Annotated in this window: 49 protein-coding genes (2 of these 49 only partly in view); 26 read left to right on the top strand and 23 right to left on the bottom strand. The window is 65.6% G+C overall.

Features of this window, described 5'->3' with window-relative positions:
• The 5 genes from ATO11_RS09945 to ATO11_RS09925 form a co-directional block, all read right to left on the bottom strand.
• On the bottom strand, positions 1–4,267 hold the 5' portion of the coding sequence (locus ATO11_RS09945; RefSeq protein ID WP_050530719.1) for a MupA/Atu3671 family FMN-dependent luciferase-like monooxygenase. 119 nt of this gene lie to the left of the window's left edge; 4,267 of the gene's 4,386 nt are visible here — the first part of the coding sequence; the start codon lies at positions 4,265–4,267; the stop codon falls past the left edge of the window.
• Positions 4,267–5,253: a glycosyltransferase family 2 protein gene (locus tag ATO11_RS09940; RefSeq protein WP_050530718.1), complete on the bottom strand. Its 987-nt coding sequence runs from the start codon at positions 5,251–5,253 to the stop codon at positions 4,267–4,269. The genes ATO11_RS09945 and ATO11_RS09940 overlap by 1 nt, the downstream gene beginning before the upstream one ends.
• Positions 5,250–11,705, bottom strand: coding sequence for a type I polyketide synthase (locus tag ATO11_RS09935; RefSeq protein ID WP_050531091.1), 6,456 nt, complete (start codon positions 11,703–11,705; stop codon positions 5,250–5,252). Before ATO11_RS09935 ends, ATO11_RS09940 begins: the two co-directional genes overlap by 4 nt.
• 223 nt (positions 11,706–11,928) lie before the next feature.
• Positions 11,929–13,284: an oligosaccharide flippase family protein gene (locus ATO11_RS09930; protein WP_110553653.1), complete on the bottom strand. Its 1,356-nt coding sequence runs from the start codon at positions 13,282–13,284 to the stop codon at positions 11,929–11,931.
• On the bottom strand, positions 13,281–14,147 hold the full coding sequence (locus tag ATO11_RS09925) for a glycosyltransferase (RefSeq protein WP_278044291.1): 867 nt from the start codon (positions 14,145–14,147) through the stop codon (positions 13,281–13,283). Before ATO11_RS09925 ends, ATO11_RS09930 begins: the two co-directional genes overlap by 4 nt.
• Positions 14,148–14,270: 123 nt before the next feature.
• Here ATO11_RS09925 and epsE point away from each other — a divergent pair, with 123 nt between their 5' ends.
• On the top strand, positions 14,271–15,476 hold the full coding sequence (gene epsE / locus ATO11_RS09920) for an exopolysaccharide biosynthesis GT4 family glycosyltransferase EpsE (protein WP_050530716.1): 1,206 nt from the start codon (positions 14,271–14,273) through the stop codon (positions 15,474–15,476).
• A gap of 13 nt (positions 15,477–15,489) precedes the next feature.
• Here the strand turns inward: epsE and ATO11_RS09915 are convergent, their stop codons facing one another.
• Positions 15,490–16,164: a FadR/GntR family transcriptional regulator gene (locus ATO11_RS09915; RefSeq protein WP_050530715.1), complete on the bottom strand. Its 675-nt coding sequence runs from the start codon at positions 16,162–16,164 to the stop codon at positions 15,490–15,492.
• Between the two features lie 272 nt (positions 16,165–16,436).
• Between ATO11_RS09915 and ATO11_RS09910 the strand changes: the two genes are divergently transcribed.
• The 14 genes from ATO11_RS09910 to ATO11_RS09845 all read left to right on the top strand — a co-directional run bounded on the left by ATO11_RS09910 (position 16,437) and on the right by ATO11_RS09845 (position 32,689).
• Positions 16,437–17,912 carry a glutamine synthetase family protein gene (locus ATO11_RS09910; protein ID WP_050530714.1) on the top strand — a complete coding sequence of 492 codons (1,476 nt, stop codon included), beginning with the start codon at positions 16,437–16,439 and terminating at the stop codon, positions 17,910–17,912.
• Positions 17,913–18,018: 106 nt separating this feature from the next.
• Positions 18,019–18,954: a class II glutamine amidotransferase domain-containing protein gene (locus tag ATO11_RS09905; protein ID WP_050530713.1), complete on the top strand. Its 936-nt coding sequence runs from the start codon at positions 18,019–18,021 to the stop codon at positions 18,952–18,954.
• Positions 18,942–19,811, top strand: a complete 870-nt coding sequence (locus ATO11_RS09900; RefSeq protein WP_050530712.1) for a GltB/FmdC/FwdC-like GXGXG domain-containing protein — start codon at positions 18,942–18,944, stop codon at positions 19,809–19,811. The genes ATO11_RS09905 and ATO11_RS09900 overlap by 13 nt, the downstream gene beginning before the upstream one ends.
• 126 nt (positions 19,812–19,937) lie before the next feature.
• Entirely contained in the window at positions 19,938–21,302 is a 1,365-nt protein-coding gene (locus tag ATO11_RS09895) for an FMN-binding glutamate synthase family protein (RefSeq protein ID WP_050530711.1), read from the top strand.
• A gap of 56 nt (positions 21,303–21,358) precedes the next feature.
• A complete protein-coding gene (locus ATO11_RS09890; RefSeq protein WP_050530710.1) occupies positions 21,359–21,772 on the top strand; it encodes a hypothetical protein in 414 nt (137 codons plus the stop codon).
• Between the two features lie 3 nt (positions 21,773–21,775).
• Entirely contained in the window at positions 21,776–22,627 is an 852-nt protein-coding gene (locus ATO11_RS09885) for a carbon-nitrogen hydrolase family protein (protein WP_050530709.1), read from the top strand.
• Complete coding sequence (locus ATO11_RS09880; RefSeq protein ID WP_050530708.1) at positions 22,624–23,214, top strand: hypothetical protein; 591 nt, start codon at positions 22,624–22,626, stop codon at positions 23,212–23,214. The genes ATO11_RS09885 and ATO11_RS09880 overlap by 4 nt, the downstream gene beginning before the upstream one ends.
• 4 nt (positions 23,215–23,218) lie before the next feature.
• Positions 23,219–23,512 (top strand): DUF1330 domain-containing protein, encoded by a 294-nt coding sequence (locus tag ATO11_RS09875; RefSeq protein ID WP_050530707.1) that lies wholly within the window; start codon positions 23,219–23,221, stop codon positions 23,510–23,512.
• Positions 23,509–24,843 carry an NAD(P)-binding domain-containing protein gene (locus ATO11_RS09870; RefSeq protein WP_050530706.1) on the top strand — a complete coding sequence of 445 codons (1,335 nt, stop codon included), beginning with the start codon at positions 23,509–23,511 and terminating at the stop codon, positions 24,841–24,843. Before ATO11_RS09875 ends, ATO11_RS09870 begins: the two co-directional genes overlap by 4 nt.
• Before the next feature lie 84 nt (positions 24,844–24,927).
• Positions 24,928–25,878: an ABC transporter substrate-binding protein gene (locus tag ATO11_RS09865; protein WP_050530705.1), complete on the top strand. Its 951-nt coding sequence runs from the start codon at positions 24,928–24,930 to the stop codon at positions 25,876–25,878.
• Positions 25,879–25,952: 74 nt separating this feature from the next.
• The gene (locus ATO11_RS09860; RefSeq protein WP_050530704.1) at positions 25,953–26,972 is read left to right on the top strand and encodes a quaternary amine ABC transporter ATP-binding protein; all 1,020 of its coding nucleotides are present in this window, start codon (positions 25,953–25,955) and stop codon (positions 26,970–26,972) included.
• Positions 26,969–28,948 carry an ABC transporter permease gene (locus ATO11_RS09855; RefSeq protein ID WP_050530703.1) on the top strand — a complete coding sequence of 660 codons (1,980 nt, stop codon included), beginning with the start codon at positions 26,969–26,971 and terminating at the stop codon, positions 28,946–28,948. The genes ATO11_RS09860 and ATO11_RS09855 overlap by 4 nt, the downstream gene beginning before the upstream one ends.
• A gap of 46 nt (positions 28,949–28,994) precedes the next feature.
• Positions 28,995–31,367: a trimethylamine N-oxide demethylase gene (locus tag ATO11_RS09850; protein WP_050530702.1), complete on the top strand. Its 2,373-nt coding sequence runs from the start codon at positions 28,995–28,997 to the stop codon at positions 31,365–31,367.
• Positions 31,364–32,689: an NAD(P)/FAD-dependent oxidoreductase gene (locus ATO11_RS09845; protein WP_050530701.1), complete on the top strand. Its 1,326-nt coding sequence runs from the start codon at positions 31,364–31,366 to the stop codon at positions 32,687–32,689. Before ATO11_RS09850 ends, ATO11_RS09845 begins: the two co-directional genes overlap by 4 nt.
• A gap of 129 nt (positions 32,690–32,818) precedes the next feature.
• Here the strand turns inward: ATO11_RS09845 and ATO11_RS09840 are convergent, their stop codons facing one another.
• The 8 genes from ATO11_RS09840 to leuS all read right to left on the bottom strand — a co-directional run bounded on the left by ATO11_RS09840 (position 32,819) and on the right by leuS (position 41,551).
• Complete coding sequence (locus tag ATO11_RS09840) at positions 32,819–34,030, bottom strand: cytochrome P450 (protein ID WP_050530700.1); 1,212 nt, start codon at positions 34,028–34,030, stop codon at positions 32,819–32,821.
• 64 nt (positions 34,031–34,094) lie between these two features.
• Entirely contained in the window at positions 34,095–34,259 is a 165-nt protein-coding gene (locus tag ATO11_RS22130; protein WP_165586950.1) for a hypothetical protein, read from the bottom strand.
• Between the two features lie 12 nt (positions 34,260–34,271).
• On the bottom strand, positions 34,272–35,645 hold the full coding sequence (locus tag ATO11_RS09835; protein WP_050530699.1) for an ammonium transporter: 1,374 nt from the start codon (positions 35,643–35,645) through the stop codon (positions 34,272–34,274).
• 247 nt (positions 35,646–35,892) lie between these two features.
• The gene (locus tag ATO11_RS09830) at positions 35,893–36,774 is read right to left on the bottom strand and encodes an MBL fold metallo-hydrolase (protein WP_050531089.1); all 882 of its coding nucleotides are present in this window, start codon (positions 36,772–36,774) and stop codon (positions 35,893–35,895) included.
• Positions 36,775–36,841: 67 nt separating this feature from the next.
• Complete coding sequence (locus ATO11_RS09825) at positions 36,842–37,435, bottom strand: glutathione S-transferase family protein (RefSeq protein WP_050530698.1); 594 nt, start codon at positions 37,433–37,435, stop codon at positions 36,842–36,844.
• A 63-nt stretch (positions 37,436–37,498) separates the two neighbouring features.
• Positions 37,499–38,509, bottom strand: a complete 1,011-nt coding sequence (gene holA, locus ATO11_RS09820) for a DNA polymerase III subunit delta (RefSeq protein ID WP_050530697.1) — start codon at positions 38,507–38,509, stop codon at positions 37,499–37,501.
• Complete coding sequence (gene lptE / locus ATO11_RS09815; RefSeq protein WP_050530696.1) at positions 38,506–39,003, bottom strand: LPS assembly lipoprotein LptE; 498 nt, start codon at positions 39,001–39,003, stop codon at positions 38,506–38,508. Before lptE ends, holA begins: the two co-directional genes overlap by 4 nt.
• The gene (leuS, locus tag ATO11_RS09810) at positions 38,990–41,551 is read right to left on the bottom strand and encodes a leucine--tRNA ligase (protein ID WP_050530695.1); all 2,562 of its coding nucleotides are present in this window, start codon (positions 41,549–41,551) and stop codon (positions 38,990–38,992) included. Before leuS ends, lptE begins: the two co-directional genes overlap by 14 nt.
• A gap of 144 nt (positions 41,552–41,695) precedes the next feature.
• Here leuS and ATO11_RS09805 point away from each other — a divergent pair, with 144 nt between their 5' ends.
• On the top strand, positions 41,696–42,955 hold the full coding sequence (locus ATO11_RS09805) for a glycosyltransferase (protein WP_050530694.1): 1,260 nt from the start codon (positions 41,696–41,698) through the stop codon (positions 42,953–42,955).
• 54 nt (positions 42,956–43,009) lie between these two features.
• Here the strand turns inward: ATO11_RS09805 and ATO11_RS09800 are convergent, their stop codons facing one another.
• On the bottom strand, positions 43,010–43,495 hold the full coding sequence (locus ATO11_RS09800; RefSeq protein WP_050530693.1) for a DUF3576 domain-containing protein: 486 nt from the start codon (positions 43,493–43,495) through the stop codon (positions 43,010–43,012).
• 261 nt (positions 43,496–43,756) lie between these two features.
• On the opposite strand from ATO11_RS09800, the gene ATO11_RS09795 reads away from it, so the two are divergent.
• The 4 genes from ATO11_RS09795 (at position 43,757) to ATO11_RS09780 (ending at position 47,390) form a co-directional block, all read left to right on the top strand.
• Positions 43,757–44,710: a porin gene (locus tag ATO11_RS09795; protein ID WP_050530692.1), complete on the top strand. Its 954-nt coding sequence runs from the start codon at positions 43,757–43,759 to the stop codon at positions 44,708–44,710.
• Positions 44,711–44,822: 112 nt separating this feature from the next.
• Positions 44,823–46,295, top strand: coding sequence for a tetratricopeptide repeat-containing sulfotransferase family protein (locus ATO11_RS09790; protein WP_134643091.1), 1,473 nt, complete (start codon positions 44,823–44,825; stop codon positions 46,293–46,295).
• Complete coding sequence (locus ATO11_RS09785; protein ID WP_050530690.1) at positions 46,282–46,935, top strand: YggS family pyridoxal phosphate-dependent enzyme; 654 nt, start codon at positions 46,282–46,284, stop codon at positions 46,933–46,935. The genes ATO11_RS09790 and ATO11_RS09785 overlap by 14 nt, the downstream gene beginning before the upstream one ends.
• 62 nt (positions 46,936–46,997) lie before the next feature.
• Complete coding sequence (locus tag ATO11_RS09780) at positions 46,998–47,390, top strand: hypothetical protein (protein ID WP_050530689.1); 393 nt, start codon at positions 46,998–47,000, stop codon at positions 47,388–47,390.
• 9 nt (positions 47,391–47,399) lie between these two features.
• Here ATO11_RS09780 and ATO11_RS09775 read toward each other — a convergent pair whose 3' ends face one another.
• Both ATO11_RS09775 and ribA read right to left on the bottom strand, forming a co-directional pair.
• Entirely contained in the window at positions 47,400–47,894 is a 495-nt protein-coding gene (locus ATO11_RS09775) for a L,D-transpeptidase family protein (protein WP_050530688.1), read from the bottom strand.
• Positions 47,891–48,967, bottom strand: coding sequence for a GTP cyclohydrolase II (gene ribA / locus ATO11_RS09770; protein WP_050530687.1), 1,077 nt, complete (start codon positions 48,965–48,967; stop codon positions 47,891–47,893). Before ribA ends, ATO11_RS09775 begins: the two co-directional genes overlap by 4 nt.
• A gap of 166 nt (positions 48,968–49,133) precedes the next feature.
• On the opposite strand from ribA, the gene ATO11_RS09765 reads away from it, so the two are divergent.
• On the top strand, positions 49,134–49,820 hold the full coding sequence (locus ATO11_RS09765; RefSeq protein ID WP_050530686.1) for a response regulator transcription factor: 687 nt from the start codon (positions 49,134–49,136) through the stop codon (positions 49,818–49,820).
• 89 nt (positions 49,821–49,909) lie between these two features.
• On the opposite strand, the gene ATO11_RS09760 is transcribed toward ATO11_RS09765, so the two are convergent.
• The 3 genes from ATO11_RS09760 to ATO11_RS09750 all read right to left on the bottom strand — a co-directional run bounded on the left by ATO11_RS09760 (position 49,910) and on the right by ATO11_RS09750 (position 52,368).
• Positions 49,910–51,163, bottom strand: coding sequence for an MFS transporter (locus tag ATO11_RS09760; protein WP_242601397.1), 1,254 nt, complete (start codon positions 51,161–51,163; stop codon positions 49,910–49,912).
• 40 nt (positions 51,164–51,203) lie between these two features.
• Positions 51,204–51,671 carry an SRPBCC family protein gene (locus ATO11_RS09755; protein WP_050530685.1) on the bottom strand — a complete coding sequence of 156 codons (468 nt, stop codon included), beginning with the start codon at positions 51,669–51,671 and terminating at the stop codon, positions 51,204–51,206.
• 79 nt (positions 51,672–51,750) lie between these two features.
• Positions 51,751–52,368 carry an exopolysaccharide biosynthesis protein gene (locus ATO11_RS09750; RefSeq protein ID WP_050530684.1) on the bottom strand — a complete coding sequence of 206 codons (618 nt, stop codon included), beginning with the start codon at positions 52,366–52,368 and terminating at the stop codon, positions 51,751–51,753.
• Between the two features lie 105 nt (positions 52,369–52,473).
• Here ATO11_RS09750 and ATO11_RS09745 point away from each other — a divergent pair, with 105 nt between their 5' ends.
• Positions 52,474–53,262 (top strand): exodeoxyribonuclease III, encoded by a 789-nt coding sequence (locus ATO11_RS09745; protein ID WP_050530683.1) that lies wholly within the window; start codon positions 52,474–52,476, stop codon positions 53,260–53,262.
• A gap of 56 nt (positions 53,263–53,318) precedes the next feature.
• Here ATO11_RS09745 and ATO11_RS21225 read toward each other — a convergent pair whose 3' ends face one another.
• Both ATO11_RS21225 and ATO11_RS09740 read right to left on the bottom strand, forming a co-directional pair.
• A complete protein-coding gene (locus tag ATO11_RS21225; protein ID WP_082176244.1) occupies positions 53,319–53,492 on the bottom strand; it encodes a DUF1328 domain-containing protein in 174 nt (57 codons plus the stop codon).
• Positions 53,493–53,573: 81 nt separating this feature from the next.
• Positions 53,574–54,215, bottom strand: coding sequence for an SGNH/GDSL hydrolase family protein (locus tag ATO11_RS09740; protein WP_050530682.1), 642 nt, complete (start codon positions 54,213–54,215; stop codon positions 53,574–53,576).
• Between the two features lie 110 nt (positions 54,216–54,325).
• Between ATO11_RS09740 and trxA the strand changes: the two genes are divergently transcribed.
• Genes trxA through ATO11_RS09720 form a run of 4 tightly spaced genes read left to right on the top strand, consistent with a single transcriptional unit; the run spans position 54,326 to position 56,462 of the window.
• The gene (trxA, locus tag ATO11_RS09735; RefSeq protein WP_050531087.1) at positions 54,326–55,234 is read left to right on the top strand and encodes a thioredoxin; all 909 of its coding nucleotides are present in this window, start codon (positions 54,326–54,328) and stop codon (positions 55,232–55,234) included.
• A gap of 27 nt (positions 55,235–55,261) precedes the next feature.
• Positions 55,262–55,906 (top strand): LON peptidase substrate-binding domain-containing protein, encoded by a 645-nt coding sequence (locus tag ATO11_RS09730; protein ID WP_050530681.1) that lies wholly within the window; start codon positions 55,262–55,264, stop codon positions 55,904–55,906.
• Positions 55,903–56,088, top strand: coding sequence for a Trm112 family protein (locus tag ATO11_RS09725; RefSeq protein WP_050530680.1), 186 nt, complete (start codon positions 55,903–55,905; stop codon positions 56,086–56,088). Before ATO11_RS09730 ends, ATO11_RS09725 begins: the two co-directional genes overlap by 4 nt.
• A gap of 47 nt (positions 56,089–56,135) precedes the next feature.
• A complete protein-coding gene (locus tag ATO11_RS09720; protein WP_050530679.1) occupies positions 56,136–56,462 on the top strand; it encodes a hypothetical protein in 327 nt (108 codons plus the stop codon).
• A gap of 6 nt (positions 56,463–56,468) precedes the next feature.
• Here ATO11_RS09720 and ATO11_RS09715 read toward each other — a convergent pair whose 3' ends face one another.
• Positions 56,469–57,541: the 3' portion of an FAD-dependent monooxygenase gene (locus tag ATO11_RS09715; RefSeq protein WP_050530678.1), read on the bottom strand. Its footprint extends 130 nt past the window's final position; 1,073 of the gene's 1,203 nt are visible here — the last part of the coding sequence; its start codon lies off the right edge, out of view; its stop codon occupies positions 56,469–56,471.

The raw sequence follows: 57,541 nt of genomic DNA, 5'->3' as shown, positions 1-57,541 counted from the left end.
CGATCCGGCCCGCCAGCCCGCCGAGGGTGGGGAAGCGGAAGATGTCGGTGATGCTGAGCGACGGCAGGTTCAGGCGCGCCTTGATTTCACGATGCGCCTGCACCGCCAGCAGGGAATGGCCGCCGAGTTCGAAGAAATTGTCCTTGGGTCCAATGCCCTGGACGCCCAGAACATCCTCCCAGACCTGCGCGATCTGGCGTTCGATGCCGGTGGTCGGCGGGGCCGAGGCAAGGCGCGGCCTGACGGTTTCGGTGGTCTGGTCCGGGGAGGGCAGCGCCTTGCGGTCCACCTTCTTGTTCGGGGTCAGCGGGAAGGCGTCTAGCCGGACAAAGGTCGACGGCATCATGTAATCGGGCAGGGCCGACAGGCCCGATTTCAGCGCGTCGTCGGTGGCCGTGCCGGTGTGATAGCCGACCAGCCGGATGTCGCCCGGCGTGTCCTCGCGTGCGACGACGGTGGCTTGCGTGACGCCTGGCACCGCCTCCATCCGGGACTCGATCTCGCCCAGTTCGATGCGGTAGCCGCGCAGTTTCAGCTGGAAATCGGCACGCCCGATGAATTCGATATGCCCGTCGCCGCGCCAGCGGACGAGGTCTCCGGTGCGGTACATCCGTCCGCCGTGGAACGGGTCGGGCAGGAAGCGGTCGGCGGTCAGGTCGTCGCGCTGGAAATAGCCGCGCGCGACGCCATCGCCCGCGATGTAAAGCTCGCCGGGGGTGCCGACGGGAACGGGCTGCTGGTCGTCGTCCAGCACGTACATGCGCTGGTTCTTCAGCGGGGTGCCGATGTTGACGACCGCCTCACCCGCCTGCGCGGTTTCGGTCGAGGACCAGATCGTCGTCTCGGTCGGGCCGTACATGTTTTCGATCGTTGCGTCGGTCGCGGCGTTCAGGTCGTCGACCAGCGCACCGGGCAGGGCCTCCCCCCCGATCATCAGGTGTTTGACGCCCTTCAGCGCGAACCGCGCCTCGTCATCCGCCGCGATCATGCGGGCCATCGAGGGGGTGCATTGCAGGTGCGTGACCTCGTGGCGGAGGAGTTGCGCGGCGATGGAGAAGTCATCCTCGGGGATGCGGTTGCCCACGTTGGCCATCTGCACCACGTCGGCCAGCGGTTTCAGACCGTCCAGCACCTGCGGCACCGGGATGCCATAGTCGATCAGGCAGGCAACCTCGGTCACGCCGATGCGCTTCAGCTGCTCGACCCGCGCGGTGGCGTCGTCGATGGTGCCGAAGAGGCCCGAATCCTCGAAATAGCGGGTGAAGGCGAAGTCGAGGATGCCTTCCATGTCCTCTTCGCTGACGCCGCCCAGGTCGATGTCCATCGGGTTCTTGGCGTTCTCGGGCCGTTTGAAGGCAGGGAAGGCCCAGGCGTAGGCCTTGATTAGCGCGGCGGCGGAGCGGAGATAGTCCTTCATCGGTTCGCGCGCGATCTCGCGGGCTTCCTCGCGCGTGTCGGCAAGGAAGGTGTGAAGCATCAGGGTGACGCTGTGATCGGCGGGGTCGTGGCCGTTGTCGCGGAGCGCCTGGTGGTAGATCTTGATCTTGTCGGCGACCTCGTCGACCGACTGGCCCAGCAGGTGTGTCAGGACGTTCGCGCCGATCTCACCGGCGTCCTTCCACGTTTGCGGGTTGCCAGCGGTGGTGACCCAGATGGGCAGCGTTTTCGACACCGGGCGGGGCTGGGTGACGACCGCGTGGGGCGTACCGTCGGCCTTGGGGAACTCGACCGCCTCACCGGCCCACAGCTTGCGCAGGGTGTGGATGCTGTCGAGCATCGCGGGCTTGTTCGCCGGCGGCGTGTTTTCGGGGCGCAGGACGAAATCGTCGGGTTGCCAGCCCGAGGCGATGGCGAGGCCCACGCGGCCGTTGGTGAGATTGTCGATGACAGCCCATTCCTCGGCAATCCGGGCCGGGTGGTGCAGCGGCGCGACGCAGGATCCGGCGCGGATGGCGAGGTTCTCGGTCACGGCGGCGACGGCGGCACCGGTCACGGACGGGTTGGGGTAGGGGCCACCGAAGGCGTGGAAGTGCCGTTCGGGCGTCCAGATGGCTTTGAACCCGTTCTGGTCGGCGAATCTCGCGCCTTCGAGCAGGAGTTCGTATTTCTTGGGGCCGACGCCGTCATCGTTGCCCCAGTAGAAGATGGAAAAGTCCATGCCGCGGCCTGTGGTGCCAAGCCGCCCGGACGAGATCATCGCGCGGTTGTCGTCGCCTGACAGCACCACCTTGAAGCCGCGGGCAAGGGTATAGAAAAGCTCGAGCACCGAGATGTCGAACGACAGCGACGTGACGGCCAGCCACGTGCCGCCGTCGTCGTGGTGCAGGCGGTCGTCCATGCCGGCAAAGAAGTTCGCCACGTTGCGATGTTCGACCATCACGCCCTTGGGCCGCCCGGTCGAGCCGGAGGTGTAGATGAGGTAGGCGAGGTTGTCGGGCGTCACGCCGCTGTCGGGCGCGGTGTCGGGTTGCGAGGCAAGGCGCGGGTCGGTGTCGAGTTCCAGCACCTGCGCGTTGTGCGGCGGCAGGTCGGGCGCGAGGTCGGACGTGGTGACGATGACGGGCGCGCCGCTGTCCTCGATATAGAGCGCGACGCGGTCGGCGGGATAGTCGGGGTCGAGCGGCACGTAGGCGCCGCCCGCCTTGAAGATCGCCAGCGCCGCGACGACAAGGTGCGGATTGCGGCGGGTGTGCAGACCGACCAGCGTGTCGGGGCCGACGCCCATCTGGCGCAGCACATGCGCGGCGCGGTTGGCGCGGGCGTCGAGGTCAGCATAGCTGAGCGCGGTCGCGCCCGAGACGAGCGCGGTTGCGTCGGGTGTGCGCGCGACCTGTTCGGCGATCAAGTCATGGATGCAGGCGGGCGTGACGGGCGCGGCGGTGTCGTTCCAGAGGGTCAGAACCTCGGCGCGCTCGGTGTCGGACATGGTGCCGCCGTTCGACAGGCGCTGGGCAAGACGTTCGGCATCGCGGTCGGACAGGCGGGCGCTGTCATAGGTGACTTGATCGGCATGGATGGTCAGCGCGGTGCCGGGGATGTGGGTGCCGGTGCCAAGCCCGATGGCGGGCGTGGTCAAGGCAAGGCCGGGATGGCGCAGGGCAATGTCCTGGGCGAAGGCTACGCCGTCATTCGGTTCCGGTGTCCAGTGCGAGATGTGACCGTCGAGGCCTTGTGCCGCATGTGCCAGCGTCGTGCCGGTATCGGCCAGCGTCAGGGCCAGCGTGGCGGGATCGCCGGGCAGGGTCAGCGGGTGCTGGCGGATCTCGCCGCCCGAGGTACCGGTATCGGCGGTCAGGGTCACGGGATCGGCATGTGTCAGCGCGTTGGCCCAGCGGGCGTCCTGAGCGGCGGCCTGTGCATAGGCGCGGGTCAGCGTGTCGCGCATGTCGGGGGTGGGCAGGTCGATGACCTGACCGACGGTCAGGTGGTCGAAACGGGCCGCTCGTCCGTCCTGATGGACGGCCTCGCCAATCTCCAGCGCGTCCTTGCCGCAGGCGATGCGCAGGGGATCGGTGGACAGGATCGTGCCGGGGACGGCGTCGGAGGTGGTGACCGATGCCTTGGTGATCGTGACGACCTGACCCGCGATGTCGAGTTTCGCGGTGGTGAGCGGATTGCGGTACGCGCCGTGGTCCAGCGCGCGGACGGTACGTTCGAGAACCGCCGCATCAAGCCGGGGGTCCAGCAGGCCGCCCGCATCGGGGCGGGCATCGCGGGAATAGACCGTGCGCTGGTCGAAATCCTGCGGCGTACCGGTGGTGTCGCCCGACGCGATCGCGGCGATCACGCGGGGGAAGGAGGTCAAGGCGGCCTCGTATGCCTTGGTGTTCAGGGTCAGGGCGGTGTCGGTGGAGGAGATGTCGAACATCTCTTGCGCGACGATGTTGCCCGCATCGACGCCCGTGGTGATGTGGTGCCACGTGATGCCGTGCTGCCCTTCGCCGTTCAGCAGCGCCCAGACGGGTGCGTTCAGGCCCGCGTAGCGCGGCAGTGGGCCGTCGTGGAAGTTGATGGCACCCGTCGCGCGGGCGAGGACCGTGTCCGGCAGAAGCCGCAGGTTGGCGATGGAGAACAGCCAGTCCGATTGCGGAAGCCGGTCGGCCAGGTCGCTGCCGGGAGCCTCGACCGTCAGGCCGGTGCCTGCCGCCCAGTCACGCACGGAGTCCGAGGCGGTGACGATGGCGGTAATGGCGTGGCCGGCATCGGTCCACTGGGACGCGCATTGGATCAGCAGAGATTCGTCGCCGATAAAGATCGCGGTGGGCATCAGGCGTCTCCCTTTTGCAAGGACGGGGCGGGGCGGCGGATGGGCATCAGCGCCGACAGATCATGCGCGATCAGGTCGCGCAGGAAACGGGGAGGATCGGCGGGCGGCTTGCGCTGGATCACGCGCCGCGCGCGCCACAGAAGGCCGCCCGCGACATGCGCCAGCGTGGCCATGACCGCGTAGGCGGTGCCGTGGTTCTTGGTGAAGTAGTGCCAGCGGGACGCGAACCAGTAAGGCGGCGTGCGGGTCCAGCCTTTCATGCCGGTGGACACCGATCCGATATGCGTGACCTCGCTGTCGCGCACGTAGACCGTGGGCCACCCCGCGCGGGCGGCGCGCAGGCAGAGGTCGGTTTCCTCGAAATAAAGGAAGAACGTCTCGTCGAAGAGGCCGATCTCGTCCAGCACGCTTTGCCGCATCATCAGCGACGCGCCTGCCAGCCAGTCGACCGGGGCGGTGGTGTCGGGCAGGTCCATCGGCACGCGGCGATGGGCGAAGATGCGGCTGATGGGGCCGAAGCGGGCTGCGCCTTCCAGCTCGCCCGCGACCGACGGGAAGCGGAAGGCGGTCACATGCGGGTCGCCGTCGGGCCCGTGGATATAGCTGCCGGCGAAGCCGAGCGTCCTGTCGCCTTCGAGCGTGTCGTAGAGGCGGCGGATGGAACCCGGATCGGGAAAGGCATCGGAGTTCAGGATATAGACGTAATCGGGCGCGCTGCCGTCCGACAGGCCCGCGCGGATGCCCACGTTGTTGCCCGCGCCGAACCCGCCGTTGCGGTCGGATGCGATCACGCGCACGGGCCAGCCTTTCTCCGCGACATGCGCCTTGATCGCCTCGAACGACCCGTCGCCCGAGGCGTTATCGACCACCACCAGTTCGGCGGGCAGGTCGGCCTGTTCGCGCAAGGCGGCCTCGACCGCGCGCAGCGTCATGTCGGGCGTGCGGTAGTTCAGGACCACCGTCAGAAGGCGCGCGGGCCGGGTCATTCCGCGGCTTTCGGCGGCGAGAGAGGTTCGGCCTGGAGGCTGTGTTCGGCCTCTTCGATGCAGGCCTTCATGCGGGCGGCGAGCACCCGGACATTCGGTTCCAGCACCATCGAGTCGTGGTCGCCCGGCACCTCGAACACGGTGACGTCGGGGATGTGCTGTGACCAGTCGTTGTCATCCAGCAGGTAGGCGCGTTCGGAACTGACGAGCGCCCCGCCCGAAACGGTCCACTTGCCCACGAGTGGTGGGCGGAACAGCACGAGCCGCCCGTCCCACGGCCGCACATGGTACTGGTTCACGGCATCCATGAAGGCGGCTTCGATCGCGGCGTTGTGGAACCCGTGATCGGGGGCGGCATCGGGCACGTTGCCCGTCCGTTTCGCGATCTCCCACCGGATGCGGCGCAGCGGCCATCCCAGAAGGTGGGCAAGGCCCCCCTTGCGCAGGTCCTGCGCGAAGATGAGCGCGCGGTCGACGGGCTTGAGCGGGCGGCGCACCGGCAAGGGCGTGTCGAGCATGGCGAGCAGGCTCACCGTCTCTCCAGCCGCTTCAAGCTGCCGCGCGATTTCCAGCGCGGTGATGCCGCCGCCGGAAAACCCGCCCAGAAGGTAGGGGCCTTCGGGTTGTACCGTGCGCATCTCGGCGATGTAGTCGGCAGCGGCGGTGACAAGGTCGCGGTGCGGGGCCTCGTCGCCGTAAAGGCCGCGCGCCTGCAGGCCAAAGAAGGGCCGGTCCGCACCGATCAGGTTGGCGAGGTGGCGCAGGTTCAGCACGTTGCCGAACATGCCCGCGACAAGGAAGAATGGCGTCTTCGGTCCGCCTTCGCCGTCATGCATGGGCACGAGGTGCGTATAACGCCGCGCCAATTGCGCGGGTTTTTCGTCGCCGGTTTCCGCCTGTGTCGCGCTGGTGCCCGTGTCGCCCGTTTGCGCGGCGATCAGCGCGGCGCAGGTGCGGATGGTGGGTGCCTCGAACAGGACCGAGATCGGGAATTCGATGCGGTAGGCTTTCTTGACCATGGCAAACAGGCGCACCGCGATCAGACTGTGCCCGCCAAGATCGAAGAAGCTGTCCTCGACACCGACATTCGACACGCCCAGCAGGTCTTCCCAGAAGCTGACCAGCGTGCGTTCGATATCCGTTTCCGGCGCGACGTAATCGCTGTCGAGTTCGGGGCGGTCGAATTTCTGCCCGTCGCCGTCAGAGGTGATCCCGGTCGCGGCTGTCTGTTCCGTCAGCGCGTCAAGGTCGAGCGAGGAGACGATGACCTGGCTCAGCCCGGTGCCCAGCGCGCGGCGGAAGGCTTCGGCGCCCTCGTGCGGCAGGATGCCCTGCGACAGGTTGTGGGCGAGGCGTTCCTCGGCCGGCGACAGGGGCTGGTTCGCGGGATCGGCATCGAATTCCAGTTCCGCCGGGGTCAGGCGCGGGGCCTGACCGAAGGCGGCGACGCTGTCGATCCGCTTGATGGTGAAGCCGCGCACCTCGACACAGACATTGCCGGAGGTATCCGCGATGGTGACGTCGAACTGCGCCACCGGCGCGTCTGTCGAATTGTCGCCCGCGCTGCGGACCCAGCTGACGATGTCCTGCGGCAGCGGGCGGAAGACGCGGATCTGCGGGTACGATACGGGAACCCACAGGTGGCTCGCCTCGTACCCGTCGATCAGCGACATGGCCCAGCCGGTTGCAAGGTCCAGAAGCGCGGGGTGCAACAGGAACCCGTCCGTCAGGTCAGAGGCCGCCGCGTCGGGCAGGCGCAGCGTCGCGATGCCCTCGCCCGTGCCATAGGCGGTCGAGGTGATGACGCGCCAGCGCGGCCCGAATTTCAGGTGCGCTTCTTGCGGCGACCGCAATGCGCCATCTTCGCGGGTGGGGCAGCGGCCAAGAATCGCGCCCGCGTCGATGGGGTCGGGGACGGCCATGGGGACCAGCGCCAGCGTGGCCTGCGCGTGGGTCTGCCAGCCCGTGCGCCCGTCCAGCCGGGCGGGGGATTGCACGTCCATCCCGTATCCCGCCTTTTGCCGCTTCAGGCGCAACCGGGCCTCTTTCGGCGTGCCATCCGGCACGTGCAGCGGACGCAGGAAGGTCAGATCGCGGATTTCGAACGGGCCGGTTTCGCCGTGGGCCGACAGCGCCTCTGCCGCGAGTTCGATGTACCCGGTGCCGGCCAGGAGCGCGTCGCCCGTGCCGGTGCGGTGTTCGTCCACCCACCAGTCGCGCGCCGCGTCATAGGTCATGTCGAATTGGCGGTGCCCGTCCGCGTCGAAGGTCGCGGTGTCGAGCATCGGTGCGGTGACGGGCCGTGGTTCTGCCCTGGGGGCGGTGCCGGTGCGGGTCGCCACGGCGTCCGCCGCCATCCCGACCTCGTTCCAGATGCCCCAGTTGATCGCCACGACGCGGGTCGCGTCATCGCGGCGGGAGGTGGCATAGGCGTTGAGGAAGGCGTTGGCGGCGACGTAGTCGACCTGACCCGCCGGGGCGGTCACCGTCGATGTCGAACTGAACAGCGCCATCCAGTCGAGCGATCCGTCTGGGAAGGCTTCCTCGATCACGTGCAGGCCGTGGATCTTGGGTGTGAAGACCTCTTCGATCCCGGCGGGCGACTTGGCAAGGAGCGGCCCGTCATCGATCACGCCCGCGGCGTGGATCAGGCCCGATACCGGGCCGAACCGCTCTTCGGCCTCGGTGCGGGCGCGGCGGATGTCTTCGATGTTCGACACGTCGGCGGCGCAGACAAGCACCTCGCCGCCCATGGCTTCGAGCCGTTCGATGGCGCGGATGCGGCGGCTGACCGGGTCCTGCGGCCCGTGGCCGCGCAGGTGGTCGGCCCAGTCTTCGCGGCCCGGCAGGGGGCTGCGCGACATCAGGACGATGCGGGCATCGTGGCGCTGGATCAGGTCCTCGGCGATGGTCAGGCCGATCCCGCCGAAACCGCCGGTGATCATCACCGTTGCGCCGTCCGCGATCTGCGGACCACCCATCACGCCCAGATCGGCGGCGCGGTAGACGCGTTCGAACCGTCGCGGCCCGCGCAAGGCGGCGACGCGAGCCGATGGCCTCGCCAGAAGTTCTTCGAGCAGCGGCAGTTCAAGCGCGTCGAGTGCCGCGTCGTACGCCGCCCGGTCGCGTCGTTTGCGCGGCAGATCGGGCAGGGTGATGTCGAGCGAGGACGCGGTGAACCCCGGCGCCTCGCGCGGCAGGACGCGCAGCGGGCCCTGCGCGGTTGCATTTTCGGGGCAGGGCAGGGGTTCGTCCCGGACCTGCTCGGCGCCCGTCGTGACGCAGGTCAGGTGGATCGGTTTCGGCAGCGCCTCTTCCTCGATCGCCTGGGCGAGGAACAGCAGCGAATAGAAGCCCTGTTCGATATTGCGGTGGAAGAAGGACGAACCGGGCCGGAAGGTCCGGGCATTCGTGGCCAGCCAGAAATGCGCGATGCGTTCGGGCACCATGCCGCGTTGGACGAGGTCCTGGATCAGAAGGTCATAGCTTTCGCGCCCGCGTTCCGGCGCGATCACGTAGGACGTGTCGGTCTCCCGCTGGAAGCTGTCGCCCGCCCGCACCTCGACCACGGTGTGCCCCGCCTCGGTCAGACGCCGCGCCAGGCGGTCGGCGAGCCCGGCGTCGTCCATGAACATCAGCCAGGTCAGGGGGTCGATGCCGTCCAGCCCTGTTTCGATGTCGAACGGCGTGTCGGCAAGCGCCGGTTTCCACGCGGGTGTCGAGCCCCAATCGGTCACCGTGCCATCGCGCATCAAGAGGTCGGGCAGGGCGGTCTGCGGCTTGCCGGGTTCGATGAAATAGCGCTGGCGCTGGAACGGGTAGGTCGGCAGCGGCACGCGGTTGCGACGCGCCTCGCCCCAGATCTGGCCCCAGTCGAAATCGACGCCCAGCGCCCACAGGCGGCCCAGCGTCGTCATGTGGTAGATGTCGTCGGGCGTGTCGTCCTGCGGGTGGCGGAGGGAGGAGAGAACCTGCTGCCCCGGCACCTGCCCGTGCTGGCGCGTCAGCGAGGACAGCGCCTTGCCCGGCCCGACTTCAAGGAAGACGCGGTTCGGCTCGGCCGTCAGCGTCGTGATGCAATCGGCGAAATGCACGGTGCCGCGCAGGTGCGCGACCCAGTAATCGGGATCGGTCGCCTCGTCATCGGTGATGAACGCGCCGGAGCGGTTCGACACGAACGGGATCTGTGGCGGGTTCAGCGGGATCGACTGGAGGTAAGCGCGGAAGCGGTCGAGGATCGGTTCCAGCATCCGGCTGTGCGCGGCGATGTCGATGGCGATGCGCTGGCAGTCGATATCCTTGGCCCTGAGGGTCTTTTCCAACCCGTCGAGCAGGTGATCGGGACCGGACGCGACCGACAGGTCGGGCGCGTTTACGGAGGCGAGGTCGAGGTCATCACCAAGGTACGCCTGCAACTCGCCCGCAGGCAGGTTGACCGACAACATCCCGCCGGCAGGCACCGTGTCGAACAGGGTGCCGCGCAGGTGGACGAGGCCGATGCAGTCTTCGAACGACATCACGCCCGCAAGGCAAGCGGCGGTGTTTTCGCCCATCGAATGACCGACCAGCGCGGCGGGGGTCACGCCCCAGCTGATCCACAGCTGCGCCAGCGCGTATTCGGTGATCATGATGAGCGGCAGTTGCACGCTGGGTGTCTTGAGCCGCTCGTCAGCCTCTTGCGTGGCTGCCTCGCTATCGGGCAGCCAGAGCGCGCGAATGTCGTAGTCGAGCTTGGGTTGCAGGATATCAAGCCCGCGATCCATCCAGTCGGCGAAGACGGGTTCGGTCTCGTAAAGCCCACGCGCCATACCGGCGAACTGCGCGCCACCGCCGGGGAACATGAAGACGGTTTCGGGATCGGGCAAAGCGGTGTGCGTGAAGACGCGGCGCTGGTCGCCCTTGGCCAGCAGGTCGGCGGCCTCGGCAGCGGTTTCGGCCACCACCACACGGCGCTTTTCAAAGGCGCGGCGGCCCTCTTTCAGCGTCCACGCGATATCGGCCAGATCAACGTCTGTCTCGCGCAGGTATCGCGTCAGCGTCGCATCCACGTCTTTCAGCGCGGCCTTCGACCGCGCCGACATCGTGATCAGCTGGAACGGCCAGTCGGATTGGTCGGACGCCGGACGCTCAGGCGCTTCTTCGAGCACCACATGCGCGTTCGTCCCACCCACACCCAGCGAGTTCACGCCGGCCCGGCGCGGCCCCTTGTGCGAGGTCCAGTCCGTCAGCGCGGCGTTCACGGCAAAAGGTGAGGTTTCGAAATCGATCGACGGGTTCGGGGCCTCGTAGCCCAGCGACGGCGGCATCTGCCGGTGATGCAGGCCCAGCGACGCCTTGATCAGGGACGCGACCCCTGCGGCGGTGTCGAGGTGGCCGATGTTCGTCTTCACCGAGCCGATGCGGCAGAATTGCGCCTCGTCCGTCGTTTCGCGGAACGCTTCGGTCAGTGCGGCGACCTCGATCGGGTCGCCGAGGTAGGTGCCGGTGCCGTGGCATTCGACGTAGTCGATGGTGTCGGCGGTGACGCCCGCGATGGCCTGAGCCTCGGCAATGGCGGCGGCCTGGCCACCCACGGACGGGGCAAGGTAGCCCGCTTTGTCCGCGCCGTCGTTGTTGACGGCCGATCCCTTGATGACGGCCCAGATGTGGTCACCGTCCGCGATGGCGTCTTCGAGCCGCCGCAGAACGACCGTCCCCGCGCCGGACCCGAACACCGTACCTTGCGCGCGGTGGTCGAAGGCGTGGCATTCGCCGTCGGGCGAGAGGATCTCGTTTTCCTTGTAGAGGTAGCCGCGCCCTTGCGGGAACTCGATGGTCACGCCGCCCGCCAGCGCCATGTCGCATTCACCGTTCAAGAGCGCCTGACAGGCGTAATGCGCGGCGACCAGCGAGGTGGAGCAGGCGGTCTGTACGTTCACCGACGGCCCGGTGATGTCGAGGAAGTGCGACACGCGGGTCGACAGGAAATCCTTGTCGTTCCCGGTATGGCGCAGCAGGAACATGCCGGTCGATTGCACCAGGTCGGGGTTCGAACAGACGTTGAAATAGAAATAGCTGCCCATGCCGCAACCCGCGAAAACGCCGATGGCGCCTTCGAAATTCTCGGGCATGTGGCCCGCGTTTTCCAACGCCTCCCACGCGGTTTCAAGGAACTGGCGGTGCTGGGGGTCCATGATGGCGCTGTCCTTGGGGGACAGGCCAAAGAACTCGCCATCGAACATGTCGAACCCGTCGAGATGGGCACCAAAGGGGACGTAGTTCTTGTGATGGATCAGGGCGGCGGGTTCGCCCGCGTCGATCAACGCGTCCTCGCTCAGTCGCCTGATCGACGACCTCCCGTCGCGCAGGTTCTGCCAATAGGCTGCGATGTCTGCCGCACCGGGCAGGTGGGCAGCCATTCCGACGATCGCAATATCGCCGGACGTGTCCGTCGGGTTCGTCATGTCAGTCATCAAGGGTCCCGGTGACGCCATGCCAGATTCCTGTACCGGGGAAATGCGGAATAATTGCGGCAAATTCCCCGGATACCGCCCCGATTCCCCCTATTTTCTTGAGGATGGGCTCGAATGGAGTGTCGCTTGGGCAACGGTGGAATGACAAGAGCGGGATTGTCGCGCGTGACGGAACGGTAATGTGGCGCGTGGATTTTCCCGGCTGGATCGTAGCCTCGGCCGATTAGAACGCCGCCAGTTCGGCCACCGCATGGGCGTTGAGCCAAAGCGCAAGCAGGCCGATGGCGATGCCGAGGACGGCAAAAACCGCGTCGTGCAGGACGTCCCAAGCGCCCATGTGCCGGGCGAGCCAGATGACTACAGGGTAGACGGCGACCATCGCCACGCCTTGCCCCAGAAGCGCGCCGAACAGGCCCGCCACCTGGTACCCGACTACCAGCCCCGCGATCATCAGGACGGCGCGCGCCACGGCGAGGACAAAGAACCTTCGACTGTCCCCCGCCGCCAGCGCGGCTTGGTCATAGGTCAGCGCGATCAGCATCGGGATCTGCATCACCGCGATCACCACGACGACCGGCCCCGCCAGCGCGTAACGCGGGTCATAGAGCAGATCGACAAGCCAGACACCAAGGCAGGCAAAGACCGCCTGCATCAGCAAAAGAGCCGCGGTGACCACGACGCGCATCTTGCGCAGTTTCAGGAAATTCGCCCGCGACGCCTTGGGCGGTGTTTCGCGGTAGATGGGGATCAGGATCTTGCGCGTGATCATGCCGCCCAGAAGCAGCGGGAAGGAGGCAAGAAAATAGGCGATGTTGTAGACCCCGAACGTGTCGAGTTCGAGCACTTTGCCCAGCACGATCCGGTCGCCTTGCGCAAAGAAGAACCCGCACAATGTCGACAGGAAGACCCATTTGCCGAAGTTGATCAGTTCATGCGCGGCGGGTTTCTCCCACCGGAAGCGGTTGTTCGGCCCCGGAAGGAAGCGGCGGAACAGCACCAGTTGCGCAGCCGCCGCCATGAGGTAGCTGACAACCAGCGCCCAGACCGAATTCCACCAAAGCGCCAGCGCGACCGCCGTCACGATACCGACCAGCTGCACCACGATCTCGATCGTCGTGACCCGGCCCAGCACAAGATGCCGGTTGGCGGTGTCCTTCTTGGTCGGGTCGCAGCCGTTGATGATCAGAACAAGGCTCGCGACCGGCAGCAGGTAGACGAGGTCCGGCTCGCCATAGAACCACGCCGCGGGCCATGCGAGACCGCAGGCCACGACCCACAGCGCCACGCCCCGGATCACCTGGATGGTCCATGCCGTGTCGAGGAAATCGCGGTCGTCCCCGCGTTTCGACTGCATGATCGCGGGCGTGACCCCCACGTCCGAGAACATGGCGAGACCCATCAGGATCACCACGATGATCGCCATCATCCCGAAGGCTTCGGGAAACAGGATGCGCGTCAGGATCAGGTTCGACGCAAGCCGGATCGCCTGGCTGGCGCCGAAGCCGGCAACCGTAAGCCCGGCGCTGCGAAAGATGCGCGCGGTCAGGGACGATCCGCGAAGGGCAGAAGTAAAGCTCATCGCCCCCGGCTCCATCCCGTCGCGCGGTTGCGCGTGGCCCGTACGGCCAGCGCCACGGCACCGTACACGGCGAACCCGGCTGGCGCTTTCAATGCGGCGGCCAAAACGGCACCGGGCCCGAAACGCGGCTTGTCGTCGTTGGCCATCAGTGCTGGGTGTGACCGGGCCAGTTCGTCGACGCCCGCGTTCTGCCGTCGCCGCACGCGCACCAGCGCGTCCCATCCTTCGACCAAGGGCCAGGAATACGGCGCATCGACCCCATGCCGTTCCTGTGGCGCGAAATTCAGCCGTGCAAAGGTGTCGTCGGAAATGATGCCGGGCCAGTCTCCCCACCGGGCGCGCCCGGCGGCGTTCACGGCAAACAGCCCGCATCCCGGCACGCCATGCGTCATGAACGGGACCTGCCTGTAAAACCGGGCATAGGCGCGGGTCACCCAAGTCCTTGCGCGCGGGATGGTGACCCGTCCGCTGGCATAGGCCGCGTCGGGCCGGTCCAGCATGGTCACGAGACCGCCCATCAGGGCGGGCGAGATCTCCACGTCCGCGTCAAGGTAGATGCGGACCGGGTGCAGCGCCGCCGCGTCGCCCGCATTCAGCGCGCCGGGCTTGCCGCCTTCGGGCAGGTCGAGTACCTCGAATTCCCAGCCGCGCGCGGCGAAATCGGCGGCCTTTGCGCGCGCCTTGGCCACGGTGTCGTCGGTACAGCCGTTGGCGACCACCACGCATTGCACCGGCCCATCATGGTCCGACTCCAGAACCGCGCGCAAACACGGCCCGATCATCGCCGCCTCGTTGTGGGCCGGGACGATGACGCTCGCGCCCGGCGGTGCCGGGTGTGCTGTCGTGACGTCAATATCTGTCACCTGCGGGAGCGTCCTTCTCAAATCTGGCCAGACCGCAGTATACATGTAACTGTGGTCAAAGGATGGTGCGCGTCACGATTTTTTAACCGAATTCCACCGCCCCGTCGTGGCACAAGGCGCAACATGCATATCGGAATTCTCATCCCGCAATTTCCCGGCCAGACGCATATCTTTTTCTGGCGTGAAATTCTTGCTCTCGAAGACCTTGGCGTCACGGTCACCATATTCTCGACCCGCCGCCCACCCGCCGGCATCGTGTCGCATGCCTGGTCGGACGAGGCGATGGCGCGCACCGTCTACCTTGGCGACATGTCGGCGACGGATGTTCTGGGCGGCCTGCCGTCCCTCGCATGGGGTGAGTTGTGGCGGCAGGTCGGCAAGGAGGGCGTCGCGGTGCTGAAGGATGCCGCCGTCAGCGCACCCGCCGCGCGGAAGCTGATCCGGGAGGCGAAGGCGCGCGGCGTCGATCACCTGCACGCCCATTCCTGCGGACGGTCCGCCCTGATCGCCGCGCTGGCGCATCGCGCGGGCGGTCCCGGTTACGGCCTGACACTGCACGGGTTCCTGCAGGATTACGGCCCCGGACAACCGCTCAAATGGCGCAACGCGGCCTATGCCACGATCATCACCCGGTCCCTGATGGAGGAAACCGCCGAGGCGCTGGGCAACGACATGCCCGACCGGACGGTCGTGCAGGCGATGGGCGTCGATACCGACGCCTTCGACCGCGAAGCGCCCTATGTCCCGCCCGAACCGTCGCAGCCCGTCCGCCTGTTCTGCTGTGCGCGTCTCAACCGGATCAAGGGGCACGAAGAGCTGATGCAGGCCTGCCGCCTGCTGATCGACCGCGGGGTCGACGTGCGGCTGGACATCGCGGGCGAGGATGACGTGGGCGGCACCGGGTACCGCACCCGGCTGGAGGCCGAACTGGCCCGCCTGAACCTGTCGGCCCATGTGCGCCTGCTGGGCGCGATCGACGCGAACGCGGTGCGTGAGCGGTTGCTGGATGCTCATATCTTCGTGCTGGCAAGTTTCGCCGAACCGCTGGGCGTGGCGTACATGGAGGCGATGGCCTGCGGCGTGCCGACCATCGGTACCGATGCGGGCGGCGTGCCGGAACTGATCCGCGATGGCGTCGAAGGCGTGCTGGTCCCGCCGCAGGATCCCAAGGCGCTGGCCGACGCGATATCGCGGCTGGCATCCGATCCTGACACCTGCCGCGCCCTCAGCGTTGCGGGCCGCGCGCGGATCGTCGAGAAGTTCCGTGCCACGCTTGGGGCGGAAACGATCCGCGACCTGACGGCCGAGGCGCTGGGCACCCACGCCTAGACCTGTCGCGCATTCAGGTGTCGGCGGCCCGTGTCAGCGACAGCCGCGCCGTTTCCAGGTGCTCTTTCATCTTGGCTGCCGCCCGCTCGGGCTCGCGCGAACGCACGGCGTTCAGAAGCTCCCGGTGCTGGGCGTTGTAATGCGCGATGATCTTCTGATCGAGCGTCAGGTGCCGCATCCGGGTCCATTCCCCCAGCGACCGCACCGTGTTGATCTGCTGGATCAGCCAGATGAGGAGGTTGTTGCGCGTCGCGCTCGCCAGGGCGCGGTGAAACTCGGTATCGGCCTCGGAAAAGGCAACCGGATCGCCGGACGCCGCCTCCATCCGCTGGCACAGCGCTTCGAGCTTGTCGAAATCTTCGTGCCGCCCATGCAGGACGACCAGCCGGCAGATATGCGGCTCCAGCGCGAAGCGGGCATCGATCAGTTCCAGCGGCGTGGCGTTCTGCACCACCGACGGAACCGTATTCTGCTCCGGTGCCGTCACGTAGGTGCCGGACCCCGCCCGCGTCTCCAGCAATCCCTCGCGTTCAAGCTGGTAGAGCGCGTCGCGCAGGGTGTTCCGGGCGACCCCGAATCGCTCTGCCAGCTGTCGGGAGGCCGGAAGCCGTTCGAATCGTCTGTACGTTCCGTTCTCGATCGAACGGCGCATTTCCGAGGCGATCTCTGCCGCACCAAGTCTGGGCATTTTTCAACCAGTGTTTGATCCAATACTAGGCCAAATTAACAAGATTTGGGCAAAACGCAAGCAATTGGATCAAAAAAGGTTGCTTTTTGGTCTGCATCGGGTCGAAGTGACGCACAGGGATGGCCGTGACCAGCCGACAATTCGCATGACAGTTTCGGGGCGCCGTGCAGGTGCCCGTTGTCGACAGCGGGACGTTGGAGAGGGATCGGCGCTCTTCCGGGCAAGGCCGGCAAACGGCCAGCACCGCACATAACGACAGGGAGTACGAAAACGTGGCCACCGATCTGGAACGCTTCGTAGACGCGCCGGGACGCGACGAGAAAATCAAGGAAGTCCGCGAGATGATCGACAGGTTGGGGATCGAGTATCTCTACCTGCAATTCGTCTCGGTCACCGGGAAGATCATGGGGAAAGGCATCCCCGCCGATCACTGGGAAAGCGTGGCCAAGAAGGGCTTCCAGCTGGTGTACGGCGCGACGGTCAACCTGTTCCTCGACCGCGCGGGCAACTACCTCGGATACGGGCCGGAAGCCGCCGAACTGGTCGGCATCCCCGAGCCGGAAACCTTCATGCAGCTGCCCTGGGCGCCGCAGATCGGGCGGATGTATTCGACCCTGTTCCGCAACCGCGAGGAAAAGGAAAATCCGGGTGGGTACCTGACGTCGGACGGGCGCGGCAACCTGCGCCGGATGCACGAGGAGTTCGAGAAGAAACACGGCCGTCGCCTGCGGATCGGGACCGAGCCGGAAATGATGTGGCTGAAGTTCGACGAGAACGGCAAGCCCAAGGACGGGTTCTCGAAACCCTACTGCTACCACATCGACCAGTTTGAATCGCTGCGCCCCGTTTCGATGCAGGTGATCAAGTACGCCCGCCAGATGGGCCTCGACATGATCCAGGGCGACCACGAGGACGCGCCCGGCCAGCTGGAACTGAACTGGATGTTCGACGACGTGCTGCGCAACGCCGACCGTCTGACCACGTATCGCCAGATCTGCGCGCAGGTCGCGCGTGAGCATGGCATCTTTGCCTGCTTCATGACCAAGCCGTTCATGGGCGTGTCGGCCTCGGGCTGCCACCACAACATGTCGCTCTGGCGCGGTGGCGAGGACGAGTTCGTCAAGTGCGGCAACGACCCCGACAACCTGCCGGGCATGCGCGACAACTACATGTACGTGAAAGGTGGCGAGAACACCTTCATGCCGGACGACGACGACCCGCAGATGCCGGGCAAGGAAGGGCTCGAGGCGATCGGTGGCGTCGTGCATCACCTGCAGGCTCTGACCTCGGTCGGGTGTTCGACGGTGAACTCGTACCGTCGCCTGTGGGACACGGGTTTCTGGGCGCCGGTCTTTGCCGACTGGGGTTTCCAGAACCGCACGACAGGTCTGCGCGTGTCGGCTCCGGGCCGGTTCGAATACCGCTCGGTCGACTCGATGGTGAACCCGTACATCATGGGCTCCACCCTCTTGGCGGCGATGGATGACGGGATCGACAACAAGCTGGATCCGGGCGAGCCGGAAGAGCGCAACATCTACGAAGCCATCGAACAGGGCAAGGAAGTGAAGAAGCTGCCGATGTCCCTGGGCGAGGCGCTCGATTTCCTGGCGGAAGACGAGGTCGTTCAGCGCGGCATGCCGGGCGAGATGTACCGCTTGTTCGAAGAGTACAAGCGCGACGAGTACGCCCGGTTCATGTCCACTGTGACCGACTGGGACAACGAAACCTACATGGAATGTCTGCCGTAAGACACGGCGGCGAAACGAAGCGGGTCGGGTGGCAAGCACCCGACCTACGATGCGGACGTAGGTCGGGTGATCCTCACCCGACCTGGTTGAAGGGAGGCGCACCGCAATGTGCGGAATTGCAGGACTGATCCACAAGGGCAAAAGCTCCAACGTCGGCGGCGAGATGACCGCGATGTTGCAGGCCCTCAAGCACCGGGGGCCGGACTCGACCGGCTACGCGGTGTACGGCGAGGCGGATGATGGCGACTATATCATGCGGCTCAAGGTCGCCGAGGCCGAAGACATGAACCGCGGTCGCGGCATCCACCAGGTGCTGGACGAGCGCATCGCCGCGGTCGAGGCCATCCTCGAAGAGAACGGCGCCAAGGTGAAATCGAAGGACCGCGTGCGCCCCTATGCGCTGCGGTATGTCATCAGCCATGACGGTGACACCGGCGAGATGGCCGAGCACATCGAAGAGACCGAGGGCGTCGAGATCCTGAGCCTCGGCAACGGCCTCGAACTGATCAAGGACCTTGGCGACGCGGCGGACGTTGCGGGCGCGTATGGCCTGAACGATTTCACCGGCACCCACGGCATCGGCCACACGCGGATGGCGACCGAGTCGGATGTCGACATCAAGTCGGCCCACCCCTACTGGGCGTTCCCCTACAACGACGTCAGCGTCGTGCATAACGGCCAGATTACCAACTACTGGATCATGCGCCGCGAGATGGAGCGCAAGGGCCACCGGTTCATGTCGAACTGCGACAGCGAATTGCTGGCGGTCTACACGGCGCACAACCTCGCGAACGGGGTGTCGCTGGAAGACAGCCTGCGCCGCTCGATCAAGGAGATCGACGGGGTCTTCACCTACCTGGTCTGCACCAAGGACCAGCTGGGCATGGCCAAGGACACGATGGCCGCGAAACCGCTGGTTCTGTACGAATCGGACGACCTGATCGCGATGGCCTCGGAAGAGGTCGCGATCCGCGCGATCCTGCCCCACGAAATCGACACGACTGACCCGTATGATGAGGAGGTCCGCGTATGGCAAGCGTGACTGACGCCGAACTCAAGGAAATGACCCAGGAAGAACGGGTCAAGGCCTTGGGCATGACGACCGAACAGCTGACCGGCAAGTCGCTGTACATTGAATTCGACCCCGATGCCGAGGAACGGTTCACGTATCCCTGGGCGCCCGACGTCGATTTCAACAAGCGGACCGAGCTGGATTGCGACGGGCTGACCACGACCGAGGTGAACGCCAAGGTGCGTGACCTGATGAACGAGGGCTACGGCACGGTCGTTCTGCAGAATCCGCGCGGCATGCACTCGCTGGGCGTCGGCATCCTGAACAAGCTGAACCTGATCATCGAGGGCTCGACCGGCTACTTCGCCGTCGGCCTGATCGACGGACCGAACGTGCGCATCAATGGCCGCGTCGGCTGGTCCTGTGGCGAGAACATGATGTCCGGCACGGTGATGATCGAGAAGAACGCAGGTTCGACCTTTGGCGCCGCGATGCGCGGTGGCGACCTGGTCTGCCGTGGTTCGGTCGGCTCCCGCACGGGCATCGACCAGAAGGGCGGCACGATCATCGTCGGTGGCGACACCGGCGCGCTGTCGGGCTTCATGATGCAGCGGGGCCGCATGGTGGTCTGCGGGAACGCAGGCAAGAACCTGGGCGACTCGATGTATGACGGCACGATCTATGTCGGTGGCGAGATCAAGTCGCTGGGCGTTGACGCGGTCACGGCCGAGTTGACCGACCTCGACAAGGCGTGGCTGACCCGCAAGCTCAAGCAATACGGCATGATGCCCGACAAGGGGGTGGATCACTTCACCAAGGTCGTCGCCGGCAAGATGCTGTGGAACTACGACAACCTCGAACCCAACGAGAAGAAACTGATCCTGTAATCGCCGGGTCGGGTGAAGATCACCCGACCTACGTAGGTCGGCTGCTTGCCAGCCGACCCCGCAAGAACAACCCAAGGGACGGCGCCCGGCACGGGTGGATGCCCTCACCTTTGGAAAGGACACGACATGGCAGACGGAGACATGCCCAAGAAACCGGCTCTCGCCCGCGATGTGAACCGCATCGGCGACAGCTTCATCTTCCCGCCCCGCGTGATGGATGACATCCACATCAAGTCCGAGCTTGGCCGCTACCGGATGCGGGGCTTCTCGCTCTTCAAGAAGATCCCGCACTGGGATGACCTGACGTTCATGCCGGGCACGCTGACGCGCTTCGTGATCGAAGGGTACCGCGAAAAGTGCGACACCGACGTCAAGATCGGCCCCCGCGCCAAGCGTCCGCTGGAGCTGGATATCCCGATCTACATCACCGGCATGTCCTTCGGCGCGCTGTCGTACGAGGCCAAGACCGCGCTGGCACGCGGCGCGACCATGGCAGGCACCGCGACCTGTTCCGGTGAAGGCGGGATGATCCCCGACGAGCGTCGCTACTCGTCCAAGTGGTTCTACCAGTGCATCCAGTCGCGTTACGGCTTCAACCCGAACCACCTGGTTCTGGCAGACGGCTGCGAATTCTTCATTGGCCAGGGCTGTAAGGTTGGCCTCGGCGGCCACCTGATGGGTCAGAAAGTGACCGACCAGGTTGCCGAGATGCGCTCGCTGCCCGCGGGCATCGACCAGCGCTCGCCCGCCCGTCACCCCGACTGGCTGGGCCCTGACGATCTGGCGCTGAAGATACAGGAGATCCGCGAAGCAACCGACTGGCAGATCCCGATCCAGCTGAAGCTGGGCGCGGCACGTGTCTATGACGACGTGCGGATGGCCGTGAAATGTGACCCGGACTCGATCTACATCGACGGGATGGAAGGCGGCACCGGCGCTGGCCCGCACCTTGCGACCGAGGACACGGGCGTTCCTGGCATCGCGGCGATCCGCCAGGCGCGGAAAGCCATCGACGACCTCGGCAAGCGCGGCGAGATCACGCTGATCTACGCCGGTGGTATCCGGAACGGCGCGGACGTGGCGAAAGCCATCGCGCTGGGTGCAGACGCCATCGCCATCGGTCACTCGGCCATGATGGCGCTGAACTGCAACAAGGACATCCCCGAGGCGAACTACCCCGAGGAAATCGGTGCCGAGCCCGGCTACTGCTACCACTGCCACACGGGCCGCTGCCCGGTGGGCGTGGCGACGCAGGACCCGGTCCTTCGCTCGCGGCTTGACCCGGACGAAGCGGCAGAGCGCGTGTACAACTTCCTGCACACGCTCACCATCGAGGCGCAGCTGTTTGCCCGCGCCTGCGGCAAGACCAATCTTCACTCTCTCGAGCCCGAAGATCTGGCCGCACTGACGATGGAAGCCTCGGCCATGGCGGGCGTTCCGCTGGCAGGCACCAACCACACGGTGGGCATCGAAGACTACCACCACCTCTAAGAGCCACACGTAGGGTGGGTGATTATCACCCACCCTACAGGACAGGAGACACTGCAATGGCAGGCACACAGTATCGCGGCTCGGAAATCACCGATGTCGACCAGTTCATCAACGACGCGGCGGGCCTTGGGTCCGAGCGTGAAAAGGAAATCGGGCAGCACATCGGCTATCGCTATGATGTGAACCTTGTTCCCGACTATGACCGGCTGACGCCGTTCCTGGCCAAGTACATGGAAACCATGGGCTGGGACGACCTCAACTGGCTGGAAGACGTGCACATGGGGTATGAAGAGGGCAAACCCGCCGTCTTCGACCGCAACATCAACGGCTGGGTTCGCATCCCGGACAGCATCGATCTGCCGGACAACCAGCAGGATCGCGACATGATCGCGCGCGAGCTGCTGATCAAGTTCCAGATGTCGGACCGTCACCCGCTGGTGACCCTGCGCAAGGCCTACATGAAGTTCTGATACATGCCGCGCCCGCTGCATATCGCCTGTCTGCAAACCCGGCCGATGCCGGATTTCGCCTCGGCCATCGACGAGGCGGTGCCCATGGCACATGCAGCCGCGAATGCGGGCGCGGATATCCTGTTCCTGCCGGAATATTGCGGCGGGTTGCGCAGCGAGGGGCGGGCCCTGCACCCGCCCGCCGCGACCGAAGACAAGCATGACGTGCTGCACGCGCTGCAGGCCTTTGCCGAAGAACGGCAGGTCTGGGTCAATGTCGGGTCCATCGCCGTCAAGGCGCCGGGCGGCAAGCTGGTCAATCGCGGCTACATGATCGCCCCGGACGGGAAGATCACGGGCCGCTTCGACAAGCTGCACCTGTTCGATGTCGACTTGGGCGAGGGCAAGACCTATCGCGAAAGCGACACGATCACCGCCGGTGGGTCCGCCGTGATCCACGATGTGGGCCTGGCCACTATCGGCCACACCATCTGTTACGACCTGCGGTTCCCGCAGCTTTACCGGACGCTGGCGAAATCGGGGGCAGAGATCCTCGCTGTACCGGCGGCCTTCACAAAGACAACGGGCGAGGCGCACTGGCATGTCCTGAACCGCGCCCGCGCGATCGAGAACACGCGCTTTGTCGTGTCGGCCTGCGCCATCGGGCCGATCCCCGGCGGAGACGAAAGCTATGGCCATTCGCTGGTCGTGTCGCCGTGGGGCGAGGTTCTGGCAGACGGCTCGACCCTGCCGGGCGTCGTGCACGCGCAGATCGACCTCGACGCCGTGGCAGAGGCCGAGGGCCGTGTTCCGTCGCTGTCCCATGACCGGCCCTTCGCGATCAACGCGTCGGCCTTAGAAAAGGATGTTGCATGACCTCGCTTGCCGCCACGTTCGGGACGTCATTCGCGGATCATCCCATGCGCAAGGCTTTCCTGCGCTGGCAGTGCCGCGTGCGCCAGATCGCGATGCGCGACAATGACGGGCGGCCCGACGACGCGATCATGCCCGCCGTTTTCCGTGACGGTGAAGATGCGCCGATGGGCCATATCATCACGGTGATGTCGAAGGCGCCCGGATACTCCGTCACGCCCGAGCTGAAGCACATGGCGGCCAAGACGAACGATCCTGCACAGCGGCGGCAGACGGCGGTCCAGTTCCTGTCGTCGTCCTATTACCAAAAGGCGAGCGAGTTCACCGATATCCTGACCGCGACCTTCCCGCCCGCATCGCCGGGCGCGGCGGCGCTGAGGGAGGCGGCAAGCGTGCGCCTGCGGTTCGAGGCCTACGCCCAGATGTTCGAATTGCGGTCCAAGGTCTGGCGGCTGGCGGAACATAACCCGCTGTGGCAGGCGACCATGGCGCATAACGCGCTGTTCAACCCCGCCCTCCCATCCGATAGCGTGGTTCTCGCGTTCGAGCCGGATTGGGAAGCGTCCACCTCGGAACCGGAGATTCGCTGATCTCATGGCCCGTGGATATGTCATCGCCCAGATCAACGTGACGGACCCACAGGCCTATCCGGGGTACGTGGCGCTGGTCGGGCCGACCGTCGAGAAGTTCGGCGGCGCGTTCCTGGTGCGGGGCGGGCGTTCGGAAAGCTTTGAAGGCACACCTCCGGGCAATCGCACGGTTGTGATCGAGTTTCCCTCTTATCAGGCTGCGCAGGATTGGTACCATTCTTCGGAATACGCGCCCGTTCGTGCGCTGCGGCAAGCCGCGTCGACGAGCGTCCAGACTATCGTGGAGGGAGTTGCATGACGAAACGCATCTGCATCATCGGGGCCGGCCCGTCGGGGTTGGCGCAATTGAGGGCCTTTCAATCGGCCAAGGCCAAGGGCGCCGAAATCCCCGAGATCGTGTGTTACGAAAAGCAACCCGATTGGGGTGGGCTGTGGCGCTATACGTGGCGGACAGGTGTGGACGAGCATGCCAACCCCTGCCACGGATCGATGTATCGCTACCTGTGGTCGAACGGGCCCAAGGAGGGTCTCGAATTCGCGGACTACACGTTCGAGGAGCACTTCGGCAAACCCATCGCAAGCTACCCGCCGCGCGCCGTTCTGTTCGATTACATCGAGGGCCGGGTGAAGAAGGCGGGTGTGCGCGACTGGATCAAGTTCAACACCATCGTGCGCGACGTCCGGAAGGTCGACGGCGGGTTCGAGGTTACCGCGCGTGATGGCGAGACCGACAGCGAGGAAACCAGCGTCTTTAACCACGTGATCGTGGCGACGGGGCACTTCAGTTTCCCGAACGTGCCGCATTATCCGGGGTTCGAGCAGTTCAACGGCCGCATCCTGCACGCCCACGATTTCCGCGACGCACGCGAGTTCGAGGGCAAGGACATCCTGATCCTCGGCACCTCGTATTCGGCAGAAGACATCGGCTCGCAATGCTGGAAGTACGGCGCCAGGTCGATCACCGTCGCCCACCGTACCGCGCCGATGGGATACGACTGGCCCGACAACTGGAAAGAGGTGCCGAAACTTGACCGGGTCGAGGGCAAGACGGCGCATTTCATCGACGGCACGTCCAAGGACGTGGACGCGATCATCCTGTGCACCGGGTACAAGCACCACTTCCCGTTCCTGCCCGACAGCCTGCGCCTGAAAACGGCGAACCGGCTGGCGGCGGATGATCTGTACAAGGGCGTGGTGTTCACCGGCGATACCGACATGTTCTACCTCGGCATGCAGGACCAGTGGTACACGTTCAACATGTTCGACGCGCAGGCGTGGTGGGTGCGGGATGTCATCATGGGCCGGATCGGCCTGCCCGATGCCGCCGCCATGGAGGCCGACTGGAAACAGCGGCAGGCCGACGAGGACGCGCTTGAGGATGACTATGCCTGCATCGCCTACCAGGGTGCCTACACCCAGGAACTGATCGACGAGACCGACTATCCTTCCTTCGATGTCGAGGCCGCCAACCAGGCCTTCTACGAATGGAAGAAGCACAAGAAGAAGGGGATCATGGAGTTCCGCAACCACGGATACACCAGTCCCATGACCGGTACGAAGGCTCCGCCGCATCACACGCCGTGGAAAGACGCGCTGGACGACAGTTTGGAGGACTATTTGCAAGTCTGACAAGAGCCGGCCCAAGAGGCGGGAGACCACCCGCACAAGAGGCCAAAACCGGCGGTACAGGCCGCCACAACTGGGAGTAAAGCAATGAAAGCTTTGAAAACACTGATTGCCGCATCGATGCTGGCGGCTCCGGCGGCAGCGTTCGCCGAAGACAGCAGCGATCCGATCATCATTCCGATCCACAACTGGTCGTCGCAGATCGTGATGTCCAACGTGGTCGGCCAGATGTTCGAGGAAATGGGCAACTCGGTCGAATACATCACCACCGACAGCCAGGCCGTGTATGAATCGGTCCGCCTCGGTGACGTGACGCTGGAACTGGAAGTCTGGGAAGGCGCGTTCGGCCAGTCGTTCCGCACCGCGCTGGAAAAGGGCGGTCTGCATGACGCGGGCGACCACGACGCGGTGACCCGCGAAGACTGGTGGTACCCGATGTGGACCAAGGATGCCTGCCCCGGCCTGCCGGACTGGAAAGCCCTGAACGAGTGCGCGTCGCTCTTCAAGACGGCGGAATCGGGTGACAAGGGCATGTACCTTGACGGCCCCGTCGACTGGCTGAAGCACGGCAAGGAACGTGTCGAAGCGCTCGACATGGACTTCATCGTGGTCAACGCCGGTTCGGCAGCCGCGCTCTGGGCCCACATTGGCCAGGCCGAAGCCGACAAGAAGCCGATCGTGGTCTTCAACTGGACGCCGAACTTTGCCGAGGCCGTGTGGCCGGGTGAATTCGTCGAATTCCCCGAGTGGGAAGCCGGCTGTGACACCGATCCGTCCAAGGGTCCGAACCCGAATGCCCTGTATGACTGCGGCAACCCGGCGACCGGTTACCTGAAGAAGGCCGCGTGGGACGGCATGAAGGACAAGTGGCCGACCGCGTACTGCGTTCTGAGCAACATCTCCTTCACCAACCCGCAGATCGCCGAGATGGCCAAGCTGGTCGACACCGACGAGCTGGAGCCGGAAGAGGCGGCGGCGGAGTGGCTGGAAGCCAACCGTGACGTTGTCGAACCCTGGATGAACAGCTGCAAGTCGTAAGACAGGCATCATCCTGAAAACGAAAGCCGTCCCGCGACATGCGCGGGGCGGACTTTGACCCAAGAAAGATCAAAATGTCCGACACGCCCGTTATTTCCGCCAGAAACGTCTGGAAGTTGTTCGGCGCCAAGCCCGAGGCCTACCTTGCCTCGATGCCCGCTGGCCACAGCTATGAACAGATCCGCGAGGACGGCTACATCGCAGGGGTCAAGGACGTCTCGATCGAGGTCGCCCGTGGCGAGATGCTGGTCATCATGGGCCTGTCCGGATCGGGCAAGTCGACGCTGGTGCGCTGTTTCTCGCGCCTGCACGACATCACCGGCGGCACCATCGAAATCGACGGACAGGACATCGGCGCGTTCAACGAGAAAGAGCTGATCGACCTGCGCCGGTCCAAGATGGGGATGGTGTTCCAGTCCTTCGGGCTGCTTCCCCACCGCACGGTTCTGGAAAACGTGGCCTTCCCGCTGGAAATGCGCGGGCAGGACCGCCACGACCGCCGCGACCGTGCGCTGGAAGTCATCAGGCTGGTCGGCCTCGAAGGCCGCGAAGAATATTACCCACGTGAATTGTCGGGCGGTCAGCAGCAGCGGGTGGGAATCGCCCGGTCGCTCGCCATCGAACCCGACATCTGGTTCCTCGACGAGCCGTTCAGCGCGCTCGACCCGCTGATCCGGCGCGAGATGCAGGACGAGTTCCTGCGCCTGCAGGACATGCTGGGCAAGACCATCGTCTTCATCACCCACGATTTCGACGAGGCGCTGCGCCTCGCCGACCGCATTGCCATCATGAAGGACGGCGCGGTCGAACAATGCGACACGCCAGACCGGATCGTGCTGAACCCCGCGACCGAATACGTGCGCAAGTTCACCGAAGAGATCGACAAGGCCCGCGTCGTGCATGCGGGCGTGCTGGTGCAGGAGGGCCTGACCGGAGAGGGAGAGCCCGTCGCCGCCTCTGACACGATCCAGTCGCTCGCGCGGCGGCTTGTCAATGACGCTTCCGACGCCATTCCGGTCAAGATGGCCGATGGCGCGATCAAGGCCATGCCGCGCGCCGAGGCGCTGGGCGTTCTCTTGGGTGACGGGGCATGACCGACGCGGTCGCCCATCCCCCCCCGTCCGAGCCGCGCGCCGGATTGTCCACGCGGGCCCGCGTCCTGATCGGCCTGTTCGGGGCGGCGGTCATCCTGACGCTATTGCGCCCGTTCCTGCCGGATGCGCTGATCCGTGTGCCGGAATGGGCCATCCCGCCGCTTGAACCTGCGCTCGACGCCATCTTTGCCTGGTTCCAGAACGACCTGGGCCTGATCCACGTCACCCGGGCGATATCCGGCTGGCTGGGCGTTGCGATCGATGCCGCCGCGAACCTGCTTTACGGCAAATCGCGCTGGCCACGCCTTGACGCGCTGCCTTGGTCGGCTGTGGCCGGCGTGGCGGCGGTGCTGGGCTGGTGGCTTGGCGGTTGGAAACTTTCGCTTCTGGCCGGGGGCACCTTCGTCTGGACCGCGCTGATGGGCCAGTGGAAATGGACGATGGAGACGATGTCCGTCATCGTCATCGCCGCGCCCGTGTCCTTCGTGATCGGCCTGATCCTCGGGATCAGCGCGTGGAAATGGAAACGTTTCGAACGCGCGATCCGTCCGATCCTCGCCATCCTTCAGACGCTCCCCTTCTACACCTACCTCCTGCCCGCCGTGATTTTCTTCAAGGTAGGCCCAACGGCGGCGTCGGTCGCGACCATCGTCTATGCCATGCCGCCGATGATCCTGATGACGGCGGTGGGCCTGAAAAAGGTCCCGCCCGAGGTGGTCGAGGCCGGCAAGATGGCCGGCTGCACCCGCTGGCAGATGCTGACCCGCGTCTTCATCCCCTCGGCCCGGTCCGAGATCCTCGTGGGTCTCAACCAGGTCATCATGCTGTCGCTAGCGATGGTCGTCCTGACGGCCTTCATTGGGATGCCGGGGCTAGGTGCGAAACTGCTCGCCATGATGAACTCTTTCAAGCTGGGCCGCTCGTTCGAGATCGGGATCACCATCGTGCTCCTCGCCATCACGCTTGACCGGCTGTCGAAGGCATGGGTGGTGAAGCAGCCCGAGCATTTCGAAAAGGGCACCCCGTGGTGGCAGCGCCATTTTTTCCTGGTTCTCGGCATCGCGACCTTCGTCTTCTTCCTCCTCGTCGCGCAGGTCGTCCCCTATCTCGACGAGATCGGGCGGCGTCAGGCCTTCTCGATGGGCAAGGAAATCGACACGGCGATGAAGACCGCGCTGGCCTGGGACTGGGTGCAGGCCACGACGAATGGCATCCGCTACTTCTTCAACCTCTTCATCCTGATCCCCACGGAAAACGCGCTGCTCTACGTGCCGACCTTCGCGGTGATCGCGGCGGTGGCGGGGATCTGTTATGCGCTGGGCGGCGCGCAGCCCGCGATCATCGGCGCGGTCTTCTTCACGACGGTGGCGTTCTTCGGCTGGTGGGACCGGGCGATGCTGACGCTCCATTCAACCGTGACGGCGGTGCTGCTGGCAGTGCTGATCGGGATGCCCATCGCGATCTGGGCGTCACGGTCGGCGCGGGCCTCGCGGGGGGCGATCTTTGTCTGCGACACGGCACAGACCTTTCCGTCCTTCATCTACCTGCTGCCCGCCATCATGCTGTTCGGCATCTCGCCCATCACGGTGATCCTGTCGATCCTGATCTACACGATGGTTCCGGTAATCCGGTACACGATCGAAGGCCTGCGCGGCGTACCTGTCGAGCTGACCGAAGCCGCGGACATGGCCGGCGCCACGCGCTGGCAAAAGCTGAAGAACGTGCAGCTGCCGCTGGCCATGCCGACCATCGCGGTGGGCCTGAACCAGGCGCTGATGTTCGCCTTCTTCATGGTCATCATCGCCGCCTTCATCGGCACGCGGGACATCGGGCAGGAATTGCAGCGCACGCTCGCCGGGACACATCTGGGCAAGAACTTTGTCCTCGGCTTCTCGGTCGTGTTCATGGCGCTGACCTTCGACATCGCGATCAACGCATGGGCCGAACGCCGCCGCCGCGCGCTGGGGCTGGCGTGATGCGACCGCGCAGCGAGACACGCACGCAAGGGCGGGGCGAGCGGCCATGAACAAACCTTCCTTCATCGAACATCCGTGGGAGCGCGCGGGTGTCGTCGCACCCGGCCTGCCCATCCTGCCGCATGGTGTCGAACGGCACCCCGTGCCGGGTGGTGGATCGCGCGCCGTGCCGATCTTCAAGGGGGACGAGATCAGCGTTGTCGACCGCGACGGCCTGCAACCGGGTGAGATGGTCGTCTTCGCCCCAGACCGGACCAGCGACGCGGGCTATCTCGGCACGACGGGCCACGGCAAACCGCAGGGGATCATCGACACTTTGGCGAACGGATCACGTTCGGGGGCCAAGGTTCTGGCCGCACTGTCCGCCGCCGGGTTCGACATCGGCAAGGGCGACGCGATCAAACTGTTCGAAGGCGGCTCCCGCCCCGGCGACAGCGTCGACTTCACGGCCGAGACCGACGGCCTCCTGATACTCGCCGCACCTAGCGCCCCGATGTCGCCCGAGACGCAGGACACCGCGACCGACCTCGCGCTCTATATCCGCCGGGCCGATCCGAACATGGGCAAGGTGCCGGGCCAGCCCGCCGACCCGCTGGCCGACCCGCTGCACGACGCCAATATCCAGCCGGGCAACGCCCACGCCTACGAGGTGAAGGCCGGCGAATACATCCAGATCCTCGACGTGCAGGGGCGGGAGTGCAGCGACTTCCAGGCGTTTTCCCTTCGCGCGCTCGACAAGGGGATCGAGAGGGAGATCGACCCGACCACCACCCGCTCCCTGATGGGCAGCCTTTATCCCGGACCCGGCATCTTCTCGAAATACTGGTCGGTCGATCAGGAACCGCTGGTCGAGATCATCCAGGACACCTGCGGGCGCCACGACACGTTCGGGCTGGCCTGCACGGCGCGGTATTACGAAGACCTGGGCTATCCCGGCCACGTAAATTGTTCGGACAACATGAACGCCGACTTGGCGCGGTTCGACATCCGCCCGCGCGGCGGCTGGCCGGCGATCAACTTCTTCTTCAACACGATGCTGGACGACACCAACGCCATCGGCATGGACGATCCGTGGTCGCGCCCCGGTGACTACGTGCTGTTGCGCGCGCTCAGCGATCTTGTCTGCGTCTCCACCGCATGTCCGTGCGATGTGGACCCCGCGAACGGGTGGAACCCCACCGATATCCAGGTGCGGACCTACCGCGCCAACGAAGACTTCCAGCGGAGCGTCGGCTACCGCAAATCGGCGGAGGCGGATGTGGAAGAGACCAAGAAAACCGCGTTTCATGACTGCTTTGCGCGGCACACCGAAGATTTCGTCGAATATGCCGGGTACTGGCTGCCGAACACCTTCCCGTCGATCGGCTCGATTGGGGAATACTGGGCGGTGCGCGAAAAGGCCGCCGTGATGGACCTGTCGCCGTTGCGCAAGTACGAGGTCACGGGCCCTGACGCCGAAGAGCTGATGCAGGCCTGCGTGACCCGCAACATGAAGAAGCTGTCGGTCGGGCAGGTGAGCTATACCGCCATGTGTTACGAGCACGGCGGGATGATCGACGACGGCACCGTCTACCGGTTGGGAGAGACGAACTTCCGCTGGATCGGGGGCAACGACACGTCGGGCCTGTGGCTGAAGGAACAGGCGCAGAAGCGCGGACTGAACGCTTGGGTGCGCAACTCGACCGACCAGTTGCACAACATCGCGGTGCAGGGGCGGCTGTCGCGCGACATTCTCAGCCAGATTTTCTGGACCCCGCCGACGCAGACCAAGGTGGAGGACCTGCCGTGGTTCCGCCTGACGGTCGCGCGGGTGGGTGACGTAAGCGGCACCTCGGTCGTCATCTCCCGCACCGGGTATTCCGGCGAGTTGGGCTACGAGATCTTCTGCCACCCCAAGGACGCGGTCGAGATTTTCGACAAGGTCTGGGAAGTGGGTGAGCCGATGGGGATGAAGCCGCTCGGCCTTGGCGCGCTCGACATGATGCGGATCGAGGCGGGGTTGATCTTTGCGGGCTCGGAATTCGACGACACGACCGATCCGTGGGAGGCGGGCATCGGGTTCACCGTGCCGTTGAAGTCGAAGGAAGACGATTTCATCGGGCGCGCCGCTTTGGAAGAGCGCAAGGCGCATCCGCACCGCAAGCTCGTGGGGTTCGAGATCGAGGGCGGCACCGTACCGTCGCCCGGCGATTGCGTGCGCATGGGCAAAGCGCAGGTGGGGGAAATCACCTCGGCCATGAAGTCGCCTTACCTCGGCAAGGTGATCGCGCTGGGCCGCGTGGCCGTGACGCATGCAGAGGTCGGGACCGAGATCGAAATCGGCCAGCTTGACGGCATGCAGAAACGCCTCAAGGCCCGCATCGTGCCCTTCCCGCATTTCGACCCAACGAAAGAGCGGGTGAAGGGCAACTACGCGTGACCCTCTTCACCGGCGACGCTGCGCCGGGGTTTCCATATTGGTGGGAGGGGGCGGAGTGGCCTGCCCTCGACAGGGGCCTCTCATCCGCCCTGATGGGCGGCCTCGATCTGTTGATCATCGGCGCCGGGTACACCGGGTTGTCCGCCGCGATTGCCGCGCATGATGCGGGGGCCAAGGTGTCAGTGGTGGATGCCGGGCAGCCGGGACATGGCGCGTCGACCCGCAATGGCGGGATGGTGGGCGCGCATCCTCGGCTTGGGTGGGACAAGCTGGCTTCCTTGTACGGGGACGAGGTGGCCGATGCGGTGTTTGTCGAGGCCAAACCGTCGCTGGACTTCGTGAAGGACCTGATCGCGCGGGAAGGGATGGACTGCGATTTTCAGGAGACCGGGCGTATCCAGTTGGCGTGGACGCGGAGTCATTTCGAGGGGCAGGAACGGCTGGCGGACAAGGTCGTCGAACGCTCGGGCCTGCCGTGCGAGGTGGTGCAGAAGGCCGATCTGGGGCGCGAAATCGGGACGGAGGCGTATCACGGCGGGCTGCTGTTCCCCACCCACGCGGCGTTGCATCCACGCAAGTATCACGATGGTCTGCTGGCGGCGGTGCTGAAGCGGGATGTGCCGGTGATTGGTGACTGCCGTGCGGGGTATCCCGAGGTGGATGGCGGTGGTTACGTGGTGGACACCCCCAAGGGCCGCATCCGCGCGGGGAAGGTGCTGCTGGCGACCAATGGCTACACGCCGCCCGGCTTTGGCAAGCTGTCGCGGCAGGTCTTCCCGCTACCGTCCTTCCTGATCGCGACCGAGCCTGTGTCGGCCAACCTGTTGGGGCAGTTGGCGCCGGGCAAGCGCATGATGGTCGAGACGCGGGCGCGTCATTCCTATTTCCGGCTTTCGCCGGACGGGACGCGGGTGCTGTATGGCGGGCGGGCGGCGATGGTGGATATTGACCTGACCCGCGCGGCGCGGCGGCTGCGGGAGACGATGCTGGAGGTCTGGCCCGCGCTGGAGGGCGTGAAGCTGAGCCATGTCTGGACCGGCAACACCGGGTACTCGTTCACGCATATGCCGAATGTCGGGTCGGATGGCGGGTTGCACTGGGCGATGGGGTTTTCCGGGTCGGGGACCGTGATGGCGCCGTACCTGGGGGCAAAGGCCGCGTGGCAGGCTTTGGGCGATCCGCGGGGGGAGACGGCGTATTCGCGGACGACATTGCGGTCGTCGTGGCTGCATCCGGGCGGTCGCCCATGGTTCCTGCAGGCGGCGAACCTTTGGTACAAGGCGGTGGTGGACCGGGCGCAGAACTGGCAGGCGCGACGGTAGGGGGGAGCGCCTTGCGCGGAATCAAGGGCGAAGCCCGCCGCGCATCGCCGGGCCGCCCCCCCGGCACGGCGATCTGGCTGGTCTTGGTGCGTCGCGTGGGCGTCTTGCGGATCTGGAGAGATAAAGCGCCTAGTCCCGCCCATGGATCGCCGCACCGCGGCCCGACAATGCGCTCCATTCGGGGCGGATTTCGAACGACAGTGGAGAGGTGTTGCCGCTGTCGGGCAGGTAGGTAGGCGTGCCGCTGACCTGCACACCCGCCCACGTGTCCAGCAGCACGTTCAGCGCACAGGCCATGTCCGTTCGCGCGACGAACTGGCCGAGGCAGTGATGCGCGCCGCCGCCAAAGCCGAAATGCACCTTGCGGTCGGCGAAGACGTCGAACCCATTGGACGCGTCAATCGCGGGATCGGTGCCTGTGGCGTTCACCCAGATGTGCACCGTCTCCCCGGCCTCGATCCCGACGCCCTCGACCTCCAGATCCTCCAACGCCTCGCGCGTGCTCCACGTTGTTGTCGGCCGGGTGCGGATGATCTCCTCGACGGCTTGCGGCACCCGGTCACGTGTTTCGCGCAAGCGGGTCCATTGGCCGGGATGGGCGGCGAACAGCTCCATGGCAAAGGCCAGTTGGGCACGGGTCGTGTCGACCCCGCCGAAGATCGAGATCACGACGAGATCCTGCAACGCCTCGTCCGACAGCCCGCCTTCGGCCACGGCGCGGGCGACGAAGCTGGTTTTGTCCCGACCCGTCTGCGCCCGTGCGATCAGGTCGCGGGCGAGGTCCATCAAGGCATCGGTCGCGGCGTTCACCTGATCCTCGAACCGCTTGGCATCCAGCCCCATTCCCTTGCCCAATGTGCTCGCCTGCAAGGCCAGCCAATCGGCCTGTTCGTCCTCCATCCCCAAGAGCGCGGTAATGGCGCGACCGGCGAAGGGTTCGCTGATGCGTTCGATGAAATCGAAGGTCGGCACATCTCGCACGCCCCCAACCAACTCACGCGCCGCGGCCGTGAAATGATCCGTCAAGGACAGAATGAAATCGGGCGCCAGCGCGGCCATCGCCACGCGGCGCAGCGCCTTGTGATCCGGCCCCTCCATCGAGATGATCGAGCGCCGCCAGAAATCGGCAAAGCTGCCCTCCAGCCCCGGCGTGTCGGGCCAGGCGTAACTGCCTTGCCGCAAGCGCCTGTCGCGCAGGATCAATCCGGCCTGACGGTGGCGCAGCACGGCCAGCCCCAAGGGCGTGCGGGCGCACCAGTGTGCGGCGCGGGCGGCCTGCATCTCGGGGCCACGGGTGGAAAAGCCGGGCGCCGTGATGTCGAGAAAGGGCAGATCCGTCATTGCAAATGAAGAGGGCCGCCCGAAGGCGGCCCCCAACCCATGTCGTATCCCTCCGGCACGGGTCTTACTTTTTCAGCTTCTTGTAGGCGTCCAGTTCATGGCGCGCACCGATCACCAGCGAGATCAAGCAGATCGCGATGGCCACGATCAGCCATAGCATCTCGCCGCTGCCGTACCCGGTATAGTAAGCGCCTTCGACGGCGGCCCAGTCTTTGATTTCTGTACCCATTGTCGTGTCTCCTTACTCTGCGGGATGCGCGGATGCGCCGATGCCTTCGGGGTAGGCCGCCGATGGCACCTTGGTAAGGTCCAGACCTGCGATTTCAGCCTCTTCGCTGACGCGCAACAGCCCCACCATGTTGAGGATGAAGGACACGACGTATCCCGGCACGAAGCCCAGCAGGAACATCATGACGATGCCCAGAAGCTGACCCATGAGCGAGATCGTGGGCACTTCGCCCTCGGCGCCCTGCAGCGACGGATACCCGCTGGCAAAGATGCCGACGGCCAGAACGCCCCAGATGCCCAGCGTGCCGTGCACGGTGACGGCGCCCACGGCATCGTCGATCTTGAGCTTTTCGAGGAACGCGGCGGCAGGCGCCATGATCGCGCCACCGAACGCACCCACGGCAAAGGCGAGGGGCGGCCAGTAAAGGTCAAGACCCGCAGCTGCCGAGATGATCCCGCCAAGCGCGCCGGACATCATCCAGAACGGATCACGCGTCACCATCCAGGCACCGATGATGCCACCGGCAAAGCCCATCAGGATGTTGAACGCCAGCGCCGACAGGGTAACCGGTGTGCCATAGATGTTGGCCCACTTGTCACCGAACCACGACCACGCCTCGCCCGGCACGATCACGCAGGCCATGAGGAAGCCCCAGAAGCCGACGATGATGAGCATCAGGCCCACCAGCGTCATCGGCATGTTGTGGCCCGCGATGGCGTTGGCCGATCCGTCGGGATTGAACTTGCCGATCCGTGGCCCGAGGTTGATCAGCACACCGAGCGCGAAGAAGCCCGCGACCATGTGCACGACACCCGCCGCGCCGAAGTCGTGATAGCCCCAGTTGGCCACCAGCCAACCGCTGGCCGACCAGCCCCATGCCGCCGCCACGACCCAGGCGAACGAGCCCAGAACGATGGCGAGGATGACGAAGCCCACGACCTGGATGCGTTCGATGACCGCGCCCGAGAAGATCGAGGCCGTCGTCGCCGCGAAGAGGGTGAACGCGCCCCAGAACACGCCCGTCGCCTGATCGGCGAGGTGCGGCCCCATGACTTCCCCTGCGGGGTTGGCGAAATCGATACCCGTCTGCCAGCTTTCCGCCGTGGGCAGCAGGCCCGGTGTCCATGCCCAGTAAACGAACCATCCGAAGAAATAGAACGTGGGCACCATGAACGCGAAGGCGAGGATGTTCTTCACACCCGAGGCCAGCACGTTCTTGAGACGCGAGGCGCCCATCTCGTACGCGAGGAACCCCGCGTGAATGATGACCATGAGCGGGATCGTAAGATAGTAATACGTTTCCGCGAACATGGTGTTGGAGGCACCGCCCGCGGCGGCCTCCAACTCGGCGACCTTCGCCGCCAGTTCGGCTAGTTGTTCTTCCATGATGGCTCCCTGTGGTCCCTTTGGATGCGGCACTTTGTGCCTTGCTTTTGCGGGTCTTTGCCCTAGCCGAACCGTACACTAGGCCAATTCAGTCCGGTAAACGGTTTTTTTAAGCCAAAACTGATCCGAACAGCCAGTTGACACAATAAACAGCCCTTTCACCGCCCTCGCATGGGCGGTGATGCCGTTTCGTACAGGTTTTGAACGTTCAGGGTCCGAACGCGCCGCGACAGCGCGCGGGGGCGGGTCACAACCCGTTGACGGGGACTTTCAGGACCGGGTTGCCGTCCTTGTCGGTTGGCACCTCGCCCGCGCGCATGTTCACCTGCAGCGACGGGATGATGAGCTTGGGCATCGACAATTGCGCGTCCCGCTCGGTGCGGAACTTGACGAATTCCTCTTTCGTCTTGCCCGCGCCGACATGGATGTTGCTGGCCTTCTGCTCGCCGATCGTCGTCTCCCACGCGATCTGGCGGCCGCCGGGGCCGTAATCGTGGCAGATGAACAGCCGCACCTCGTCCGGCAGGGCAAGCACGCGCTGGATCGAATCGTACAATTGCTCGGCCGAGCCGCCGGGGAAGTCGCAGCGCGCCGATCCGCCATCCGGCATGAACAGCGTGTCGCCGGCAAAGGCCGCGTCGCCGATCACGTGCACCATGCAGGCGGGCGTGTGGCCCGGCGTGTGCATGGTGAAGGCGGGAATGTTGCCGACCGAATAGGTGTCCCCGTCCTCGAACAGGGCGTCGAACTGGGACCCGTCGCGCTGGAACTCGGTGCCCTCGTTGAAGACCTTGCCGAAGGTTTCCTGCACCTCGGTGATCTTCGCGCCGATGCCGATCTTGCCGCCCAGCTTGTCCTGGATATAGGGCGCGCCCGACAGGTGATCGGCGTGCACATGGGTTTCGATCACCCATTCCAGTTTCAGCCCGTGATCCTTGATGAACGCGATCATCTTGTCGGAACTGCCATGCGTGATGCGCCCGGCGGCGTAATCGATGTCCATGACCGGGTCGATCACGGCGCAGGCCTTGGTTTCGGGGTCAGACACGACATAGGAAATCGTGTTGGTGGCCGGGTCGAAAAAGCCGGTCACCTCGGGTTTGGCGGTGAAATCGTGAGATGCGGTCATGATGTTCCCCTTTTCGTCATATGTCGGGAAAATCACGCCGGAATTCAAGCCGTGGCAGAACGCCCGTTCACCCCGCGGCCCGCGCATCGGCGGCCTTGTATCCCGGCCGCGCTCGCATCTCCTTGGCATAATCCAGCAGGGCCCGGTTGCCGACCATGAATTTTGCCGAATAGGCCCAGTTGAGGCAATGGGTGGCAAGGATGTCGGCGATGGTGAACCTGTCTCCCGCGATGAACGGGCCGTCGAGTCGCGCGGCGAGCCGTTCGGCGTTGCGGTCGAACTCCCACCGCAGCGAGTCCTTGATGGCGGGCACGCGATGCTCCTTCGGCAGGATGAAACTGTGCCGCGCGGCGGTCCACAGGACCGCGTCCAACTCGTCGATGACCTGGTTGGTCACCGCGTCCTGACGCGCCCGCGCGATGGTGCCCGCCGGATGGGTGCAGCCGCCGTGCTTGTCGGCAAGGTAGGTCATGATCGCCACGGAATCGCTGATCGCGTCCTCGCCGTCGATCAGCACCGGGATCTTGCCGAGGTGCGAGGCCTTCAGGACGTCATCCGATTGCGGCGGATGCGGCTCGTGGATGTAGTCCAGCGCGAGCTCCTCCATCAGCCACATGACGCGGAAGGTGCGGGTGCGGGGCAGGCCGATCAGGCGGTACATGGGATCACCGTGGTTGGGTCGTCAGATGCGCGGACCGTGGCCGAAGGCGCGCGGCGTGGCAAGTCAGCCGTCGGCACGCCCGCCCAGCATCGCCAACCGGATCAGCGCGCGTTCCATCTGCGCCAATTGCGGCGCGGTCTGCCCGCCCGACCGCAGGGCGAGGTCGGTATCCACCAGCACCTCCAGCGCCTGTTCCAGCTTGGCCGTGCCCCATTTGCGCGCGTGCCGCTGCATCCGGTCCCGCACCTTGTAATTCGCGGGCAGGCGCACGTTGGCGCCCGCCGCGACACCGTGCAGGGTGCGGAAATAGCGCGTCGCGCCGATGGCCAGACCAACCGCCTGCATCCCCTGCGCCTGCAGGCGGCGCATGACGGGCCCGATTTCGCCCACCCGGCCATCGGCGACCACGGCCAGCAGGTCATCCACATCGCTTTCGGTCGATACCGGGGCGCAGGCGACGATGTCATCGGCGGTCAGCGGCGTGACATCGCCGCGCTTGTAAAGGGCAAGCTTTTCAAGCGTCTGGCGCATATCGCCGGGTTCCAGCTCTTGTGCGAGGCCCATCAGGTGGCTCATCGCGTCCCGGTCGGGCAGGGGCAGGCCCGCGCGTTTCAGCTCGGCCTCGATCTGATCGCGGCCCATCGGGTCGTCATAGATCGGCAGCGTCGCCGCGGTGGGGTGCCCCTCGAACAGCTTCCGCAGGGAGGAACGCGGGGTGAGTTGCCCCGCCGTGACGACGATCTGCGCGTCACCGTCCCGCCAGTCGTTCAGCGCCGCCGCGATCGCCTCTGCCGCGCCGTCGGTCGCGTCCTCGACAAAGGCCGCGCGCGGGCCGGGGAAGAATCCCTGCGCCTTGATCGCGTCCATCAGCAAGGTGCCGTCCTTGCGCAGGTCGGCGCCGGACATGCGGGTCAGCCGCATCTCTTCCTCGGCATTGGGACCCAGCAGGGCCTGCAGCAGGTCCTGCCGCTTGATCGCCACGCGCATCGCGTCGGTGCCGAAGATCAGCGCGCCGGGCACGCCCCTGGGCGGGCGGGCGACGAATCCCGCGATCTCCTGCGTCTTCAGCTTCACGGCAGGTCGGGCGCGGCGAGGATCAGGCGGTCGACGATCTGGTCGGCAAGGATCACCATCAGCCGCTCTTCCGCCGCGCTGCGCGCCGCGCGTTCCGACACGGTGGAGCCGGTGGTGGAATAGCCCGTAAACGTCTCCACCCGGCCTTCGGTCAGGATGACCTTGGTGCCGATCCGTTTCAGCGCGAAGGTCGCCTTGCCGGTGATCTGTGACCGCGTCGCCCCGCCCGATTGCGCGGTGCCTGTGCTTTCGATCGTCAGCGCCACGTCCAGCGCATAGGTCGGGGAGACGGGGCGGCCCAGCCGCTCTTCCAGCCGCTGGACAAGCAGGTATTCCTGCCGCGTGTCCGGTTCGAACGTCAGGACGGCGTTCTGCAGGCTGTTGGCCGCGCCGTTCGGCGCATAGGCCGGGGTGAACCCGCAGGCCGCCAGCGACAGGGTTGCGGTCAGAAGGGCGGCAAGCGCGCCCCGTCTTGAACGATCAGACAACGACATTCACGATCCGGCCGGGGACGACGATCACCTTCTTGGGCGCTCCCCCGTTCAGCGCCTTGACGACAGCATCCGTGGCCATGGCGATCTTTTCAACCTCGGCCTTGTCCATGTCGGCAGGCACGCTGATTTCCGCGCGGCGCTTGCCGTTGATCTGGATGGGCAGGGTGACGGTGTCCTCGACCAGCATCGCCTCGTCCGCCTGCGGCCACGGCGCGTTGGCGATCAGGCCCTCGCCACCCTGGTATTCCCAGATTTCCTCGGACAGGTGCGGGGTCATCGGGGCCATCAACTGCGCCAGCGTCAGGATCGCGGTGCGCTGGGCCGCATGGCTGGCCTTCGATTTCTGCAGGGTGGCGGTGAAGGCATAAAGCTTGGCGATGGCGGCGTTGAAGCCGAAGCTGTCGATGTTGACGGTCACGTCGCGGATCGTCTTGTGCATCTCGCGCACCAGGTCCTCATCGTGCCCTTGCGTGCCCGCCTCGGAGGGCGCCATGTCCTTGATCCGCCCGCAGATGTTGTAGACGCGCGCGAGGTGCTTGTGCGCGGCCTCGGCCCCCGAGGCCGTCCACTCCACGTCCCGTTCCGGCGGGCTGTCGGACAGCACGAACCAGCGCGCGGTGTCGGCCCCGTATTTCGAGACGATTTCCAGCGGGTTCACCACGTTGTTCTTGGATTTCGACATCTTGGCCGAAGGCACGATTTCGACCTCGGTCCCGTCTTTCAGGAAACCCGATCCGTCGCGCAATTCCACGTCTTCGGGGTAGTGGTAGACCGGGCGGCCATCGGCGCCGGTGGTCTTGTAGATCGCGTGCGTCACCATGCCTTGGGTGAAGAGCGCGTCGAACGGTTCGTCACAGCCTTGCGGCAAATGCCCCGTGATCCGCATCGCGCGCGCGAAGAAGCGGGAATAGAGCAGGTGCAGGATCGCGTGCTCGATCCCGCCGATATACTGGTCGACGTTCATCCAGTACGCCGCCTCGTCCAGGTCGGTGGGCGTGGTGGCGCGCGGCGCGGTGAAGCGGACGAAGTACCAAGACGAATCGACGAAGGTGTCCATCGTGTCGGTTTCGCGCTTGGCCGGTTTGCCGCAAGACGGGCAGGGCACGTCGCGCCATGTCGGGTGCCGGTCGAGCGGGTTGCCGGGGATGTCGAAGGACACGTCATCGGGCAGCTGGACGGGCAGGTTTTCCTTCTTCTCGGGCACCACGCCACAGTCGTCGCAATGCACGACGGGGATGGGGCAGCCCCAGTAGCGCTGGCGGCTGAGGCCCCAGTCGCGCAGGCGGTAATTGGTGACGCCCTGGCCGACGCCGTTCGCCTCGCAAAAGTCGATTGTGGCGTCGATGGCTTCCTGCCCGGTGGCCAGAGGCTCCCAGTTGATCGGTTTTACCCACCACACCTGTTCGGTCTTGGTCGGCACGTAGGCCTCGGTGAACTCTTCGGAAGCGCCTTCTTCGGGAACGAAGGTCGGGATGATCGGAAGGCCGTATTTCGTGGCGAAGTCGAAATCGCGCTGGTCGTGCGCCGGGCAGCCAAAAATCGCGCCGGTGCCGTAATCCATCAGGATGAAATTGGCGATGTAGACCGGCAATTCCCATGACGTATCAAAGGGATGGCGGACGGTGATGCCCGTGTCGTAGCCCAGCTTGGGCGCGGTTTCGATCGCCTCGGCGGTCGTGCCGCCCTTGCGCGCCTCGGCACAGAACTCGGCGACCTTCGGTTCATGCGATTCGAGGTGCTTGGCCAGCGGATGATCGGGCGAGATGCCGACAAAGGACGCACCCATCAGGGTGTCGGGGCGGGTGGTGTAAACCTCGATCCGGTCGAAGCCTTCGGGCGCCTCGACGGTGGAGAAGGCGAATTGCAGGCCGCGCGACTTGCCGATCCAGTTCTCCTGCATCAGCCGCACCTTGGCGGGCCAGTTGTCGAGCGTGTCGAGCGCGTCGAGCAACTCGCCCGACATGTCGGAGATCTTGAAGAACCACTGCGTCAGCTCGCGGCGTTCAACCTCGGCCCCTGACCGCCAGCCCTTGCCATCGATCACCTGCTCGTTCGCCAGCACGGTCATGTCGACCGGGTCCCAGTTGACCACGGCGTTCTTGCGATAGACGAGGCCCGCGTCGAGGAAATCGAGGAACAGCGCCTGCTGCTGGCCGTAATATTCCGGGTCGCAGGTGGCGAACATGCGCGACCAGTCAAGCGACAGGCCAAGCGGCTTCATCTGCCCGACCATCGTGTCGATGTTGGAATAGGTCCAGTCCTTGGGATGACCGCCCGATGCCATCGCCGCGTTCTCGGCCGGCATGCCGAAGGCGTCGAACCCCATCGGATGCAGCACGTTGTGACCGGTCGACAGCTTGTACCGCGCGATCACGTCGCCCATCGTGTAGTTGCGGACGTGCCCCATATGCAGGTTGCCGGACGGATAGGGGAACATCTCCAGCACGTAGTATTTCGGCTTGTCGTCGCTGCGCACGGCCGTGAACGTCCCCGCCCCGGCCCAGGCATCCTGCCACTTCTTCTCGATTGTGCTGGCGTCATAGGCCATGGCGCGTCTCCGCTTCGCGTTTGCGCGGGTGTGATACGGCGGGCACGGGCGGGCGTCCAGAGGCGGGGAAGGGTATCCCCGACTTTGCGGTCCGCGCAGGCGGTGTCTATAAGCAGGCGAGGTAGGCCACAGGATTGCCCGACAATGCAGATTTTGATCATCCACCAGAATTTTCCCGGCCAGTACAAGCATCTGGCCCCCGCGCTGGCACAGGCCGGGCACATGGTGGTGGCGCTGACGCCGAAGGTCGAAAAGGCCACGACATGGCAGGGCGTCCGCGTGATCCCCTACAAGATCGTCGGGGCGTCGACCAAGGGCATCCATCCGTGGCTCATGGACGTGGAGACCAAGATCCTGCGCGGCCATTCCTGCATGGCGGCAGCGCGCGCGCTGAAGGAAAAGGGGCTGAACCCCACCGTCATCCTCGCCCATCCCGGATGGGGGGAAAGCCTGTTCCTCAAGGACGTGTGGCCGGAAGCGCGGCTGGGGCTGTATTGCGAGCTTTATCACTCGGACCAGTACCCGCACATGAACTTCGACGAGGAATTCCCCTCGACCGATCCCAAGAACGACCCGATCCGCATCCGGCTGAAGAACCTCAACAACCGGCTGCATTTCGAAGTGGCCAGCGCCGGGATCAGCCCGACGAAGTTCCAGGCCGACACCTTCCCCGACTATTTCCGCGACAAGATCACCGTCGCGCATGACGGGATCGATACCGACCTGCTGGTGCGGAACGAGGATGCGCAGCTAGACGTCGGCGGTGGCAAGATCCTGACGCGGGACGACGAGGTCATCACCTTCATCAACCGCAACCTCGAACCCTATCGCGGCTACCACATCTTCATGCGCGCGCTGCCCGACATCCTGAAACGGCGACCCAAGGCGCAGGTGGTCATGCTGGGCGGGGACGAGGTGTCATACGGGGCGAAGGCGCCCGAAGGGCAGACGTGGAAGCAGATGTTCATCGACGAGGTGCGCCCGCAGATTCCGGACGACGACTGGGCGCGGGTGCACATGCTGGGCCGGGTGCCCTATCCGCAGTTCATGGCAATGCAGCAGGTCTCCCGCGTGCATGTCTACCTGACCTACCCGTTCGTCCTGTCGTGGTCGCTTCTGGAATCGATGAGCGTGCAGGCGGCGATTCTCGCCAGCGACACCGCGCCGGTGAAGGAAGTGGTGACCGATGGCGAAAACGGCTGGCTCACGGACTTCTTCGATACCGAGGCGCTGACCGACAAGCTGTGCAAGCTGCTTGATGACAAGGAAGCGCGGGAGCACCTGGGCCGTAACGCGCGGGAATTCGTGGTCAAGAACTACGACCTGCAAAAGGTCTGCCTGCCGCAGCACGTGGACTGGGTGCACCGGCTCGCCACGCTGCCGGCGCCGAAACCGGTGCCTTAAGCCGCCGCTTCGCGTTAAACAGTTCTTAACACGTAACCCGTGGGTTACCCCGGATCAGAAGCCGCTGTCGCGGTCGCGCAGCTGGCGTGCGCGCGTCATGATCGCGTCCTCCACGGCGCGCAGGGTCGCCGCGCTGACGGGGCCAGACCGCGTTTGCAGCGCCACGCTCAGCGAACGGGCATCCAGCGCCGGGTCCGACACGAGAATCGTCGCGCGATAGGCGCGGCCGCCACCGGGCGGCGTGCCGTATCCCGTTACGATCACGCCGGTGAACGGGTCCACCGACTGAACGGGCAGGAAGCTCAGCACTTCCAGCGAGGCGTTCCAGAGATACTTGTTGACCGCGCCGATCTTGGCCGGATCGGTCCGGTTGAAAAGAATGTCGCGCAGGCGCGAGGACGGGCGGCGCCGGTCTTCGTACAGCACCTCGTCCCGCAATTCCTCGGCGGATTTGGTGCGTTCGGCGAAGTTGGGGCCGCACGCGGCAAGCACAGCAAGGCCCGCACCGCACAAAAGCGTTGTCCGCACCGCTCGTTTCATCACTCTGCTCCTTGCAGTTTGCCTGCTGGGGTCATGTCTTAAACCCACAGCATGAACTGGACAAGAGAGACGCCGAAAATCGCGGCATGTGGATAAAAAACCGGGCGTTCGGGGGCTTGTGGCAAATGCGCATCACTGTGGCACTTGTTGGGCGGGCGCATGGCGGCCTTCTTGCATTGTGTCCGAGCGAGGGAGCATAGAGTTGCCATCAAAGCCGGACGACCGGCTTGGTACGTGCCTTACGAACACATGAGGGAAACAATGAAAACGGTTCTGTTTGCAACCACTGCACTGGTCGCATCCGCAGGTATCGCTGCCGCCCAAGGCGTCGAGCTGTCCGGCTCGGCAGAAATGGGTATCGTCGGCGGCGACGCATATGGCGACGTGACGCAATTCTGGACGGACATCGACGTGACGTTCTCGATGTCGGGCGAAACCGACAACGGCCTGTCGTTCACCGCATCCGTCGATCTGGACGAAACCGACTCCGACAACGTTCCGTCGGCAGCCGGTGGCGGCATGACCCAAGGCGGCGAGACCATCTCGATCTCCGCGGGTGGCGCAACCCTGACCATGGGTGACACCGACGGTGCATTCGACGCGGCCCTGACCGAAGTTGCGATCGGCGGCGCGATCGACGACGCGCACACCGCGCACTCGGGCTACACCGGCAACGGCGGCTTCGACGGCACCTATGACGGCCAGATTGCTCGCTTCAGCTATGCCTTCGAAGGCTTCGTCGGCCACATCTCGGCAGAGATGGACGACACCGGCACCCTCGACCCGGTCTGGGGTATCGGCGTTGCCTACACCGCCGAACTCGCTGGCCTGGACCTGGGCATCGGCCTTGGCTACCAGACCACCGACGACCTGTTCGTCTATGACGAAATCATGGGCATCTCGGTCTCGACCACCTTCGACAACGGCCTGCAAGCGATCCTGAACTACTCGCAAGCATCCGACTCGAACACCGGTGCAGCAGACGTGACGCACATGGCGATCGGCCTGGGCTACACCATGAACGCCCTGACCATCGGCGTGAACTACGGCCAATTCGACACCCCGGCAGGCGACTTCTCGGGCTTCGGTCTGGCAGTCAACTACGACCTGGGTGGCGGCGCCGCGATCCAGTTCGGCTACAGCGACTCGGACGCTCCGGCTCCGTTCATCAGCCGCGGCGACCAGTTCTCGCTGGGTGTTGCTATGAGCTTCTAAGTTCCCCACGGAACTTGGTTAGGGAAGAGCGGGCCTTCTGGCCCGCTCTTTTCTTTTGCGGGGCGGTTTGATCTGTTACAGGTCCGCGACTTTTTCTTTCAGGAGTTCCGTGGTGTCACCGGCACAGCCAAACACCCTGCAAGCGGCCTTCGCCGCGGCAAAGGCCATGTACGACAAGGGCGATCTTGCAGGCGCAGAGCGTGCCTTCGCCGCGTTGGCGACGCAGGCCCCGTCCGTGCCACAAATCGCCGTGATGCAGGGCACGATTGCGTCGCGTATTGGCCGGCCCGAAGACGCGGTGGCGCACCTGTCCCGCGCCGACAAGCTGAAGCGCGATGACCCGGCCATCCTCAAGGCGCTGGTCGCCGCGCAGGAGGCCGCGGGCCAGGTGGCCGAGGCGCACGCCACCTATGACCGCCTGATCGCCCTGCAGCCCGGCTCTCCCGAATGGCTGTCGGGCAAGGCCCTGCTGATGCAGCAGGTGGGCGAGTTCGAAAAGGCGGGCCGCTTCCTGCGGCGCTGCATCAAGAAGATGCCGAACGAGGCGTTCCTGTACCGGATGCTGACCTCGAACGAAAAGCTCAAGCCCCGCGATCCGCTGATTGCCGAGATGCAGGCGCGCTTCAAGTCGCCCAACCTGTCGCCGCGCGACCGCAGCCAGTTCGGGTACGCGCTGGCCAAGGTGATGAGCGATCTGAAACGCACCGGCGATGTCTTTCCCTATCTCAACGCGGCCAACGCGGCGGACCGGGCGATGTATCCGACCGATTTCGCCGCCGTGCAGAGCGATTCCTGGCAGCTGATCGACGCGCAGGCGGATCTTGACTACCCACCGGCGGACGTCGAATCGAACCTCGTGACGCCGATCTTCATCGTCGGGACCCCGCGCTGCGGCACCACCCTGCTGGAACGCGTGTTGTCGGCGCATCCGGCGGTGCAGGGGGTGGGGGAGCAATCGCTCGCCATGCGCGGCACCTTCGTCATGGTCGGCAAGCCCGGCGAGTATCGCCCGCTGCGCGAGGTGAGCGACGAGGTGGTGCAGGGCTATGCCCGTGCCTATGACCGCCACGTGCGCCGCATCGCGCCCAACGCTGACGTGATCGTCGACAAGTCGATGAACACGCACCGGATCATGGGCGCGATCCGCTATGCCATGCCCAAGGCCCGGTTCGTGGTGATCCACCGCGACCCGCGCGACATCGCGCTGTCGATCTATCGCAATACCTTCCCGCCCGGCCAGCACCGCTATGGCAGCGACCTTGGCGACATCGCGCGGTTCATCCACGATTTCCGCAAGTCGGTCGCGCATTGGCAGAAACACCTTCCCGAACCCGCATTCGAGGTGCAGTACGAAGATTTCGTGGCCGATCCCGAACCGCAGACCCGCGCCTTGCTGGAGGCGGTCGGCCTTGAATGGGACGACGCATGCCTGCGCCCGCAGGAAGGCGGCGGCGCGGTCAAAACGCTTAGTTTTCAACAGGTTCGCCAGCCAATCTATCAAAGCTCTGCCCGTGGCTGGCAAAAGTTCGCGGACGATCTGAAACCGTTCGACGAGGTGTGGGAGGCGCTGAATGCCGCTGAGTGACATCATGGCCCGCGTCGCCAAGGCCTGCGAGGATGCGGGCCGCGCCGCCGACGAGGTGACGGTGATCGCCGTGTCGAAGGTGCAGCCCGACGAACGCGTCCGCGCGGTGCTGGACGAAGGCCACCGCGTCTTCGGCGAGAACAAGGTGCAGGAGGCGGCGGGCAAGTGGCCGCGCTTCCGCGAGGAATATGACGGGATCGACCTGCACCTGATCGGCCCGCTGCAGACCAACAAGGCGCGTCAGGCGATGGGCCTTGCGCAGGCCATCCACTCCGTCGACCGCCCGAAACTGGCCAACACGCTGGCGCGGATCGCGCAGGAGACCGGCACCTGCCCGGATCTTTTCATACAGGTGAACACGGGCGAGGAGCCGCAGAAGGCGGGCGTGATGCCGTTGGACGTGGATGGCTTCGTCGCGGAGTGTCGCGGGCTCGACCTGCCGGTCCGGGGGCTGATGTGCATCCCGCCGGTGGAAGAGACGCCGTCGCTGCATTTTGCCCTGCTGGCAAAGATGGCGGACCGGAACGGCTTGCCCGGCCTGTCGATGGGCATGAGCGGCGATTTCGAGCAGGCGATTGCCTTTGGCGCGACGCATGTGCGGATCGGGTCGGCCATATTCGGTGAACGCGTAAAGGCATGACTTGAAACGCGTTTGTTGCTAGGAATTTGACCGTTCAACTTCCAGCAAGGCGTATTTTCAAGATGTTCAAACCCGCACTTTTGTCATTTGGCCTTATTCTCGTCGCCAGTGCGGCGGCGGCCGAAATGACCCTGTCGTTCGAATGGGGCAATATCCCCGCGTGCAACACCGGCAAACCCAACAAGGTGGGCAGCCCCGCCTTCATCCTGCGCGGCGTGCCCGAGGGCACCACGACGGTGCAGTTCAAGCTCAAGGACCGCGACGCGCCGCGATACAATCACGGTGGCAGCAAGCGGCTGAAGATTTCCGGTGACGGCCAGCTTCCGTTCGGGGTGTTCAAGTACAAAAGCCCGTGCCCACCGGGCGAGGTGCACACCTATGAATGGACCGCGACGGCGCGCAAGGGCGGCAAGGTTCTGGCCAAGGCGACGGCGGTGCGCAAGTACCCTGAATAAGCCGCCCGCCTAGGGTACGATCAGGCGCGACCCGTAGGTCAGGCGCCGGGTGATCCAAAGCAGGTGGTCGGGCCGCAGCGCCACGCATCCTTCGGTCGGGTAGCCCGGTCGCCGCCAGCGGTGCATGAAGATGGCCGATCCCCGCCCGCGCGTGGCAAAGGGCCAGTTCCAGTCCGTCAGCAGCACAAGGTCATACAGCGGGTCCGCGCGGCGCAGCCTTTCATGGCTGGGCGCGTAGGGCGCGCGCACCATGAGGTTGTAATCCTCGGCGGACGGGTCGTCGGACCACAGGTCACCGGGGTGGATCGGGATGGCCCAGTCCACGGGCCGCGCCAAGCGGTCGGGCCGATAGAGGCATCCGACGATGCGGTGCACGCCCCGCGGCGTGGCGCCGTCGCCTTCGCGCTTGTCGGCGCTGATCCCGCCGCGCCCGATGGTGCAGGGAAAGGTGCGGCCCATGAACCGCAGGCCGCGCGGAGTGACCACCATGTCGGCGGGGGTCACCGCAGATGCCCCGATTTTGCGGCCTTGGTGGCAAGGTAGTCGCGGTTCTGCGGCGTCTCGCCCGCGTGCAGGGGCACGCGTTCGGCCACGGTGATGCCCTGGCCCTCCATCATCGCGATCTTGGCGGGGTTGTTCGTCAACAGGCGGACGGTGCGGATGCCCATCTCTTTCAGGATGGCGGCGCCGATGCGGAAATCCCGCTCGTCATCCTCGAAGCCGAGCCTGTGGTTGGCCTCGACCGTGTCGAAGCCCTGGTCCTGCAGCGCGTAGGCCCGCATCTTGTTGGCCAGCCCGATCCCGCGCCCTTCCTGGTTGAGGTACAGCAGGACGCCCGTGCCTTCCTCTCCCATCTGGTGCAGGGCGGCGTGCAGTTGCGGGCCGCAATCGCATTTCTGCGAGCCGATCACGTCGCCGGTGAAACAGGCGGAATGGAGGCGCACGAGCACCGGCGCGGCGCGTTCGGGGCGACCGATTTCGACCGCGTAATGCTCTTCCCCGCCGGTTTCGGGGCGGAAGACAAGGCAGCGCCCGGCATCGCTGACCGCCAAAGGTACCCGCGCGCCTGCGACCTGCAACAGGTGCGGCGCGTCGCCAAGGCCCGTGGGGATGTCCGACACGTGCAGGCGGGTGACCGAGGCATCGAGCGTACCGGCGGGCACCGCGACCACGGCAGGCAACAGGTGCGCGGACTTGGCCAGCGCGATGCCTGCGCGCGCCACGGATGCGGCATCGTCACGGATCGACGGGAAGGGCCCCTTCATCGGGTGGCGCAGGTCAAGCGAGGGATCGGCGAGCGCCATCACCTGTTCAAGGCCAAGGTCGCGGGGCAGGCGCACGCGGGCCATGTCGCCGTCATAGGCGCGCAGTTTCAGCGTTTCGGCGCGGTGGGCGGTAAGGGCAAGCTGCGCTTCGGGCTGGTCTTGCAGGTCGGCCAAATGGTCCCCGGCCAGCGTCTCGACCGCGAAGACAAGCGAGGGTTTGCCGGCTTCGTCCACCACGGCAACAGGCTGCCCCACGCGCAGATCGGTGCGCGCGCGGGCCAGCCGTGTTGTCACATTCGGCGCGAAGTCCATGAAGGAAAACCCCTTTTCTCACCGGTCCGTGACCGGATTCGCGCGTTTTCTGAAACAAATCTCGCAACCGCGCATACCGGCTACACGAGCCTGTGAAACAGATGCAGCAAATCTTGAGAGAAGGGAAGGTTGCGCGCATCTTGGGTCCAACGCAAGGGAGGCCCCGATGGCACAGCTGAAAAACATCCTTCTGGTCGATGACGACGACGATCTGCGCGAGGCGCTGAGCGAACAACTGGTGATGACCGAGGATTTCGAGGTGTTCGAGGCCGAAAACGGCGCGGGTGCGATGGACCGGGTCAAGGACCAGCTGTTCGACCTGATCGTGCTGGACGTGGGCCTGCCCGACACCGACGGCCGCGAATTGTGCCGCCTGATGCGCAAGCAGGGCGTGAAAAGCCCGATCCTGATGCTGACGGGCCATGATACCGATGCCGACACCATCCTTGGCCTCGATGCGGGCGCCAATGACTACGTGTCGAAACCGTTCAAGTTTCCCGTCCTTCTGGCCCGCATCCGCGCCCAGCTGCGCCAGCACGAACAATCCGAGGACGCGGTGTTCACGCTGGGGCCCTACACGTTCAAGCCGTCGATGAAGATGCTGATCACCGAGGACGACAAGAAGATCCGCCTGACCGAGAAGGAGACGAACATCCTCAAGTTCCTCTACCGCTCGAACTCGGGCGTGGTGGCGCGGGATGTGCTGCTGCACGAGGTCTGGGGGTACAATGCGGGTGTCACCACCCACACGCTGGAGACGCATATTTACCGGCTTCGCCAGAAAATTGAACCAGATCCGTCAAACGCGCGCCTTCTTGTGACCGAATCCGGCGGGTACAGGTTGGTGTCGTAGGACCAGACCTTACAGAACCCCGCGCTTGGCCGGGTTACGCCAAGCATCCTCCCTGTTGGACTGACCCGGGCCTCGCGCTCGGGTCCTTTTTATTCCGGGGTCGGCAGGCGCATCCTTAACGCGGCCCAGGCAAGCAGGCCCGCTGTGATCACCGTGGCGCTCCAGTAGGGCAGGCGCAGCGCGGCGATGCGCCCAAGGTCGCCTTCGAACCCGGCAACGATCGCGCCCGCAGCCACCGCGCCCAGCGGGATCGAGCCCCATCCGAAGAAGCGGTAGATGGAATTGACGCGCCCGAACAGCGCCGTCGGGATCACCCGTTGCCGAAGCGAGACGGTGACCACGTTCCACAGGACCCCAGCCGCCATCGACACCGCCAGCGCCAGTCCCGCAACCAGTGCCGAGCTGGTGACCGCGAGGATGCCGAAGGCAACCGGGAACACGCAAAGCGCCGTCACCACCGTCCGGTGTGCGCCCAGCCGCGCCACCACCGATGGGCCGATCAGCGCGCCGGCGACCCCGCCCGCCGCCTCTGCCGACAAGAGCAGGCCATAGCCGGCCGCCGACAGTCCGTAGATCTCCTGGCTGACAAGAACGAGCACGGTCAGCACCAGCGCGTTCGCGAAATTCAGTGGACAAAGCATCACGGCCAGCGCCAGCATCGCGCGGTTGCGGCGCATCCACTGCGCGCCTTCGGCCAATTGCGCCATGAAGCCGCCGGTCGGCGGCGGCAGTCGCGGGGCCTGCACCCGGATCGCCCAGACGAGCCACGCCGCCAGCGCGAAGGTCACCGCGTCGACCATGAAGGGCGCGGGCACGGCCAGCGCGATGAGCAGGCCCGCGACCGGCGGTCCGACAAAGCTGCCCATGACCTGTTCCGCGCTCCAGATCTGGCCGTTCGCGCGTTCGAGGTCGCGGGCCTCCACCACCGAGGGCAGCGCCGTTTGCGCCGCGTTGTCGCGGAACACCTCGGCCGATCCCAGAAGGAACGCGGCGGCGCAAAGTCCGGCGATCATCCACGGCACCGACGGGTCGCCATCGGACATCGGCAGCGCGGGCGCGGCGAGGATCATCGCCACGACGCCGAAGGTCAGGATCATGCGCAGCAGGTCCGCCTGCACCATCAGTTGCTGCCGGTCCACCCGGTCGGTCACCACACCGGCGGGCAGCGCGAACAGAAGCCACGGCAGCCGGGTCGCTGCCGCCACTGTCCCGATCAGCAGGGGATCACGGGTGATGAGTGTCGCCAGCCACGGGAACGCCAGTGCCGAGATGCCGTCGCCGAGGTTCGAGATCGCCGAGGCAGAGAACAGCAGGCGGAAATTGCGGTTTCGGGCGAGGAGCATGGCGGCGATGGTGCGCGCCGCGGCGCGGCATGTCCACCGGTCAGTTGCGGATCGTCTGGGCCAGTGCTTCGAGTTGGGACAGGGCCTTGCCCCAGCCTTCCTCGAACCCCATGGCGTCATGCGCGTCGCGGTCCTTGGTGGACTTGTGCAGGACATGCGCCGAATAAAGCGTCCCGCCGCGCGCCGGTCGCAGCACGATGGACGCGGTCATGAACGCGCCGTCGGTGGGGCGGAAGCCTTCGGTCAGGCCGTCGGTGAAGACGAGCCGCGAGTGCGGTTCTGCGAGCAGGATGCAGCCTTCGCTGGCCTGCCGCGTTCCGTCGGGCATTTCCATCACGGTGTAGAAACGGCCGCCGGGAACGGGATCGATCACCGCCTCGACGGTCTTGACCGGCGCGGGCGTGAACCATTGCCGCAGGTAGCGCGGGGTCGTCCACGCCTTCCAGATCTGCGCGGGCGATGCGGCGATGTTCCGCCGCAGGACAAGATCGCGGTCTGTGTCTTTCATGACAGGCCTTTTCGCAGGAGCTTGCCGCGTTGTCGCCCGCCCGTTCCCCGACGTCCAGCCCCAACGCGCGCGATGGGCGTCAGCCCGCCATGGTGGAGATCGCGGTGATCGGGATCAGGGCGGCACCGCTGGCGATGGCAAGGCCCAGAAGCAGGACCAGCCCGTCCTGCACGAGAAGGCCAAGCGCCATGAACATGACCGCCGCGCCAAGGAGCGAGGAACTGAGCGGCACGAACTCCATCAACGGCATCACGAGGCCAATGCCCATGACCAGCGCCAGCACGACCTTTTCGACCGGTGGCACCGTCAGCCAGCGCATGCGCCCGGACATGGTGATCCGGTCCACGAACCGTGCAAGGCGCAGCATCAGGCCGACCGTCCGTTCGAGTTTCCGGCCGGTCATTTCGCAGCGGGCCAGCATTTCGGGCAGGCGTGTCGACTGCTGGCCCATCAGCATTCGCCCGGCGATCACGGCGATCGAAAGCCCCACCGCCGACGACAAAAGTGGCACGCCGCTGAGGGGGGAAACCAGCACGAGGCCAAGGACCATCAGCACCGGCAGCAAACCACCCGCGAGGCCGAGGGCGCGCATCACATCGCTGATCGCCACGCGGGGGGAGCGCGCGGCTTCGGCCACGTGCTGCACCGTTTCTTCGACGGCCCGATCGGGGTTGGATGGCGGGTTGATCTGGTTCACGCTGGATCAACGTGGGTCAGGGGCGGCGGTTCCGCTGGTTCTTCACCACGCGAGGATTTACACAAGCCCGGCAACCCATCCCGAGACAAAAGGACGGAGACAGGCATGGCCTTTACCCTTGCGACCTGGAACATCAACTCGGTGCGGCTGCGGGCCGGGCTGGTCGCACGCCTGTTGCAGGAAGAGGCGCCGGACGTGCTGTGCCTGCAGGAGTGCAAGAGTCCCGTCGACAAGATTCCGCGCGAGGTGTTCGAGGCGCTGGGATACACCCATCTCGAGGCCGAGGGGCAGAAGGGATACAACGGCGTTGCGATCCTGTCGAAGCTGCCTCTGGAGCGGGTCGGGTCGATGGATTTCGCAAGCCTCGGCCATGCGCGGCACGTCGCCGCGCGGTTGCCGAACGGTGTTGTGGTCAACAACTTCTATGTCCCGGCGGGCGGCGACAAGCCCGACCGCGAGGTGAACGTGAAGTTCGGCCAGAAGCTCGACTACCTGACCGAGATGCGGGACTGGTTCCATGGCGACCGCCCCGAACGGGCGATCCTCGTGGGCGACCTGAACATCGCCCCGCGCGAGGATGACGTGTGGAGCCACAAGCAGCTTCTGAAGGTGGTGAGCCACACCCCGGTCGAGGTGGAGCATCTGGACGAGACGCAGGAGGCCGGGCGCTGGGTCGACATCACCCGGCAGGACATCCCCGAAGGCAACCTTTACAGCTGGTGGTCCTATCGCTCGCCCGATTGGGACAGCGCCGACAAGGGGCGGCGGCTGGATCACGTCTGGGCGACACCCGACATCGCGGCGGCGGGTCACGGGTCGCGCATCCTGCGCGAGGTGCGCGGCTGGGAGCAACCCAGCGATCACGCCCCGGTCTTCGCGACCTTCGATCTGTAAACGAAAAAGGCACGCCGCGGTGGCGTGCCTTGATCGGTGTCGTCGTGGTGCCGGGGTTAGACCGGCGGGCGACCGCGAACAGCGCGCGCGACCATGGCGACGAGGAACAGGATCACGAAGATCACGAACAGGATCTGCGCGATACCGGCAGAGGCCCCGGCGATACCGCCAAAGCCCAGCACTGCGGCGATGAGTGCGATAATCAGAAACGTAACGGCCCAACCAAGCATGGAAGGTCTCCTTTCGTGTAAGTGACGCTAAGGCGTCGATTGCTGGAAAAACGCGGCCATGCCCGCGCGGGTTCCATGCAGTCAGACGAGGGTGGAGACTTTCGCGGCCACGGCGCGGCCCAGCGCCCTATGTGCATCGGGGTCGAAATGGATGCCGTCGACATCGCTGACGCGGATCACCGACCCGGCGTCGAGGTAGGCCACGTCGCGCGCGTTGGCGAGCGTGGCGAGCATGTCGCGCAATTGCAGCGAGGTGCCCTCTCCCCCGATGAACTGGTTGGCGAAAACGCCGATTTCGCGGATCGGCGGCGGGCAGATCAGCAGGATCCTGAGCGCCGGGTGCGCCTCTGCCATCTCGGGCGATTGGGCAAGGTCGAGCATCCCGGCAATCCCGCCCGCGATGGTCATGGGCGTCGCGGCGAACCGGGTCTTCAGGTCGTTCGTGCCCAGCATGATCGTCAGCACGTCGACAGGCGCGTGGCTTTTCAGCGCCATCAAGAGGCCCGCGTGGCCATCCATGTTGGCGGGCATGCCGGGGTCTTCGTATTGCGTGGTGCGGCCCGGCAGGCCCTCTTCCACGAGGTGCCAGTCACCGGCAAGGTCGGCGGCCATGACCGTGGGCCAGCGTTTCGACGGGCCATACCGCCCCACGCTGCGCCCGTCGGGCGGCGTGGGCCGCGAGCCGTGGGTGTTGCTGTCTCCGAAGGTCAGGATCGTGCGCATTGGGCCAAGGCTATCGCGGCAACGCGGCGTGGGCAATCGGGCGGGGCCTTGCACAGGGGCGGGGGATACTCCATCTAACGGGCAACCGAGCCGAGCGCATGGAGACTGACATGATCGAACTGGGCCAGGGCCCCGATGCCACCGACCTGATCAAGGACGTGACCGAGGCCGATTTCATGACCGAGGTGATCGATGCCTCGAAAGACGTGCCCGTGATCGTCGATTTCTGGGCACCGTGGTGCGGCCCGTGCAAGACGCTTGGGCCGCAACTGGAAGCCGCCGTGACGGCGGCAAAGGGCGCGGTGAAGATGGCCAAGGTCGATGTCGACCAGGCGCAATCCATCGCGGCACAGCTGCGCATCCAGTCGATCCCGACGGTCTATGCCTTCTACCAGGGCCAGCCGGTCGACGGGTTCCAGGGCGCGGTTCCTGAATCCGAGGTGAAGGCCTTTGTCCAGCGCGTCGCCGAAGTGGCCGGTGGCACGGCGGATGGCGGGCTGGGCGACGCCGTGGAGGCCGCCGAACAGATGCTGGCCGAAGGTGCGGCGGTCGATGCCGCGCAGACCTTTGCCGCGATCCTCGGCGAGGACCCGAACAATGCTGCCGCTTATGGCGGTCTGATCCGGGCGCATCTGGCGATGGACGACGTCGATCAGGCCGAGGCGATCCTGAACGGCGCCCCGGCAGAGATTTCCGATGCGCCTGAGCTTGAAGCGGCGCGGGCGCAGCTGGAACTGGCTCGGCAGGCCGAGAATGCGGGCCCGGTGGCGGACCTGCGCGCGGCGGTCGAGGCATCGCCCGACGATCATCAGGCTCGGTTCGACCTGGCGCAGGCCCTGCAGGCGGCAGGCGACAGCGAAGGCGCGGTCGACCAGTTGCTGGAATTGTTCCGCCGGGACCGCGAATGGAACGACGGCGCCGCCAAGGCGCAGCTTTTCACGATCTTCGACGCGCTCAAGCCGAATGACCCCATCGTTCTGCACGGGCGGCGGAAGCTGAGTTCGATGATATTTGCCTGACCTCGCCGTAACGCTAGGTCAACGGTCATGAGCCAGTCGTTCACCCTGCCCGACGTGATCCCCGCCTTCCCGCTTCCGGGCGCGTTGCTGCTGCCGCGGGCGCGGTTGCCGCTGCACATCTTCGAACCGCGCTACCTTGCCATGCTGGATGACGCGCTGAAGACGCCCGAGCGGCTGATCGGGATGATCCAGCCCAACGACGTGCCGGGGCGTGCGGGTCATGGCGTGCACCGGATCGGCTGTGTCGGGCGGATCACCCAGTTCTCGGAAACCGAGGACGGGCGCTACATGATCACCCTGACCGGCATCTCCCGCTATCGCGTGCTGGAGGAGGTCGAAGGCTTCACCCCCTATCGCCGCTTCTCGGTCTCGTGGGAGGGGTTCGACGCCGATCGCGGCCCGGCCGAGAAGGATACCGGGTTCGACCGGTCGGCGTTCCTTGACCTGCTGGGGCGGTATTTCGCGGCGCGCGATCTCAACACCGACTGGGACACGCTGAAAGAGGCGGATGACGAATTGCTGGTCAATTCGCTGTCGATGCTGCTGGACTTCGAACCGGAGGACAAGCAGGCCCTGCTGGAAGCGCCCAGCCTGTCGACCCGGCGCGAGACGCTGGTGACGCTGATCGAATACAGCCTGCGCAGCGATGGAAGCGGAGACGTGATGCAATGACGGCAGCCCCCCATGATCGCCGCATGCTGGAGGCGCTGATCTGCCCGGTCAGCCATACGCGCCTCAGCTATGATGCCGAGACGCAGGAACTGGTGTCCAAGGCGGCGGGCCTCGCCTTTCCCATCCGCAACGGCATCCCGGTGATGCTGCGGGACGAGGCGCGGGTGCTCGACGACGATTAACCTCACATTCACCGGGTTGCGCGATGGTAGTGGCCGGAGGTCACGCCATGCATCCAGCCGACGAATTGGGACAGGTCCGGGCAGAAATTGCCCGGCTCACTGCGCGCGAGGCGCAGTTGAAGGCAACGCTTGCCATGCAGCGGCGGGACCTGTCCGGCGCACGTTACAAGGCAGAGTTCAAACCCGTGCTGCGCCGCGTGTTCCTGCGTGACAAGCTGCCGTCCTACATCCGCGAGGCGCCCGATCTGTGGGAGGCGCGGACGAGCCTGCAACTGCGTCTGCATCCGATGGCCGTGCCGGTGGAGGAAGAGGACGACGACGCGACCGTGATCGAGTTGTGGCAGGACGACGGGCCGCGCGTGCACCGGGCCTGACAGGGGTCAGAGCGCCTCACCCCGCATCAGGCGGGGCACGTCGCCGGTCAGCCCGGCGGCCTCCCGAATGAATCCGCGCCGCAGGCCCGGCAACCGGTTCACGATTCCCAGCCCGACATCGCGCACCATGCGGAGCGCGGAATTGTCGTTCGAGAACAGGCGGTTGAACGTGTCCGTCGCCAGCGCGAGCGACACCGCGTCGAACCGACGCCAGCGTTCATAGCGTGTCAGCACCAGCGGGGAGGCGATGTCTTCACCCCGGCGGGCGGCATCGGCCAGCACCTCGGCCAGCGCCGCGATGTCGCGCAATCCTGCGTTCAGCCCCTGTCCGGCAATCGGATGCACGCCATGCGCCGCATCGCCGATCAGCGCGACCTGTGGGGCCACGAAATGGTGCGCCAGCGACAGGCCCAGCGGATAGGTGTGGCGTGCGCCGACAAGGCGGATGTCGCCAAGGAAATCGCCGAACCGGGGGCGCAGCGCGTCCAAGTAAGCCTCGTCCGGGCCGTCCTGCAGCTGCTTGGCGACCTCGGCGCGTTCGGTCCAGACGATGGACGACCGGTTACCGGTCAGCGGCAGGATGGCAAGCGGCCCGGCGGGCAGGAACAACTGGTGCGCGATTCCGTGATGCGGCAGGTCGTGTTCCAGCGCGCAGACAAGCGCCGTCTGGTCGTAGGACCAGCGCGTGTGGCGGATCCCGGCGCGGGACGCGGTGCCGCTCATCCGGCCATCGGCCCCGATCACCACCCGCGCGGTCAGCACGCGTCCATCGGCCAGCGTCACCTGCCCCGGCGCCTGCGCGGTGACGGTCGCACCCCGCTCCCACGTGATCCCGTCCCCGGTCACGCGTGTTTCCAGCGCCGCGCGCAGGTGGCGGTCTTCGACAAGGTGGCCCATCGGGCCTTCCTCGATCTCGGCATGGTCGAAATGCAGGAACATGGGCGAGGGCGGCTGGCCGTCGCGCGCGTCCGACACCTTGATTTCTAGGATCGGTTGCGCGTGATCGACCACGTCTTCCCACACGTCCAGCCCGTCCAGAAGGCGGCAGGAGGCGAGTGCCAGCGCGTAGGACCGGCCAT

The organism is Pseudaestuariivita atlantica, assembly GCF_001205715.1.
GTDB classification, from domain to species: Bacteria; Pseudomonadota; Alphaproteobacteria; order Rhodobacterales; family Rhodobacteraceae; genus Pseudaestuariivita; species Pseudaestuariivita atlantica.
The sequence above is the reverse complement of the archived record's forward strand: the minus strand, read 5'-3'. Positions and strand labels throughout refer to the sequence as shown.

What these genes read in the sequence shown, in the direction of transcription:
- ATO11_RS09940 (WP_050530718.1), bottom strand. Translation starts at nt 5,253, where the DNA reads ATGACCCGGCCCGCGCGCCTTCTGACGGTGGTCCTGAACTACCGCACG.
- ATO11_RS09935 (WP_050531091.1), bottom strand. Translation starts at nt 11,705, where the DNA reads ATGACTGACATGACGAACCCGACGGACACGTCCGGCGATATTGCGATC.
- ATO11_RS09930 (WP_110553653.1), bottom strand. Translation starts at nt 13,284, where the DNA reads ATGAGCTTTACTTCTGCCCTTCGCGGATCGTCCCTGACCGCGCGCATC.
- epsE (WP_050530716.1), top strand. Translation starts at nt 14,271, where the DNA reads ATGCATATCGGAATTCTCATCCCGCAATTTCCCGGCCAGACGCATATC.
- ATO11_RS09915 (WP_050530715.1), bottom strand. Translation starts at nt 16,164, where the DNA reads ATGCCCAGACTTGGTGCGGCAGAGATCGCCTCGGAAATGCGCCGTTCG.
- ATO11_RS09905 (WP_050530713.1), top strand. Translation starts at nt 18,019, where the DNA reads ATGTGCGGAATTGCAGGACTGATCCACAAGGGCAAAAGCTCCAACGTC.
- ATO11_RS09900 (WP_050530712.1), top strand. Translation starts at nt 18,942, where the DNA reads ATGGCAAGCGTGACTGACGCCGAACTCAAGGAAATGACCCAGGAAGAA.
- ATO11_RS09895 (WP_050530711.1), top strand. Translation starts at nt 19,938, where the DNA reads ATGGCAGACGGAGACATGCCCAAGAAACCGGCTCTCGCCCGCGATGTG.
- ATO11_RS09890 (WP_050530710.1), top strand. Translation starts at nt 21,359, where the DNA reads ATGGCAGGCACACAGTATCGCGGCTCGGAAATCACCGATGTCGACCAG.
- ATO11_RS09885 (WP_050530709.1), top strand. Translation starts at nt 21,776, where the DNA reads ATGCCGCGCCCGCTGCATATCGCCTGTCTGCAAACCCGGCCGATGCCG.
- ATO11_RS09880 (WP_050530708.1), top strand. Translation starts at nt 22,624, where the DNA reads ATGACCTCGCTTGCCGCCACGTTCGGGACGTCATTCGCGGATCATCCC.
- ATO11_RS09875 (WP_050530707.1), top strand. Translation starts at nt 23,219, where the DNA reads ATGGCCCGTGGATATGTCATCGCCCAGATCAACGTGACGGACCCACAG.
- ATO11_RS09870 (WP_050530706.1), top strand. Translation starts at nt 23,509, where the DNA reads ATGACGAAACGCATCTGCATCATCGGGGCCGGCCCGTCGGGGTTGGCG.
- ATO11_RS09865 (WP_050530705.1), top strand. Translation starts at nt 24,928, where the DNA reads ATGAAAGCTTTGAAAACACTGATTGCCGCATCGATGCTGGCGGCTCCG.
- ATO11_RS09860 (WP_050530704.1), top strand. Translation starts at nt 25,953, where the DNA reads ATGTCCGACACGCCCGTTATTTCCGCCAGAAACGTCTGGAAGTTGTTC.
- ATO11_RS09855 (WP_050530703.1), top strand. Translation starts at nt 26,969, where the DNA reads ATGACCGACGCGGTCGCCCATCCCCCCCCGTCCGAGCCGCGCGCCGGA.
- ATO11_RS09850 (WP_050530702.1), top strand. Translation starts at nt 28,995, where the DNA reads ATGAACAAACCTTCCTTCATCGAACATCCGTGGGAGCGCGCGGGTGTC.
- ATO11_RS09840 (WP_050530700.1), bottom strand. Translation starts at nt 34,030, where the DNA reads ATGACGGATCTGCCCTTTCTCGACATCACGGCGCCCGGCTTTTCCACC.
- ATO11_RS22130 (WP_165586950.1), bottom strand. Translation starts at nt 34,259, where the DNA reads ATGGGTACAGAAATCAAAGACTGGGCCGCCGTCGAAGGCGCTTACTAT.
- ATO11_RS09835 (WP_050530699.1), bottom strand. Translation starts at nt 35,645, where the DNA reads ATGGAAGAACAACTAGCCGAACTGGCGGCGAAGGTCGCCGAGTTGGAG.
- ATO11_RS09830 (WP_050531089.1), bottom strand. Translation starts at nt 36,774, where the DNA reads ATGACCGCATCTCACGATTTCACCGCCAAACCCGAGGTGACCGGCTTT.
- ATO11_RS09825 (WP_050530698.1), bottom strand. Translation starts at nt 37,435, where the DNA reads ATGTACCGCCTGATCGGCCTGCCCCGCACCCGCACCTTCCGCGTCATG.
- lptE (WP_050530696.1), bottom strand. Translation starts at nt 39,003, where the DNA reads ATGTCGTTGTCTGATCGTTCAAGACGGGGCGCGCTTGCCGCCCTTCTG.
- leuS (WP_050530695.1), bottom strand. Translation starts at nt 41,551, where the DNA reads ATGGCCTATGACGCCAGCACAATCGAGAAGAAGTGGCAGGATGCCTGG.
- ATO11_RS09805 (WP_050530694.1), top strand. Translation starts at nt 41,696, where the DNA reads ATGCAGATTTTGATCATCCACCAGAATTTTCCCGGCCAGTACAAGCAT.
- ATO11_RS09800 (WP_050530693.1), bottom strand. Translation starts at nt 43,495, where the DNA reads ATGAAACGAGCGGTGCGGACAACGCTTTTGTGCGGTGCGGGCCTTGCT.
- ATO11_RS09795 (WP_050530692.1), top strand. Translation starts at nt 43,757, where the DNA reads ATGAAAACGGTTCTGTTTGCAACCACTGCACTGGTCGCATCCGCAGGT.
- ATO11_RS09785 (WP_050530690.1), top strand. Translation starts at nt 46,282, where the DNA reads ATGCCGCTGAGTGACATCATGGCCCGCGTCGCCAAGGCCTGCGAGGAT.
- ATO11_RS09780 (WP_050530689.1), top strand. Translation starts at nt 46,998, where the DNA reads ATGTTCAAACCCGCACTTTTGTCATTTGGCCTTATTCTCGTCGCCAGT.
- ribA (WP_050530687.1), bottom strand. Translation starts at nt 48,967, where the DNA reads ATGGACTTCGCGCCGAATGTGACAACACGGCTGGCCCGCGCGCGCACC.
- ATO11_RS09765 (WP_050530686.1), top strand. Translation starts at nt 49,134, where the DNA reads ATGGCACAGCTGAAAAACATCCTTCTGGTCGATGACGACGACGATCTG.
- ATO11_RS09760 (WP_242601397.1), bottom strand. Translation starts at nt 51,163, where the DNA reads ATGCTCCTCGCCCGAAACCGCAATTTCCGCCTGCTGTTCTCTGCCTCG.
- ATO11_RS09755 (WP_050530685.1), bottom strand. Translation starts at nt 51,671, where the DNA reads ATGAAAGACACAGACCGCGATCTTGTCCTGCGGCGGAACATCGCCGCA.
- ATO11_RS09745 (WP_050530683.1), top strand. Translation starts at nt 52,474, where the DNA reads ATGGCCTTTACCCTTGCGACCTGGAACATCAACTCGGTGCGGCTGCGG.
- ATO11_RS21225 (WP_082176244.1), bottom strand. Translation starts at nt 53,492, where the DNA reads ATGCTTGGTTGGGCCGTTACGTTTCTGATTATCGCACTCATCGCCGCA.
- ATO11_RS09740 (WP_050530682.1), bottom strand. Translation starts at nt 54,215, where the DNA reads ATGCGCACGATCCTGACCTTCGGAGACAGCAACACCCACGGCTCGCGG.
- trxA (WP_050531087.1), top strand. Translation starts at nt 54,326, where the DNA reads ATGATCGAACTGGGCCAGGGCCCCGATGCCACCGACCTGATCAAGGAC.
- ATO11_RS09730 (WP_050530681.1), top strand. Translation starts at nt 55,262, where the DNA reads ATGAGCCAGTCGTTCACCCTGCCCGACGTGATCCCCGCCTTCCCGCTT.
- ATO11_RS09725 (WP_050530680.1), top strand. Translation starts at nt 55,903, where the DNA reads ATGACGGCAGCCCCCCATGATCGCCGCATGCTGGAGGCGCTGATCTGC.
- ATO11_RS09720 (WP_050530679.1), top strand. Translation starts at nt 56,136, where the DNA reads ATGCATCCAGCCGACGAATTGGGACAGGTCCGGGCAGAAATTGCCCGG.